This window comes from Martelella radicis (assembly GCF_014196625.1).
Lineage (GTDB): Bacteria > Pseudomonadota > Alphaproteobacteria > Rhizobiales > Rhizobiaceae > Martelella > Martelella radicis.
Map to the genome: position 1 here is coordinate 114,354 of NZ_JACIDZ010000013.1, position 57,671 is coordinate 172,024.

Annotated in this window: 45 protein-coding genes (1 of these 45 only partly in view); 33 read left to right on the top strand and 12 right to left on the bottom strand. The window is 59.7% G+C overall.

All coding sequences use genetic code 11. The features are described 5' to 3' along the window. The 13 genes from GGR30_RS17785 to GGR30_RS17845 all read left to right on the top strand — a co-directional run. Nucleotides 1–1,963: MBG-2 domain-containing protein (locus GGR30_RS17785; protein WP_183488964.1), on the top strand; the 1,963-nt coding region annotated here is incomplete at its 5' end. A 66-nt stretch (nt 1,964–2,029) separates the two neighbouring features. Beyond that, complete coding sequence (locus tag GGR30_RS17790; RefSeq protein WP_183488967.1) at nt 2,030–3,763, top strand: ShlB/FhaC/HecB family hemolysin secretion/activation protein; 1,734 nt, start codon at nt 2,030–2,032, stop codon at nt 3,761–3,763. A 331-nt stretch (nt 3,764–4,094) separates the two neighbouring features. Beyond that, nucleotides 4,095–5,132, top strand: a complete 1,038-nt coding sequence (locus GGR30_RS17795; RefSeq protein ID WP_183488970.1) for a helix-turn-helix domain-containing protein — start codon at nt 4,095–4,097, stop codon at nt 5,130–5,132. Between the two features lie 1,049 nt (nt 5,133–6,181). Next, nucleotides 6,182–7,705, top strand: coding sequence for a sugar ABC transporter ATP-binding protein (locus GGR30_RS17800; protein WP_183488973.1), 1,524 nt, complete (start codon nt 6,182–6,184; stop codon nt 7,703–7,705). Between the two features lie 32 nt (nt 7,706–7,737). Next, the gene (locus GGR30_RS17805; protein ID WP_183488976.1) at nt 7,738–8,721 is read left to right on the top strand and encodes an ABC transporter permease subunit; all 984 of its coding nucleotides are present in this window, start codon (nt 7,738–7,740) and stop codon (nt 8,719–8,721) included. Nucleotides 8,722–8,766: 45 nt separating this feature from the next. Beyond that, the gene (locus tag GGR30_RS17810; protein ID WP_183488979.1) at nt 8,767–9,720 is read left to right on the top strand and encodes an ABC transporter substrate-binding protein; all 954 of its coding nucleotides are present in this window, start codon (nt 8,767–8,769) and stop codon (nt 9,718–9,720) included. Nucleotides 9,721–10,104: 384 nt separating this feature from the next. Then, nucleotides 10,105–10,950 carry a sugar phosphate isomerase/epimerase family protein gene (locus GGR30_RS17815; RefSeq protein ID WP_183488982.1) on the top strand — a complete coding sequence of 282 codons (846 nt, stop codon included), beginning with the start codon at nt 10,105–10,107 and terminating at the stop codon, nt 10,948–10,950. A 101-nt stretch (nt 10,951–11,051) separates the two neighbouring features. Then, complete coding sequence (locus GGR30_RS17820) at nt 11,052–12,230, top strand: substrate-binding domain-containing protein (protein ID WP_183488985.1); 1,179 nt, start codon at nt 11,052–11,054, stop codon at nt 12,228–12,230. Between the two features lie 210 nt (nt 12,231–12,440). Further along, nucleotides 12,441–13,550, top strand: a complete 1,110-nt coding sequence (locus GGR30_RS17825) for a Gfo/Idh/MocA family protein (RefSeq protein WP_183488988.1) — start codon at nt 12,441–12,443, stop codon at nt 13,548–13,550. A 39-nt stretch (nt 13,551–13,589) separates the two neighbouring features. Continuing rightward, entirely contained in the window at nt 13,590–15,074 is a 1,485-nt protein-coding gene (locus GGR30_RS17830) for a sugar ABC transporter ATP-binding protein (RefSeq protein WP_183488991.1), read from the top strand. After that, nucleotides 15,071–16,222, top strand: a complete 1,152-nt coding sequence (locus tag GGR30_RS17835) for an ABC transporter permease subunit (protein WP_183488994.1) — start codon at nt 15,071–15,073, stop codon at nt 16,220–16,222. Before GGR30_RS17830 ends, GGR30_RS17835 begins: the two co-directional genes overlap by 4 nt. A 40-nt stretch (nt 16,223–16,262) precedes the next feature. Beyond that, nucleotides 16,263–17,330 (top strand): sugar ABC transporter substrate-binding protein, encoded by a 1,068-nt coding sequence (locus tag GGR30_RS17840; protein WP_183488997.1) that lies wholly within the window; start codon nt 16,263–16,265, stop codon nt 17,328–17,330. A 295-nt stretch (nt 17,331–17,625) separates the two neighbouring features. Further along, nucleotides 17,626–20,601 (top strand): Tn3 family transposase, encoded by a 2,976-nt coding sequence (locus GGR30_RS17845; protein WP_183489001.1) that lies wholly within the window; start codon nt 17,626–17,628, stop codon nt 20,599–20,601. 268 nt (nt 20,602–20,869) lie between these two features. Here the strand turns inward: GGR30_RS17845 and GGR30_RS17850 are convergent, their stop codons facing one another. Next, the gene (locus GGR30_RS17850; protein ID WP_183489004.1) at nt 20,870–21,517 is read right to left on the bottom strand and encodes a hypothetical protein; all 648 of its coding nucleotides are present in this window, start codon (nt 21,515–21,517) and stop codon (nt 20,870–20,872) included. 591 nt (nt 21,518–22,108) lie between these two features. Here GGR30_RS17850 and GGR30_RS17855 point away from each other — a divergent pair. Further along, nucleotides 22,109–23,029, top strand: a complete 921-nt coding sequence (locus tag GGR30_RS17855; protein WP_246414011.1) for a hypothetical protein — start codon at nt 22,109–22,111, stop codon at nt 23,027–23,029. 149 nt (nt 23,030–23,178) lie between these two features. On the opposite strand, the gene dinB is transcribed toward GGR30_RS17855, so the two are convergent. Genes dinB through GGR30_RS17870 form a run of 3 tightly spaced genes read right to left on the bottom strand, consistent with a single transcriptional unit; the run spans nt 23,179 to nt 27,092 of the window. Then, on the bottom strand, nt 23,179–24,315 hold the full coding sequence (dinB, locus tag GGR30_RS17860) for a DNA polymerase IV (protein ID WP_183489022.1): 1,137 nt from the start codon (nt 24,313–24,315) through the stop codon (nt 23,179–23,181). 31 nt (nt 24,316–24,346) lie between these two features. Beyond that, nucleotides 24,347–25,009: an SOS response-associated peptidase gene (locus GGR30_RS17865; RefSeq protein WP_183489027.1), complete on the bottom strand. Its 663-nt coding sequence runs from the start codon at nt 25,007–25,009 to the stop codon at nt 24,347–24,349. A 13-nt stretch (nt 25,010–25,022) separates the two neighbouring features. Continuing rightward, complete coding sequence (locus tag GGR30_RS17870) at nt 25,023–27,092, bottom strand: ATP-dependent helicase (RefSeq protein WP_183489030.1); 2,070 nt, start codon at nt 27,090–27,092, stop codon at nt 25,023–25,025. Nucleotides 27,093–27,275: 183 nt separating this feature from the next. Here GGR30_RS17870 and GGR30_RS17875 point away from each other — a divergent pair, with 183 nt between their 5' ends. From GGR30_RS17875 to GGR30_RS17920, 10 genes are all read left to right on the top strand, one after another. Then, nucleotides 27,276–28,037, top strand: a complete 762-nt coding sequence (locus GGR30_RS17875) for an ImuA family protein (RefSeq protein ID WP_183489034.1) — start codon at nt 27,276–27,278, stop codon at nt 28,035–28,037. Next, on the top strand, nt 27,952–29,475 hold the full coding sequence (locus GGR30_RS17880; protein WP_183489036.1) for a Y-family DNA polymerase: 1,524 nt from the start codon (nt 27,952–27,954) through the stop codon (nt 29,473–29,475). The genes GGR30_RS17875 and GGR30_RS17880 overlap by 86 nt, the downstream gene beginning before the upstream one ends. Beyond that, nucleotides 29,472–32,732 (top strand): error-prone DNA polymerase, encoded by a 3,261-nt coding sequence (locus GGR30_RS17885; RefSeq protein WP_183489039.1) that lies wholly within the window; start codon nt 29,472–29,474, stop codon nt 32,730–32,732. The genes GGR30_RS17880 and GGR30_RS17885 overlap by 4 nt, the downstream gene beginning before the upstream one ends. A gap of 370 nt (nt 32,733–33,102) precedes the next feature. Beyond that, entirely contained in the window at nt 33,103–33,423 is a 321-nt protein-coding gene (locus GGR30_RS17890; protein ID WP_106312870.1) for a DUF736 domain-containing protein, read from the top strand. A gap of 227 nt (nt 33,424–33,650) precedes the next feature. Next, nucleotides 33,651–34,082: a hypothetical protein gene (locus GGR30_RS17895; RefSeq protein WP_183489042.1), complete on the top strand. Its 432-nt coding sequence runs from the start codon at nt 33,651–33,653 to the stop codon at nt 34,080–34,082. 207 nt (nt 34,083–34,289) lie between these two features. Continuing rightward, complete coding sequence (locus tag GGR30_RS17900; RefSeq protein ID WP_183489045.1) at nt 34,290–34,499, top strand: antitoxin VbhA family protein; 210 nt, start codon at nt 34,290–34,292, stop codon at nt 34,497–34,499. Continuing rightward, nucleotides 34,496–35,410: a Fic/DOC family protein gene (locus GGR30_RS17905; protein ID WP_183489048.1), complete on the top strand. Its 915-nt coding sequence runs from the start codon at nt 34,496–34,498 to the stop codon at nt 35,408–35,410. The genes GGR30_RS17900 and GGR30_RS17905 overlap by 4 nt, the downstream gene beginning before the upstream one ends. 275 nt (nt 35,411–35,685) lie before the next feature. Further along, nucleotides 35,686–35,859 carry a hypothetical protein gene (locus GGR30_RS17910; RefSeq protein ID WP_183489051.1) on the top strand — a complete coding sequence of 58 codons (174 nt, stop codon included), beginning with the start codon at nt 35,686–35,688 and terminating at the stop codon, nt 35,857–35,859. A 227-nt stretch (nt 35,860–36,086) separates the two neighbouring features. Further along, nucleotides 36,087–36,383, top strand: a complete 297-nt coding sequence (locus tag GGR30_RS17915; RefSeq protein WP_018065843.1) for a type II toxin-antitoxin system RelE/ParE family toxin — start codon at nt 36,087–36,089, stop codon at nt 36,381–36,383. Between the two features lie 4 nt (nt 36,384–36,387). Then, complete coding sequence (locus GGR30_RS17920) at nt 36,388–36,735, top strand: addiction module antidote protein (RefSeq protein WP_183489054.1); 348 nt, start codon at nt 36,388–36,390, stop codon at nt 36,733–36,735. A 72-nt stretch (nt 36,736–36,807) separates the two neighbouring features. On the opposite strand, the gene GGR30_RS17925 is transcribed toward GGR30_RS17920, so the two are convergent. The 4 genes from GGR30_RS17925 to GGR30_RS17940 are packed head-to-tail and all read right to left on the bottom strand — an operon-like array spanning nt 36,808 to nt 39,380. Continuing rightward, a complete protein-coding gene (locus GGR30_RS17925) occupies nt 36,808–37,059 on the bottom strand; it encodes a WGR domain-containing protein (protein ID WP_183489057.1) in 252 nt (83 codons plus the stop codon). A gap of 2 nt (nt 37,060–37,061) precedes the next feature. Next, entirely contained in the window at nt 37,062–38,927 is a 1,866-nt protein-coding gene (locus GGR30_RS17930; RefSeq protein WP_183489060.1) for a type IV secretion system DNA-binding domain-containing protein, read from the bottom strand. Beyond that, entirely contained in the window at nt 38,924–39,178 is a 255-nt protein-coding gene (locus GGR30_RS17935) for a conjugal transfer protein TraD (protein WP_132314382.1), read from the bottom strand. The genes GGR30_RS17930 and GGR30_RS17935 overlap by 4 nt, the downstream gene beginning before the upstream one ends. Continuing rightward, nucleotides 39,141–39,380 carry a TraC family protein gene (locus GGR30_RS17940; protein ID WP_183489063.1) on the bottom strand — a complete coding sequence of 80 codons (240 nt, stop codon included), beginning with the start codon at nt 39,378–39,380 and terminating at the stop codon, nt 39,141–39,143. The genes GGR30_RS17935 and GGR30_RS17940 overlap by 38 nt, the downstream gene beginning before the upstream one ends. Nucleotides 39,381–39,588: 208 nt before the next feature. Between GGR30_RS17940 and traA the strand changes: the two genes are divergently transcribed. The 5 genes from traA to GGR30_RS17965 all read left to right on the top strand — a co-directional run bounded on the left by traA (nt 39,589) and on the right by GGR30_RS17965 (nt 46,428). After that, on the top strand, nt 39,589–43,344 hold the full coding sequence (gene traA / locus GGR30_RS17945) for a Ti-type conjugative transfer relaxase TraA (protein ID WP_183489066.1): 3,756 nt from the start codon (nt 39,589–39,591) through the stop codon (nt 43,342–43,344). A gap of 128 nt (nt 43,345–43,472) precedes the next feature. Then, nucleotides 43,473–43,976 (top strand): DotD/TraH family lipoprotein, encoded by a 504-nt coding sequence (locus tag GGR30_RS17950; RefSeq protein ID WP_183489069.1) that lies wholly within the window; start codon nt 43,473–43,475, stop codon nt 43,974–43,976. Nucleotides 43,977–44,008: 32 nt separating this feature from the next. Then, nucleotides 44,009–44,887, top strand: a complete 879-nt coding sequence (locus GGR30_RS17955) for a type IV secretory system conjugative DNA transfer family protein (RefSeq protein WP_183489072.1) — start codon at nt 44,009–44,011, stop codon at nt 44,885–44,887. Further along, nucleotides 44,848–46,095, top strand: coding sequence for a type IV pilus twitching motility protein PilT (locus GGR30_RS17960; RefSeq protein ID WP_246414013.1), 1,248 nt, complete (start codon nt 44,848–44,850; stop codon nt 46,093–46,095). Before GGR30_RS17955 ends, GGR30_RS17960 begins: the two co-directional genes overlap by 40 nt. Before the next feature lie 27 nt (nt 46,096–46,122). Further along, nucleotides 46,123–46,428, top strand: a complete 306-nt coding sequence (locus GGR30_RS17965) for a hypothetical protein (protein ID WP_183489076.1) — start codon at nt 46,123–46,125, stop codon at nt 46,426–46,428. A 146-nt stretch (nt 46,429–46,574) separates the two neighbouring features. Here GGR30_RS17965 and GGR30_RS17970 read toward each other — a convergent pair whose 3' ends face one another. Then, on the bottom strand, nt 46,575–47,189 hold the full coding sequence (locus GGR30_RS17970) for a GNAT family N-acetyltransferase (RefSeq protein WP_343066519.1): 615 nt from the start codon (nt 47,187–47,189) through the stop codon (nt 46,575–46,577). Nucleotides 47,190–47,264: 75 nt separating this feature from the next. After that, nucleotides 47,265–47,714 carry an RrF2 family transcriptional regulator gene (locus GGR30_RS17975; RefSeq protein WP_183489079.1) on the bottom strand — a complete coding sequence of 150 codons (450 nt, stop codon included), beginning with the start codon at nt 47,712–47,714 and terminating at the stop codon, nt 47,265–47,267. Between the two features lie 134 nt (nt 47,715–47,848). Between GGR30_RS17975 and GGR30_RS17980 the strand changes: the two genes are divergently transcribed. Then, nucleotides 47,849–48,538 (top strand): NnrU family protein, encoded by a 690-nt coding sequence (locus tag GGR30_RS17980; protein ID WP_183489082.1) that lies wholly within the window; start codon nt 47,849–47,851, stop codon nt 48,536–48,538. A 24-nt stretch (nt 48,539–48,562) separates the two neighbouring features. On the opposite strand, the gene GGR30_RS17985 is transcribed toward GGR30_RS17980, so the two are convergent. Continuing rightward, complete coding sequence (locus GGR30_RS17985) at nt 48,563–49,747, bottom strand: NnrS family protein (RefSeq protein WP_210288104.1); 1,185 nt, start codon at nt 49,745–49,747, stop codon at nt 48,563–48,565. 152 nt (nt 49,748–49,899) lie between these two features. Next, the gene (locus GGR30_RS17990; protein ID WP_183489088.1) at nt 49,900–50,601 is read right to left on the bottom strand and encodes a cyclic nucleotide-binding domain-containing protein; all 702 of its coding nucleotides are present in this window, start codon (nt 50,599–50,601) and stop codon (nt 49,900–49,902) included. Between the two features lie 242 nt (nt 50,602–50,843). Between GGR30_RS17990 and GGR30_RS17995 the strand changes: the two genes are divergently transcribed. From GGR30_RS17995 to GGR30_RS18005, 3 genes are all read left to right on the top strand, one after another. Continuing rightward, complete coding sequence (locus GGR30_RS17995; RefSeq protein WP_183489091.1) at nt 50,844–53,519, top strand: nitrate/nitrite transporter; 2,676 nt, start codon at nt 50,844–50,846, stop codon at nt 53,517–53,519. A gap of 24 nt (nt 53,520–53,543) precedes the next feature. Next, nucleotides 53,544–57,287, top strand: coding sequence for a nitrate reductase subunit alpha (locus tag GGR30_RS18000; protein WP_183489094.1), 3,744 nt, complete (start codon nt 53,544–53,546; stop codon nt 57,285–57,287). Further along, on the top strand, nt 57,284–57,671 hold part of the coding region annotated (locus GGR30_RS18005) for a nitrate reductase subunit beta (protein ID WP_484502660.1) (this coding region is incomplete at its 3' end). The annotated region continues 154 nt past the right edge of the window; 388 of 542 annotated nt are visible. The genes GGR30_RS18000 and GGR30_RS18005, both read left to right, overlap by 4 nt.

A 57,671-nucleotide genomic window follows, 5' to 3' on the forward strand; every position in this document is an offset into this window, starting at 1 on the left:
GTTCGAGGTCAAGAAGGCCGCGCTGACGGTCACAGCCAATAGCGGCTCGATGATCTATGGCGATGCTGTTCCGACGATCGGTTACACGGTGACCGGATGGAAGAACGGTCAGTCCGATGCGCTTCTGACGGACATCGGCGTCACCGCCGATGCGTTTTCGACGTCGGATGTTGGCACAGGCTATAAGACGACGGCTTCCGGAGGAACGCTTTCCGGAAATGCATCCGGCAATTACACGCTGGATTACGTGGACGGCAGCTTCTCGGTTACCCCGCGTGCCCTGAAGATCACGGCCAAGGACGCGTCAAAGACTTACGGCGATGTCGCCAGCCTGACCGGTTATTCCGTCAATGGCCTTGTCAACGGTGACGAGGTGAACGCCGTAGACCTGACGAGCGTTGGCAGAGCGGCCACCGCCAATGCCGCCTCCTATGACATTGTTGCCTCGGACGCGACGGGCTCGGGTCTTTTGAACTACAAGATCAACTATGTCGACGGCACATTGACGGTCAACAAGGCCACGCTGACGGTCACGGCCGATAATGGCTCGATGATCTACGGTGATGCCGTGCCGACGATCGGCTACTCTGTCAGCGGCTGGAGAAACGGACAGGACGATGCGCTTCTGACCGGGGTGAACGTTGCCACGAATGCGAGCTCGATCTCCAATGTCGGCAGCACATATTCCACGTTTGCCGCTGGCGGGGAACTGTCCGGCGCGGCCTTCGGCAATTACACGCTCGACTATGTTGATGGCAGTTTCGCTGTGACGCCGCGGGCCTTGACGGTAACGGCATCGGATGTGGTCAAGACCTATGGCGATACGGCCAGCCTGACCGGCTTCACGACCACCGGGCTCGTCAATGGCGACAGCGTGTCCGCCGTTTCCGAAAAGAGCCTGGGCGCGGATGCCGAAGCTGATGTCGGAAGTTACGATATCATCGCCGGCGGCGCGACGGGCAAGGGTCTTTCGAACTACGTGATCAGCTACGACAAGGGTACGTTGACGGTCAACAAGGCGCTGCTGACGGTCACGGCCAATAACGGCTCGATGATCTACGGTGATGCCCTGCCGACGATCGGCTACGCGGTTTCGGGCTGGAAGAACGGCCAGAACGGGTCGCTGCTTTCCGGGGTTGTCGTGGCCACGGATGCGACCTCTTCTTCCGATGTCGGGGCGGGCTATAGCACCGCCGCTTCGGGTGGCGCGCTTTCCGGTGCTGCCGCGGGCAATTACGACATCAGCTATGTGGCCGGGTCGATGACGGTCCAGCGCCGTGCGATCACGGTTGCGGCCAATGCCGCCGCCAAGACCTATGGCGATCTCGGGCTGTTGAGCTACACGGTCGGCGGCATGGGGCTTGCCAATGGCGATAGCCTTTCGGGCGAGCTTGAAAGCGCCGGCGTATCCGGTCTTGCGGATGTCGGCTCCTATGCGATTTCGCAAGGCTCGGTGACCGATGCCGCCAATGGCAATTACGCGATCAGCTATGAGGGCAACACGCTTGCCGTCACGCCGCGCGCGGTGACCGTGACCGCCAATGATGCGGACAAGGAAGTCGGATTCCCGGCCGGCGCGTTCACCTGGTTCGTCAGCGCGGGCAATCTCGTCAATGGTGACGCGCTCTCGGGCACGCTTGAAAGCGCCGGCGCGCCGGCCGATGCGCCGGTTGGCGTCTATGCGATTACGGCGGGCAGCCTGACGGATGCGCAGAACCCCAATTATGCCATCACCTTCGTGCCGGGCGAACTCGAGGTTCTCTCGATCCCTGCGCCGGCGGTCGCGGGCAGTCTGCCGCTTCCGGAGGCTCAGTTTGGCCCAGGCGGCTTTGCGGGACCGGCAACGCAAATGGCTTTCGGCGGCTCGCAGAACCAGAGCAACCCGTTGATCTTGACGGATCCATCGGTGGTTTCGGTTGCCCTTTGCGGGATGGGCGCGCAGACGCTGATTGTCTGCCAGTAACGGGATCGACGGATGAATAAATAGCCCGCGAAGCGGGCGTGGACTTTTATGCTGGAGTGGGACTGGATGAGAATTTCGATGAACGCCGCGGCGCTGGCAGGCGTGCTTGTGCTCGGCACGCTCCAGACGGGGGCCGCTTATGCGCAGACCGCCGGCCAGGTGGTCGAGCCCTCCTATGCCCCGCCCGTGATCCGTCAGCCAAGCGGCGGGCTTGTCCTGCCGCAATCGACGGGGCAGGAAGCGCCGGAAGGGGCGGATCAGCTGTTCGTCACGCCCTCTGGCCTCGATATCGAAGGCGGCCTGCCGGCCCTTGCCGGCGAGACCGCGCGCATTGAGGCGGAGTTCACCGACAAGCGGGTGAGCGCAGCAGACCTGTTCAGGGCCGCAAACGAGCTCGAGCTTGCCTATATCCGCGCCGGCTATCCGCTGGTGCGCGTATCGCTGCCGCCGCAGACGATCGAGGATGGGCAGGAGCTGAAACTGGTGGTCAGCTCAGGCTATGTCGAAGGCGTCGATACCGCCGCTCTGCCAGAGACCGTGCAGCGCCGGGTGGACGCAGTGATGGCGCCGCTGGTCGATGCCGAGAACCCGAGCGAGAAGGAAATCGAGCGCCGTCTGCTTCTGGCCGGAGACACGCCCGGCTATGACATGACGTCCACCCTGAAGCGCGGGGATACGCCCGGCGGCACGCTGCTGGCGCTTTCCGGCCGTTACGATCCGGTGACCGGCTTTATCGGCGTTGCCAATGACCTGACGGAAGAGCTTGGCGACTATTCGATCAGCGCCGGCGTCAATTTCAACAATCTCCTGGGCCTCGGCGAGGTCGGCTATCTGCAGGTCGGCGGCTGGCCGGGCTTCTCGGAGGGCAATTTTTTCTCCGACGATCCGCGCAACCGCCAGATCGTGGCCGGCTTCACCCTGCCAATGGGCACCAACGGCGTCTGGCTCAATGTCGAGGGCGTCGACAGCCGCACGCGTTCCGATACCGGGCTTGGTTATGACCTGCCCGACCATTACCAGCGGCTTTCGACCAATCTCGGATATGACTGGCTGAGAAGCCGCGCCGCCAATGCGTCGACCACCATCAGCTTCGATATTGTCGATGAGGAGCAGACATTCAGGTCGCCTGTGCTTACCACGCCGTTCACGCTGGACCGGCTGCGGGTGATCCGGCTGACCCAGTCCGGCGATTATTTCTTCACCTCCGGCGCAAGGGTTGCGGGCTCGGCGACGCTGTCGCTCGGTCTCGACGGGCTTGGGGCCTATCAGCCGACGGCGGCACTGCCGATGTCGCGCGATGGCGCGGAGCCGGATTTCCAGAGGCTGAAGGCCGAGGGTAGCTATCTTCAGCCACTCGGCGATCTCTTCAATCTGTCGCTGACAGCCAAGGCGCAGACCTCGTTCGGCAAGCCGCTGGCCTCGTCGGAACAGATGGGCCTTGGCGGGCTCAACTGGGTCTCGGCCTATATGGTGAGTGAGATCGAGGCGGATACCGGCGCGGCCATGCGCGCCGAATTTGCCTATCCGAACACGTTCCGGCCGTTTGAAAGCCATACCGGCTTTGCAATTTCGGCAAACCCCTACGTGTTTGCCGCAGGTGGCATCGCCAGGCTCGAACAGCCGACCGTGCTGGAAGACGAGATCACCCGCGCGGGCGCCTTCGGCGTCGGCGTGCGCTTCGCCGCCGCCGAGATCGACAGCCCCTATGACGGCAGCCTCACGCTCGAATACGCCCATGGCGCCAGCAATGCAGATGGCGATGCCAACCGCTTCAACCTCAGCTTCGTAACAAGGTTCTGATCCGGCCGGGTTTTGTTGCAGTTGTCGAGCCTGCATGCGTGTTCGTGGCTGCGCCGAACGTTGAAAATCCGCAGACCGCGGACACAGCTCAGAGTGTCAAGCGGTTGTTTCGAAAGGTACGTCAAAGCAACCTTCTTCAAGGACGTATCGCTGTTTGGGAGTGCGAACAGCGACATATTGCGCTTCCAGGTGATCCAGCGAGCGGAAGACGAAACCAAGGGGCAGTGATGGGCAGGCCCGCCGCCGAGGCTACTTGCGCTTCAGCTTATCTTTCGTCAAGCTACGAGAAGAAAATAGGTGTCGGCAGTACTGCTTCCATAGGGAGACTTTTTTGCCAGAAGAGACCAGAACCGGGCCAATCGGTGAGGATTTGATCCCACGCGATTCGTTCTCTAGCACCGATTACGGACAGTGGCGGGAAGCCATTAGTCAGCTTTACGTACCCACTCGTGACGACGCGTTCAGGCGTCCGTTTCGGGTCGACATGAATAGCTTCATGCTGGGGATCGGGACACTAGGTCGCTGTATAAGCGTTGAACAGCCCTTCTCGCGCAGCCGTGCCCAGATCGGCCGAGACGGCATCGACAACTACATGGTTCAGATATTCCGAAAAGGGCGGTGCCATGCCCGCGCGCCGGGCGGCGATATCACGCTTGATGCCGGCGACATCTGTATTTTCGATAACACCGAACCCCTCGACACCGTCAATGAGGACTTTGACCTCATGGCGCTCGCCATTCCGCGCAGCAGGCTCGCTCCGTTGCTGCATGATCCGGACGGACAGCACTATCGTCGCGTCCGCGGCGACATTCCGCTCGCCCGCCTTTTCCGTTCTCATGTTATGGATGTCTATCGCATCGCGCCTACCATGAAGGCGGAGGACGGGCCGCAGGTTTTTTCGGCGCTCGTCCATTTCCTCGCTGCTGTCATCAACGGCGGCAGGGACCTCACCGGCGACCAGAAGACCTTGCTGCGAAAGAGTTTGATGCAGGAGGTGCGCCAGCATATCGACAACAACCTCGATAGCGACAAACTCACGGTGGAGGACATCTCTGCACGGTTCGGGATGTCGCGCTCCCGGCTCTATGCCCACTTCGAACCGCATGGTGGCGTCGCCGCCTTCGTGCGTCAGCGACGTCTGGCGGCGGCTTATCAGAAGCTTACCGATCCGCTGGCGCCGCAACCCAAGATCAACATCGTCGCTACGTCGGTGGGGTTCCAATCCGAGAGCGCCTTCATTAAGGCTTTTCGCCGGCAATACGGAATGACGCCGGGCGAAGCCAAGCGCCAGCCGCTTGTGGGCGCCGCGCTCTCCCCAAACGCCGCCGCATCCAAATATATCTGGTCCGACTGGTATACGCGCCTCTGAGACGGACCGGCGCAGTGCCGGAGAATGTCATTTCAGGACGTTCGACACATAATTAAGGACGTTCGAGCGATACAAGGTGTTTTTCTTCCGTTAGTCAGAATGTGGATCCGATGGGCAGCGATTGCGAATGCTCATGGAGAGCCCACGGGACCGGAGATGTGAAATGCCAGCTACCGCAAAGAGGAGAGGGCGCGCTTTTTCGAGGTGCTCGCGGTTTGGCTGGCGTCCGACCGGTGCGGTGCCTCGGCCGTGTCCTTTTCTTTGAATTCGCAGGAAAAATTCGCAGCTACTGCCAAACCTTGACGGCCCTATCACAAAAATGACTTTCAACGACAGATTTCAGCCTTCCAGATCCGGCCGCTCGAACAGGAGGGCTTTGCGCCTCTTCGTCTGTTCTTGCGGTCATAAATTGCGTTTCGGGAGGTCGTTCTGTGGTCGGTGCGGCCGTGATACGCCTGTTTACAATCGGCGCTGGCCCCTTTGGCTGGTTTGTTTCCTCATCTTTGTTTTCGCTTTGCTTTTATTACCGCTCTTGTTCAAAACTTTATTGCAGTAGAAGCTTAAATGTAAATCTGCGAAGGCGTTCGATGCTGGTCGGCGCTTTAAGACCTTGGAATATTAAAGTTTGCGAGGTCCCGAAACCACACCGAATGACATCGTCAATCTGCCTTCGGCCCAATGCCGTTCATTTCGGAGCGCAATATTTTGTAAAAATTAACAAATCAATGTCGCTACACAAGAGAAACAACGGGGCGCAGGAACATATCCCTTCAAGACCTTTGATACCAAGCATTTTCTTACAGCAATCCTAGGTGCCAGCTCGCTGGGTGGATGCGAGCCTGTGATAGCCTTGCGTGACGTAGGCCAATGCTTCGATTTGAAATTGAGCTAGATCTGCGGTAACGCTCGTGAGGTAAAATGACATCGTGAGATTCCGTAAGGGAGGACGGACTTCAAGTGATGCCCAGTTCGACAAACTACGCTTTCTTCTCGCACCCCCCATGTTCTCTTTGCAGCAAGCACGCAGCAGGACGCTTACAGGTGCTTTCATGAAGGCATCCCCGCTTCTTCAAATGGAGGCCATCTCAAAGACCTTTGGTCCGGTGAAGGCGCTTTCCGATGTTGCGATGACCGCGTATGGCGGTGAGGTTCATGCGCTCATGGGCGAGAACGGCGCGGGCAAATCCACCCTGATGAAAATTCTTTCCGGTGCTTATGTCCCGGACAAGGGCGGCTCTATTCTGGTTGGCGGAGAAGCAATGCCGACCGGCAACCCGAAAGCGGCCAAGGCGCGTGGCGTGGCGGTGATCTACCAGGAACTGTCGCTTGCGCCCAATCTGACAGTTGCCGAAAATATCTTTCTGGGAGCGGAGCGTGCGCGGGCAGGTATCGTCGATCGTGCCGAAATGCGGGCCGCGACAAGGCCTATTCTGAAGCGGCTTGGCGTTGACTTTTCTCCGTCGACGATTGTTGGTCATCTGTCGCTTGGCGAACGGCAGTTGGTGGAGATCGCGCGCGCCATGTCCGCCAATGCCCGCATCATTGTCATGGACGAGCCGACCACCTCGCTTTCGAGTCACGAGACGGAGCGCCTGTTCGATGTGATTGCCGCACTGAAGGCAGATGGCATCGCCATCATTTATATCAGCCACCGCATGGATGAAATCTACCGGCTTTCCGACCGATGCTCGGTGCTGCGCGACGGCCACTATATCGGCACGCTTGAGCGCAACGAACTGAGCGCGGAGCGCCTGATTTCGATGATGGTCGGCCGCGAGCTTTCATCTTTCTATACCAAGGAACATGTCGACTACGGCGAAGATACCGAGGTCATTCTCGAGGTGCAGAACATGAGCGCCGGGTCCAAGGTGAAAGACTGCTCCTTCCGCGTGCGTAAGGGCGAGGTTCTCGGTATTGCAGGGCTTGTCGGGTCAGGCCGCACGGAACTGGCGCGTCTGATCTACGGCGCCGACAAGGCAAGTGCCGGTAAGGTTTTCCTGAACGGTCGCGAAGTGACGCCGCACAGCCCCGGGGCAGCTCTTGCCGAGGGCATCGTCTACCTGACCGAAGACCGCAAGCAGCTTGGTCTTTTTCTTGATATGACGATTGCCGACAACATCAACGTCAGCGTGATGGGGAAGGATTCCGGTCCGGGCGGCATTCGTAATTTTCGTGCGGCACGCGATCGAGCGAAGCATCAGTTCGAGGCGCTTTCCATCCGCGCGCATTCGCCGTTCGCGAATGTCGGATCGCTTTCGGGCGGCAACCAGCAAAAGGTGCTGCTTGGCCGGCTGTTGGAAGTGCACCCCAAGGTCATCATTCTGGATGAGCCGACGCGTGGTGTCGATGTCGGGGCGAAATCGGAGATCTATAGGATCATTGATGAACTGGCGGGGCAGGGACTTGCCATCATCATGATCTCCAGCGAATTGCCGGAAATCATCAACGTGGCAGACCGTGCAATCGTTATGCGCGAGGGCAGTATTGCAGGTGAGGTCAGGTCCGCTGCCGGCAAGCCTATCGAGCAGGAAGCAATCATGCGGTTGTCGACCGGAACACGGGCGGCCGCCTGAAGCGGGAAGGCCGAAAGGCCGGGGAGACGAGTATGAGAGAAGCCGGGAGCGGATCGTCAGGACGCAGATCCCTGAATGTCAGCGCATTGGCAAAGACGGTAGGCATGCTGCCGGTGCTGATCCTGCTTGCAATCGGGTTTCAGTTGCTGACTGGCAAATTCCTTGCCGTCAACAACCTGTCGATCGTGCTGCAGCAGGCATCGATCAACATCGTGCTGGCAGCGGGCATGACCTTCGTGATCCTGACAGGCGGCATCGACCTTTCGGTTGGTTCCATCCTAGCAGCGTCCGCCATGGCAGCGGTGATTTTTTCGCTGATGCCGGAACTTGGTTGGCTCGGCGTGCCGGGGGGGCTAGGTCTTGGCCTGGTCTTCGGGCTTGCCAACGGCGCGCTTGTCTCCTTGTTGCAGCTGCCGCCCTTCATCGTGACCCTTGGATCATTAACAGCGGTGCGTGGGGTTGCGCGGCTGATGGGTAATGACACGACCGTCTTTAACGGAGATTTACCGTTCGCGATTATCGGCAACGGGGATATCTTCGGCGTGCCCATTCTCGCTTTGCTGGCGCTGGCCGTCATTCTCGTGTCTTGGTTCATTCTCCGCCGTACCGTTCTCGGCACCTGGATTTATGCCGTGGGCGGAAATCAGGAGGCTGCACGGCTGACGGGCATCAAGGTTCCGGTCGTCTTGCTATTCGTCTATGGCTTCTCCGGCCTGATGGCCGGTCTCGGCGGCGTCATGTCCGCCGCCCGCCTTTATGCTGCCAATGGTCTTCAACTCGGTCAATCCTACGAGCTTGATGCGATCGCCGCCGTCATTCTGGGAGGAACGAGCTTCGTCGGTGGCGTCGGCTCTATTTGGGGTACGTTGATCGGTGCGCTGATCATCGCTGTCCTTTCGAACGGCCTCATTCTGACAGGAACGTCCGATATCTGGCAGTTCATCATCAAAGGCCTCGTGATCATTGCCGCCGTGACGCTTGATCGGTTCCGCGGCAAGAGTTCCGGCACGACCTGACCCGTGCCAGAAAACCTGAAAAAAACCAAAGTGGAGGATGACTATATGCGCATTTCGAAAAAGATTCTTTTTGCCGGAGCTGCAGCGCTTGCCATAACGGCCGGCAGCCTTTCCGCCCAGGCTGAAGACAAGCCCCTGAACAGCATCGGCATTTCCGTCGGTCTTCTGGGGAACCCCTTCTTCGTCGCAACCATCCAGGGCATTGAGGATCGCGCCCGCGAAATCAACCCGGATGTTGAAATCACATCGGTTTCCGCCGATTACGACCTCAATAAGCAGGTTAGCCAAATCGACAGCTTCATCGCAAAGGGCGTGGACATCATCATGCTGAATGCGGTTGACGACACTGCGATTGCGCCTGCGGTGCAGCGTGCGAAGAAAGCGGGGATAACCGTTGCGGCCTTTGACGTGTCAGCGCCTGGCGCTGATGTCACGGTCATGACGGACAATATCGCCGCCGGCGAGAAAGCCTGCCAGTACATCGTCGATGCGCTCAACGGCAAAGGCAATGTCGCCATCATCAAAGGCCCTTCCTCGTCGTCGCTGAACGACCGGTTTACCGGCTGCATGGACGTATTTGAGGCCAATGACGGCATCAATGTCGTCTCCAACGACCAGAATGGCGGCGCGGCTCGCGAAGGCGGCATGAACGTGATGCAGGGGCTGCTGACCCGTTATTCCGATCTCGACGCTGTCTTCGGCGCGAATGACCCGATGGCACTCGGCGCCCAGCTTGCAGCCAAGCAGCTTGGTCGTGATGTCATCATTACCGGTGTCGACGGTGCGCCGGACACCGAGAAATCATTGAAGGACCCCAACTCGCTCCTCAAGGCTTCCGCATCGCAGGACCCCTATGTGATGGCAGGCGAGGCACTGGAACTTGGTTACAAGTTCTTCAACGGCGAGGAGATCGAGGAGACTACGGTTCTGCTTGAACCCGAGCTCATCACGGCTGACAACATCGACAGCTATAAGGGCTGGACAGCCAAGCGCGACTGATAGAGTGGCGAGCCATGTCGAATCGTCGACATGGCTCGCTTCTTCTTGCGCGGTCGCGGTCGGAAAATGAACGGCGCGTGTTTGTTCCATCTTCACTTCCTCGTGTCCAAAGCGCTCAGCCGTCGCATCTATTCAGGCAACGGGACCGCTGTGTTTTTCCTCCGGTTGTAATAGGCCGTGGATCGATGGTTCGCGCGCAGAAAATGCTCAGTAGATCGAAAAATATATAACCTCCTCATGCGGTGCGGCGGTCAAATATCTCACAAATCTCGCGCGAATGCTCCTTCACGCCGGCGCGCTGCTGCACGACAATGCCAGCCTAACAATAACGACGCGGAAATCCGCGCGACCGCTGTAGGGTGTTGCTTGGAGGAGGAGCGAACCATGAAGATCGGTGTGAACACCTGGGTCTGGACGTCGCCATTCACGACGGCCGATTTTGACCTCATCCCGAAGATCGGCAGGATGGGCTTCGACGTGCTCGAGGTTGCGCTTGATGACCCCGGCCTCATCGATGCGCCTTTGCTTCGGAAAGCTGCTGCCGACAACGGCCTTGCGATCACGGTTTGCGGCGCCTTTGGCCCGACACGGGACATAGCGAGCGAGGATGCGGCGATCCGCGCGAACGGCGCGAACTACATTCGCTCAAGCATCGCGTTCACTGAGGCCGTCGGCAGCACGCTGTTCTCCGGCCCGGTCTATTCCGCCGTCGGCAAGACCCGTATGGTGCCCGAAGCCCAGAAGAAGCGGGAATGGGCGTGGTGCGTCGAAACCCTTCAGGACATCGCGGGCGCGGCGATGGACGCCGGCGTCACGGTGGGGATCGAACCGCTCAACCGTTTCGAAAGCGATATGGTCAACCTGACCGAACAGGCGCTGGCGCTGATCGACGATGTCGGCAGCTCCGCTTATGGCATCCATATCGACACCTTCCACGCCAATATCGAGGAAAAGAGCATTCCCGAGGCGATCCGCGCCGCTGGCAAGCGGCTCGTCCATGTGCATGCCTGCGAGAACGACCGCGGTATCCCCGGCTCCGGACACCAGGACTGGAAAGGCATCCGCGACGCGCTTGCCGAGATCGAATATGACGGCGCCCTCGTCATCGAGTCCTTTACGCCCGGCGCGGTCGAGATCGCCAAGGCGGCCTCCATCTGGCGCCCGCTCGCTCCGTCCCAGGACGAACTCGCCAGCGCCGGGGCAAACTACCTTCGCAACCTGTTCGGCTGACCGCTTGCCATTTCGCTGGGAGCGCGCGGATCCGGACTGTATGATCCGGCTTCGCGCTGCGAAAAAGTGCTCTTGTGTGGCGCCGTGAAGGGGAGAGGAAGGTGGACGAGAGAAATATCGCACTCATTATCGAAACGTCGAACAGCTATGCGCGCGGCATTCTTCACGGCATTCATGAATATGCCCGCACGCGGCGCGGCTGGACGCTCTATCTCACCGAGCATGGCCGCCACGAAATCGACGAGTCTTTTGTCGGAAACTGGAAATTCGACGGCGTCATAGCCCGCATCGAAACCGACCAGATGGCGCGGATCATCAAGGCGATGAACGTGCCCACGGTCGATGTCAGCGCCGCCCGGCTGATCGAGGGCATTCCCTGGGTCGAGACCGATGACGAGGCGATCACGCATCTCGCTCTCAACCATCTGCGCGATTGCGGGCTGCAGAACTTCGCCTTTTTCGGCGACCCCTTCTACAATTGGTCGATCTGGCGTCAGCACGCCTTCGAGCGCATTCTCGGCCACCCCGATATCATCCGGTCGCGGATCTACAACCTGCCGAAGCGCAAGGAGCCGCGCGTGCGGTGGTGGACCCAGCGCGAACCGATCCGCGCGTGGCTCAACGCGCTGCCAAAGCCGGTCGGCATCTTTGCGTGCTACGACGCCTGTGGACAGCAACTGGTTGAGATCTGCCGCTATTACGGGTTCATGGTGCCCGAGGATATCGCCATCGTCGGCGTCGATAATGACGAGCTCCTGTGCGAGATCACCACGCCGACCATGTCGAGCATTATTCCCAATTCACTTGCCGCCGGGGCCTATGCCGCCGAAATTCTCGACCGGTTGATGCTTGGCGAAAAACTTTCGGGGCGCAAGCACTCGGTGGAGCCGCTCGGGGTGCGAAAGCGCGTGTCCACCGATATGCTGACCGTGCGCGACCGCCATGTCGCCGAGGCCATCGCCTTCATCCGGAAAAACGCCCACAAGAATATCAGGGTCGAGGACATCCTGGACATCGTGCCGCTGTCCCGTCGCGTGCTCGAAGCGCGTTTCCGCAAGGCGCTCGATCGCACCCCGCACCAGGAGATCCTGCGCGTGCGAACGAATGCGGTCAGGGAGCTTCTGCTGGAGACGGACATGTCCCTGTCCGAGATCAGCGAAGCGCTCGGCATTCAGCACCCCGAATATCTGAGCGTGTTTTTCAAGAAGGAAACCGGCCTGACGCCGCGCGAATACCGCGAACAGGTCAAGGGGCGCGCCTTGCCCAAATTGCCGGACTGACTGAAAACGCTGGGACTGACAGGACGGCTGCGGCACAAAGTGCAGCGGCCCGTTTATCCGTGGGAGTACTCCAATTTAGTTCAATATTACGCCACGCGTTTCATGGTTCTATAATTTCGGTCAAATACATCAAAAATCTAGCGCAAATATTCATTCTCAAATACTGCGGCATCCCCAATAATCCAGATCAAGGAGAAACTGGGGGATACCATGGAAAAGGCAAGAGTTGGTTTGATCGGGCTTGGTTTCGGGTCGGAATTCATTCCGATCTATCAGGCGCATCCGAAAGCCGAGGTTACGGCGATCTGCCAGCGTTCAAAGTCCAAGCTGAACAAGGTTGGCGACCAGTTCGGCATCGAGACGCGGTACACGGATTTCCGCGACGTGCTGACCGACCCGAACGTCGATTTCGTGCATATCAACAGCCCGATCCCCGATCACGCGCCGCAGACCATTGCCGCGCTGAAGGCCGGCAAGCACGTCATGTGCACCGTTCCTATGGCGACAACGCTGGACGAGGCCCGGGAGATCGTCGACCTCGTGCGCGAGACCGGGCTCAAATACATGATGGCCGAAACGGTTGTCTATGCGCGCGAATATCTGTTCATCAAGGAACTTTATGACAAGGGCGAACTGGGCAGGATCCAGTACCTGCAGGCTTCGCACCCTCAGAACATGGAGGGCTGGCCAGACTACTGGAAGGACATGGTGCCGATGCATTACGCCACCCATGTCGTGGCCCCGCTCATGGCCATGGTTGACGGCATGGCCGATTATGTCTCCTGTTTCGGCTCCGGCACGATCAACGAAGAGTGCGCGTCCCGTTCCGGCTCGAAATTCGCCGTCGAATCCTGCCAGATCAAGATCAGGGATTCCGACGTCGCCGCTCATGTCTGGCGCTTCCTGTGGGACACCGCGCGCCAGTACCGCGAGTCGATCGACGTCTACGGCTCGAAAAAGAGCTTCGAATGGCAGCTCATCACCGACGAGAACCCGGTGCTGCACACTGCAAACAGGCCCGAGCCGGAGATCGCCGAGCGCGTCGAGGTGCCGGACTATGCGCACCGGCTGCCCGAGGAAATCCGGAAGTTCACCCGCGGCATCGTCGACGAGGACCATCTCAGTTTCGTTCAGGGCGGCGGGCACGGCGGTTCGCATCCGCACCTGGTGAATGCGTTCATCAATGCGCTCCTCGAGGACCGCGACCCGTTCCCGAATGTCGAGCAATCCGCCAACTGGACCGCGGTCGGCATCTGCGCCCACCAGTCTGCGCTCAAGGGCGGGGAGATCGTCAAGGTGCCCGACTTCACGAGGCGCTGAGGCAGCGAATGAGCCATCGTTCGGCCGAGGGAGGGGACCATGGACGAGATACTGCGTCTGTCGCGCATTTCAAAGACGTTTCCGGGCGTACGGGCGCTGGAGGACATTTCCTTCGACGTCAGGCGCGGCGAGGTTCACTGCCTGTGCGGCGAGAACGGCGCGGGCAAGTCGACGCTGATCAAGGTCCTCTCCGGTGCGCACCAGCCAGACGAAGGCGGCGAGATCCTGTTTGACGGCAAGCCGGTTTCGCTGACGCCGCGCTCGGCGCTGCAACTGGGCATTCACACCATCTATCAGGAGCATATCGTCTTCAACGACCTCTCGATCACCGAGAACATCTTCACCGGCGCCGAGATCACCCGCTGGGGCCTCCAGCAGCGCCAGCAGATGCGCAAGGAGGCCGAGAAGGTTCTGAGATATCTGAAGAGCGACTTGTCGCCCGATCTGAAGATGCGCGATCTGACCAGCGGCCAGCAGAAGGTGGTCGAGATCGCCAAGGCGGTGCTGTTCAATTCGAACCTCGTCATCCTCGACGAGCCGACGGCTTCCTTCTCCTCCAGGGAAATCGACACGGTCCTCGAGATCGTCAGGACGGTGCGAGAGAACGGCATCGGCGTCATCTACATCTCGCACCACCTGGACGAGGTGTTCGAGATCGGCGACCGGGCGACGGTCCTGCGCGACGGGCGCAAGGTCAGCGTCCATCCGATTTCCGGCCTCGCCAGATCGACCCTGATCAAGGATATGGTCGGACGCGACCCTTCGACCTTCTACGAGCGCGAGCGCATTCGACCGGGCGAGGTGGCGCTGTCGGTCCGCAACGTCACCGGCAACGGCGTGAAGGATGTCTCGTTCGACTTGCGCCGCGGCGAGATTCTCGGCTTTGCCGGCATGGTCGGTTCCGGACGATCCGAACTGATGGAGGTGTTGTTCGGCAGCGCGCCGATCGTTCATGGCGACATTCTGATCAACGGCAAAAAGGTCCATCATTCGAGCCCGAAGGCGGCGATCCGCAACAAGATGTGCTTTATCACCGAGGACCGCCAGAACACCGGCCTGTTCCTGCAAAAGACCATCGCGGAGAATGTCGCCGTCGCCAATATGGTGAACACGCGCAACTTCATCGCGCGCCCCGGCGAAGACGAGGCCGTCGGCGAGAAATACATCAGGCAGTTGAACATCAAGGCGCCGGACGCCCGCACCCGGGCCGTCAACCTGTCCGGCGGAAACCAGCAGAAGGTGGTGCTGGGCAAGTGGTTCAACACCGGGGGCGAGATCTTCATCTTCGACGAGCCGTCCCACGGCGTCGATGTCGGCTCCAAGCAGGAAATCTACAAGGTGATGGTCGAGCTGTTGAAGGAGGGCAAGGCCATCCTGATGGTCTCCTCCGACATGCCGGAGGTGATTTCGATGAGTGATCGCGTGATCGTCTTCAAGAAGGGCGAGATCGCAGGGGAACTGACCGGTGAGGAGATAACCGAAGAGAACATCCTCACCCTTTCAATAGGAGACCAGGAAGAGTGAGCACGCGCGACAACACCAGTTCCACGCCGGTCGTCAAGACGTCGCTGTTCAAGCGGCACGAGAACCTGACCGTGCTTTCGATCTTTTTGAGCTTTGTACTCATCATCGTGCTTTGGCAGTTGATCGCCTCGGGATTCTCCAAATATCCGACTTTCATCAGCCCGGTGAACATCCTCAACATCCTCCAGCAGGTCGCCGTGCCCGGCATCATCGCGGTGTCGATGACCATGGTGATGATTTCGGGCGGCATCGACCTGTCGGTCGGCATGCTGGCCTCGCTGGTCTCGATCGTCGTGTCTCTCGGCATCTCGCGCTGGGGTTTCGGCGTCGTGCCGTCCATTGCGCTCGGAATCTCGGCGGCGATCGTTTTGGAAGCGGTTATGGGCTTCATCATCTCGCGCACCCGCATCGAACCGTTCATCATCACGCTTGGCGGCATGATCTCGTTCCAGGGCATTGCGCTGCTCCTGTCCAATTCACGTGAAGTCGTGATGAAGGGCGAGCTCGATTTCCTGACCGCCAACCTGATCGAAGGGGCGAGGGACCCGATCACCGGGCTGGCGCTTCGGGTGCCGCCTTATGTGCTGATCTTTTTCCTGGTCGCGCTGATCGGCGGGCTGATGCTGACCTACACGAAGTTCGGGCGGCGCATCTATGCCGTCGGCACCAATCCGCGCGCCGCTTTCCTGGCCGGCATCGACGTCAAGAACATGAAGCTTGCCGTTTACTGCATCCAGGGTCTTCTGGTGGGTATCGGCGCCACCATGCTGCTGGCGCGCATCAATACCGGCATCATCACCCTCGGACAGGGCCTGGAAATCGACACCATCGCCATGGTGGTCATCGGCGGCACGGCCCTTTCCGGGGGCCGGGGCAACATCGTCGGCACGCTGATCGGCGTCATATTCCTCGGCTCGATCGCCAACGCCATGAACATGCTGAGGCTGCCTTCGGAGGTTCAGTTCCTGGCCAAGGGACTGATCATCATCATCGCCGTCTCGGCCGGAGACGTTTCCCGGCGTATTTCCGACTACCGGACGCTGAAACGGGAAAGGGCGAGTGCACGGGCGGCTGCCGCGGCAGCCACCGGAGGGGCAAACCAGCAAGGGCAGGAGATGCTTTCGGCAAGGCCGAAGCAAACCGTGTGACGTCGAGGGGCGGAACACAAACACAAGAGGGAGAAGGAAAATGAAGAAGCTTACACTTTCGCTGATGACGGCCATTGCCGTCGGCACCATGGCCATCGGAGCCCAGGCCGAAGACAAGGTCATCGGCTACTACATGGATGCCTCCGATGACTTCTACAAGGCCGGTTACGAGGTGTTCAGGACCCTTGCTGAACGTCAGGGCTGGACGGTGCTTGACGTGGTCGGCCAGGGCACCGCGCCGGAACAGATCGCCGCCGTCGAGAACTTCATTACCCAGGGCGTTGACGCGCTTCTGGTCGTGCAGAACTCGCCGGAAACCACATCGCGGACGCTGAAACTCGCCCATGACGCCGGCATTCCCGAGTTCCACCTGACGCATAACCCACCCAACGAGCCGGGTCTTGCCGGCTTTGCCGGCTACGACTGGGTCAAGATCGGCGAATATGCCGGCGAGTCGGCCCTGGAGCACGGCGTTGGGCGCCTTGTTATGATCGAGGGCAAGCTCGGTCAGGGCACCGCCTCCGGCCAGACCGAGGGTTTCCTGAAGGCCTATGACGAGCAGGGCAAGGATATCGGCAATCTCGCCGAGAATGTCGGCGTCAAGGGTGCCGGCGGCGAAGACCTGCAGGTGGTGTTCTGGGGTTCGGGCGGCTGGTTCGCCGACCCGGCCAAGAAGGTGATGCAGGATGCGATTACCAGCCTTGGCCCGGATGGTTTCGACGGCGTCTACGTCCACAATGACGAGATGATGGCCGGCGTGCTGCAGGCCTTCGAGGAGGCAGGTCTCGACCCGTCCGAATACTGGCTCGGCGCCTCGAACGGCAAGGAAAAGTCCTGGGATTGGGTCGAGGACGGCCTTATCACCATGGATGTGAACGAAACCGCGACCCTCGAGGCCGACATCGCCCATCAGCAGATCAAGGCCTACTTCGCCGGCGAGGACTACAAGAAGGCTGTGTTCGTGTCCGTCATCCCCTTCAATCAGGACAATATCGATCGCGACAAGCTGGTGCCGTTCTTCCATGACGACTACATGGCCAAGCGCGATGCGGGCGCTTTCGTCTACGACATCAACGATCCGCAGTTTCGTGATAATCCAGACTACTAAATCCTCCGCAGCGTCTGGACCCTGGAGGAGGCTGCCTCGGCAGCCTCCTCCAAACGATCGAAAACCGATCGTTTTTGTCGTCTGTTTTTGCGATTCTGCAAACTTCGGGAAATAGGGGGCAGGACAGGAGCAGTGCGAAATCGTACGCTAAGGTCGAACGGAACATGAACTGTCTCGGATCTCGGGTGTGCGGCCTCCGATCTCTGTGGATTGGCACCGTTAGGCTCCAGTTTTGGTATCTTCGTCCGTCCGACTCGACAACGCTCTGGGCAGATTGGTCGTGTGGGGTTGGGCGATGGCAAAACGGAAGCTTCTCAAAGTTCATGATCGACAGAAGATTTTCGACATACCAGCCGCCGAGGATAGCCTGATCCGGCACTATTCGTTGTCACCGGCGGATCGTCTGGAGATTGAGCTACGGAGGCGTAAGCATAATCGGCTTGGTTTTGCCGTGCAGCTATGTCTGATGCGATATCCTGGCCGAGTACTGGGAGCAGAAGAGACCCCGCCCCGCGCCATGCTTCGATATGTTGCTGACCAAATCGGCGCCGACCCAGAAGCATTTGCGCTTTATGCACGCCGTGAAGAAACCCGTCGCGATCACACGGCGCGGCTCATGGTGTATCTGAATACGAGAAGCGCGACGGCGCAAGATCGTCGAGCCGCGCTATTGGCTGCGATTCAATCGGCCACGATGTCCGACGACGGTGCTGCGATAGCCAGTTCCATTGTCACCACATTTCATGAACGTGGATCTCTTCTGCCCGCAATCGACACGATCGAACGGATCGGCCTTGCCGGCCGCGCTATAGCTCGCCGTCGGGCGGAGAGAACTCTGATTGAAGACATCCCGCTCGATACGCTTCAATCATTGGACAAGCTATTGGAGGTTGACCCGGCTATCGGCCAGACGCGCTTTCATTGGCTGCGGTCGGCGCCAGAAGCGCCGGGTGCGTCGAACCTGGTTGGATTGACTGAACGGATTGCATTCCTGCGCAAGCTAAAAATCGATCCGAAACTGCAGGCGCGCATATCATCGGGCCGGTGGGACCAGATGATCCGCGAGGGCAACGCCACGCCGGCATGGCTGGCCAACGACTTCAATGCGAGTCGCCGGCACGCTTTGATCGTGGCGCAGGTCATCAAGCTCGGCCAGAAGCTCACGGACGATGCAGTGTCGATGTTCATCAAGCTGATGGGTCGGCTGTTCTCGCAAGCCAAAAACCGCAAGAAGCAGCGACACATGGACTGCAGGCCGGATACTGGCAAGGCGCTGCGTATGTTCCTCGACACGATCACAGCCCTACAGTCCGCGAACGATCATGGCGGGAACGCATTGGAGGTTCTTGATCAGGAAGTTGGATGGCACCGGCTGCTCCGGATGAAGCCTGAGCTTGAATCGATGGTCGAGGACAACGAGGCGTCGCCATTAACTTTGGCGGCCGAGAAATATGCGACCGTCAACAAGTATATTGGTGCGTTCCTGCAGGCGTTCACGTTCCGCTCAGCGCGCCGCCACGATCCGCTTCTTGCGGCGATTGCGTTGCTGACACGGCTCTACCTGGAGAAGCGTCGGGCGCTTCCGGAGCGCATCCCAATCACCCACCTCAGCCAAGCTGATCGAAGGCTCATCCTCGGGCAGGGGAAGCCCGATCGTCGTCTCTATGAGATTGCAACCCTTGCGGCTTTGCGGGGCCGGCTTAGATCTGCGGACGTTTGGGTCGATGGCAGCCGATCCTTCCGGCCGATCGACGAGCATCTGATGCCGCGGTCGACATTCACCACGATGAAGGAGGAGGACCGGCTCGGACTAGGCGTCCAAAGTGACGGTGTGAAGTGGCTTGCCGAAGTGCGGCAGATGCTCGACTTCAACCTGAAGCGCCTGGCGCACAGAGCACGATCTGGAAAGCTCGAAGGTGTTCGGCTTGAAGCCGGGACCTTGATCGTCACACCAGTCGCCGGCGAGGTTCCCGCTACAGCCGAGGAATTGAAGGCAGAGATCAGCGATATGTATCCAATGGTTGAAGTTCCCGACCTGTTGAGGGAAGTGCACGATTGGACCGGCTTTGCGGATTGCTTCACGCACGTTCGCACGGGTGACAACCCGAGGAATGTCTCGGCCATGCTGGCGGGCGTTCTGGCAGATGCGACCAACCTGGGGCCGAAGCGGATGGCGAGCGCGTCCAAAGGTATCAGTGCTCACCAGATCGGCTGGATGCGCTCGTTCCACGCCCGGTCGGAGACCTATCGCGCGGCGCAAGCGTGCATCACCGATGAGCACACTTGTCACCCGCATGCCCGACTTTGGGGTAATGGAACGACCGCGTCATCCGACGGGCAGTTCTTTCGCGCGAGCGATAGAGCGGCGAAGCGCGGCGATGCCAATCTTCACTACGGCAGCGAGCCAGGCTCGAAATTCTATAGCCATCTGTCAGATCAATACGGCTATTTCAGCATCTTGCCGATCAGCCCGACCGAAAGCGAGGCAGCCTATGTGCTCGACGGGCTGTTCGATCAGGACACGATCCTCGACATCCAGGAACACTTCACCGATACGGGCGGTGCAAGCGACCATGTCTTCGGACTGTTCGCCTTGATCGGCAAACGCTTTGCGCCTCGGCTGCGCAATCTCAAAGATCGGAAATTCCACACATTCGAGAAAGGCGATGCATATCCCGCGCTGTCGAACCACATCGGGGCGCCGATCAATGCCACCCTGATCCTCGACCATTGGGACGATCTGCTGCATCTGGCGGCGTCGATCACAACGCGATCCGTAGTGCCGTCCACGATCTTGAAGAAGCTGTCAGCATCACCGAAGGAAAGCCAGCTCGCAAAGGCGCTACGGGAACTTGGCCGGATCGAGCGATCGCTGTTCATGATTGAATGGTACTCAAGTCCAGCGCTACGCCGGCGTTGCCAGGCCGGCCTTAACAAGGGCGAGGCGGCACATAAGCTGAAGCGCGCCGTTTTCTTCCACGAGCGTGGAGAAATCCGCGACCGATCGTTCGAAAGCCAGGCCTTCCGCGCCTCCGGTCTGAACCTCGTCGTCAGTGCGATTGTCCACTGGAACACGGTCTATATCGAACGGGCCGTTACCCACTTACGCAACATGCGTCGTGAGATTCCGGATCACCTGCTCAAGCACATCTCGCCGCTGAGCTGGGAGCACATCAATCTGACAGGCATTTACACTTGGGATAGCGAGCAGCATCTGTTGGAAGGTTTCCGGTCGCTTCGCCTTCCAGCTGGGCTGCGGCGGGCTGCCTAGAATTCCCGCTTCGTTCGCCCTTAGCGTACGATTTCGCACTGCTCTTGTTCCGACCCCAACCTTATGAAATGCCATAGTTTCTTTGAGCAGTCATATGGTCGTTCTTACGTTGTCTCCGGCGTCGCTTACGCTGCTGATGGTATTGCTGGCGGAGCGTTGAAGTAAGTCTAATCGGGTGTCTTCCGTTCAAGCGATGAATGCGGACGGCTGCCGTTGTAAAAGGCCAGATACCAACGTCGGAGGTGGGTTCATAATCAATCAGATGGCTCTACAATGACCTGCTTCGCTTAGAGTTCGACTTGTGCTTCCCGGCTTCCGCTAGCGTTAGGGCGGGGTTGTGTGTCTTCCCGGCTATTCTATCCGCAGCTTCGCGCCAGGTCGCGCTGTCGGTCAACTGAGACCGCTTGACCTTTAGCCTTTCGCAGCCAGGTATCTCCTTGATCGTCTTGATGAGGCTCTGAACTTGGTTCTTGTAGAGCCAAGGATTGAGATAAATGGTGTCAATCCACGCATGCGGGCAGCTGATGAAGATCGCCGGCTGCTGCTCGGAGTCTGTCTCGATTACAATCCGGTATTCATTCTCGTCTTTGAAACCGTAGCGCTTCAAAAAGGGGAGGTCTTTGACACAACCGGGGGAGAGTTCTTTCACCTCGGCAAGCTTCAGGTATTTGACCTCGCTGTAACGAATCTTTGTGCCTGGCTCCGGCTGATGGCTGTCGAGATACGCTTCGAGCGGCTGCCTTTTCAGAACTAGGCATGCGCCGTATAGACCACCTGCCTTGCTGAGGCTTTTATACACCCGCATGAATAGCTGATCGTTTCGGTCGTCCCAGCTCTCGGGATTCAAAACGGCCAGCTGTTGCTGTCGCAGGGTGTCGATCAGCGCCACAATGGACATATAGCGCCTGATACTCATCTTCTTCGTCTTCCTAATGATTTTCACGCCCCACTCTTCTGGTCTCTCAGCATAAACTCTATAAGCTTGACCAAGCAAGGTTGCAGGCAACCAGATCGTTCGTAGACGAAGTCGAGTGGAGTATGTTTTCGTTAGCCAAATCTTTTTTCGAGTAGCAGACAATCCTCTATCCGCCCCAAGGAGGACGGAAAGGGCTTGCGAAGTAAGTATTTCTCTGACCCGCTGGCGCAAATCCGCAGCTTGCGGAACCGCATTGCGCATCACAAGCCGGTCATGATGTGGAACTTGCCGAGGCTCTACGCCACCGTTGTAGAAATGACCGGCTGGCCGCCGAGCAAATTGCGCTGTATCTCCTGCTAAAAGAACCGAAAGGGTAGTAATTCTGACCGCATGAGCAACCGTGACGATTTTTCGCAAAAGACAAAGAACAGCGTGGCAGCGCGTGCTGGGTGGCGGTGCTCCTTCACGGGATGCACACAATCGACACACGGTCCGAGTGCTGAATCGCCCGATGCGGTCTCTAACATCGGAGTAGCCGCTCATATCTGCGCAGCAGCGCCGGGGCCGGGGGCGCGGCGCTATGACAAAACCATGAGCCGCGAGGAACGGTCGGGCATTGGCAATGCCATCTGGCTTTGCGCAAACCATGCCACATTAATCGACCGCGATGAAGCGACTTATACCCCCGCAATCCTGCGGGCAATGAAGGCGGCGCGCGAACAGGCAAGTGAAGAGGATCTGCTAGCCGGTAAAAGCGCAGGCCTTTTCGCGATCGGTCCCGACATCGTGTGCACGGGCGAGCTTGCCCAAGTCACGTCAGGGAGTTGGACCCTGCATCCGAAGCATTTCGTGGCAGGTGACATGCACTTGCTGATCGGCTTTATCGACAGTTTTCCCAGTCGCGAGGTGGAGGACAAGTACGTGCTTTCAAGCCAGTTGGGCGATGGCCGGGTGCTTTCGGGAGCGCCGACACTCATGATGAAGGCTAGCGGGAACATACTGACATGCCCCGTTGCTCCGTCCGCCCCGCGCATCAATGCACAGAAGCTTGGCAAGAGCTTGGCGCTTGACCCGAAAACAAACGATATCTCTCTTTCTGGCGGCGACATCGCCTGGGTTTCTGGCGTCGATTATCTCCAACAGGGAATGCAGTCGCTTCTTTCGATGCAACGCGGCGAAAACGTCTTTGTCGCAACGGCGGGAATGCGCTTTTTCGAGTACTTCACCGAATTCAATGGCACGGCTTGGCTTTCGCGATTGCTAATGCTTGATGTGATCCGTCAAGCGGCGATACCCGACACCGACCTCACAGCGAAAGCACCGCCGTCGACACCATTGCGGTGCGTGACCCGCGTCCACAACGTCGAACTGCTCTCGGAAATCCCCGGAAAAAACCGGCTGGAATTGCGCGTCGATCTTGACGTGCAAGGCGTTGGCCGCTGGTCGCGCGAATTGTCGATCTACATGCCGACCAGCGAGCAGATGCGGGAGCGCGTGAAGCTCATAAAATAAGCGGGTACGCGGACGGCAGCTTCTCCCGCCATTATTCTGAAAGCCGACTGTCAGCAGTCGGCCCCATTACCGACGTTCAAAGCGTGCCAAGGTTTTCTTCCGTTTCTGTCGACCTGCAGAGTATATGTCGTTTCATTCGGGCGTGGGGATCACAGCAAACTCATTTGAGGCTCTCGTATCCCATCAGAGCTTTCCCCCAATGAGGAAAGGGTAATCCCGAGCAGGCGGATCCCCTTCTGAACTGGAAACAACTCAGTCAACAACACGCTGGCAATCTCGACAATCTCGCTTGCACTTCGCATGCTCTGCCCGACCGACCGGCTCCGTGTGATCTGCTGGAAGTCCGCGTATTTCACCTTCAGTGTCACGGTCCTCCCACTAACCTGCTTGTTCTCGGCATGGCGCCAGACCTTCTCGGCAAGCGGGATCAACTCCGCCCTTGCTGACTCCAGCTCGAATATATCGGTAGCAAACGTGTCTTCCGCGCCGATGGATTTGCGCGGCCGATTGGGTTGAACCGGCCGCTCGTCGATCCCCCGCGAGATCCGATAATACCAGCTACCCGACTTGCCGAAGTTATCACGCAGGAAGGTGAGCGATTTCTCGCGCAGGTCGGCCCCGGTCACGATCCCAAGCCGTTGCATCTTCTCGGCCGTCGCCGGCCCAACGCCATGGAATTTCTTGACGGCAAGGTCAGCGACAAAGACTGGCCCCATCTTCGGCGTGATCACAGCCTGACCGTTTGGCTTGTTCAGATCGCTCGCCATCTTTGCGAGGAACTTGCAGTAGGAAATCCCGGCAGACGCATTCAGACCGGTCACTTCCTTGATCCGGGCGCGAATGATCGTCGCGATTTCGGTTGCGAACGCGATGGCCTGCTTGTTCTCGGTCACATCAAGATAGGCCTCATCGAGCGAAAGTGGTTCGATCAGATCTGTATGCTCGGCAAATATCTGATGGATTTGCGCCGAGACCGACCGGTAGACGTCAAACCGTGGTTTCACGAACACCAGGTCGGGACAGCGGCGCTTTGCTGTCACTGACGGCAAGGCGGAACGCACGCCAAACGCCCGCGCCTCGTAGCTGGCAGCGGCAACCACGCCTCTCGCCGCCGAGCCTCCAACCGCGACCGGCTTGCCGCGCAGGTCGGGATTGTCGCGCTGTTCGACTGAGGCATAGAAGGCATCCATGTCGACATGGATGATCTTGCGGATGACCGGGGCGGCATCATCCGTTTCGACCTCGTGGTCTCTTTCCAAAACTGTCAGTTCGTTCGGCGTGGCCATGGCCATCTCAAGAGCGTGATCCGGGACGACGTTAGTCGTCTTCGGGGTTTTCAGGAGGATCGACGAGGACCAGCATGTTGCCGGGCAGCGGCCGCTGAAGGTGTTTCACATCTGCCCATTCTCCGGTGAGCCAGAGATCGACCTCCTCCGGTGTCGTCAGGATCGCGGGCATTGCTTTCTCATGAATGGGTTTGACGATCTCGTTCGGCGTTGTCGTCAGGAATCCGAACAGTTCATATTCCTGTTCACCATCCCGGACCTTCCGCACGCCCTTCCACGGCGTCCAGAAACCGGCGAAGAACATCAGGGGTCGGTCCGGGTCCTGAGCAAACCAGGCATTCGGCACGCGTCCGCCCTCCACCTTGCTCGCAGGGTCAGGTTCAGCAAACGAGGTGAACGGCACGACACAGCGGCTTGTCGGCCCAAGCCAGCGCCGCCAATGCGGAGAGCCGACATTGCGGATATTGGTGACCCCGCGATCGGCCTTGCCTTTGACGAAGGCCGGCGGCGTCGGCATGCCCCAGGTGGCACTGACAATTTCCCGATTGCCACCGCCATCGACGCGAACGATCGGCGCCAGCGTGTTGGGATAGACATTGAGCGACGGCTCGTTCCATCCGGCCTTGTCGCTCATCGCCTTCGTAAACTCGACGACGGCATCCCGTGTCGTCGTCAGATTGTAGAGATTGCACAAATTCCTGTCCCCCTCAGCGCCACATCCCGCGCATCCGCGCGCCGACATCGAGACGCACCTGGCGCGGGCCCGCGTTGCTCTGTTGCCCCGGTTTCACCACCGGCCATGTCCTGTTCTCAAAATGCTGCAACAACATAGCGGGAATGAACCGGGTTCGCGAGGCATAGACAGGCCTGTCGCCGGTCGAGGACTGCCCGTGCGTGAAGAAGCGCTGGGGAACGACAAGGTTCAAACTGTCCCGCGCTCGCGTCATCGCCACGTAAAGCAGGCGCCGCTCTTCCTCGATGTCGTCGGTCGTGCCGACGCCGAGATCGGAGGGAATGCAGCCGTCGACGGCATTGAGGACGAAGACCGAGCGCCACTCTTGGCCTTTGGCCGAATGGATGGTCGAAAGGATCAGATAGTCCTCATCGAGCAGCGGAACACCGGCCTGGCCGGAGGTGGCGTCCGGAGGGTCGAGCGTCAGCTCGGTCAGGAACCGTTCCCGTGACGGATAGCCGGCGGCAATGTCTTCAAGCTGCAGAAGATCGGCACGGCGCATCTCGAAGTCTTCATGGATGCGCTCCAGATACGGCTCATACCACGCCCGGACCCGGCCGAGCTCCGCGGGCCAGCCCATGTTTGATTGGCGGAGTTCCGTGACCAAAGACACAAGACCCGGCCAGTCAGCCGCCGCACGCGAGGGCGCCGGCAAAGTCGCGAGGGTCTCGACCGGGTCAGCTGTTTCCGCGATCGCATCCAGCGCGGTTTGCGCCGAGGCCGGTCCGACACCTGGCAAGAGCTGCATCAGCCGGAAGCCCGCCACGCGATCGCGCATGTTCTGGGCAAACCGGAGGGCTGCCAGCATGTCCTTTACATGGGCGGAATCGAGGAATTTCAGGCCGCCGAACTTCACGAAGGGAATGTTGCGGCGGGTGAGTTCCACCTCCAGCGGTCCGCTATGGTGGCTTGCCCGAAACAGCACGGCCTGATCCTTCAGCCGCATGCCACCCTCGCGGTTGTCGAGGACCTCATCGGCAATGAACCGCGCCTGATCGCCCTCGTCGCGAACCGTCACAAGCCGCGGCTTTTCGGTTGAGACGCGGTCGGTCCAGAGATCCTTGGTGTAGCGCTCCTGGGCAAGGCCGATGACGCCATTGGCGGCCGCGAGGATCGGCTGCGTCGACCGGTAATTGCGGTCGAGCGTGATCACCTCGGCCTTCGGCGAGAATTCATTCGGAAAGTCGAGGATGTTGCGAACCGTGGCCGCCCGGAACGAATAGATCGACTGCGCATCGTCACCGACAACGGTCAGACCCCGCCCTCCAAGTTTGAGCGCCATCAGGATCGAGGACTGCAGGCGGTTGGTATCCTGATATTCATCGACCAAGACATGATCCCAGCGTCCGCCGATCTCATTCGCAAGCACCGGGTCGCCCATGGTCTGCGCCCAGTAGAGCAGCAGGTCATCGTAATCGAGGACGTTCTGGATCTGCTTGGCCTCGACATAGGCCGCAAACAATTCCCTCAGCTCCTTTTCCCAGGCCGTGCACCACGGAAAGTTCGCTCTCAGGATTTCCGCGAGCGGCGCCTCGGCGTTGACGGTGCGCGAATAGATCGAAAGGCAGGTGCCCTTGGCCGGAAACCGGTTTTCTGTCTTCGAGAAACCAAGGTCGTGCCGGGCGAGGTTCATCAGATCGGCCGAATCCTCGCGGTCATGGATTGTGAACTGCGGATCGAGACCGAGCTCGATCGCATATTCGCGCAACAGCCGGGCGCCGATTCCATGGAAGGTACCGGACCAGGCTAGTCCGTCGGCCATGATCCCGGCCCTGTCACCAAGCGCCTTCGCGCAGATCCGCTCGACGCGTCTGCCCATTTCGGCCGCGGCGCGCCGGGAAAAGGTCATCAGCAGGATCCGGCGAGGATCGGCGCCGGAGATGACGAGCTGGGCCACGCGATGGGCAAGCGTGTCAGTCTTGCCGGACCCCGCGCCTGCGATGATCAGCAGCGGTCCGCCAATGGCGCCATCAGGCAAATCCATGCCATGCAGAACTGCGGCTCGCTGATTTTCGTTCAATTTTTCGAGATGCGCCGCGCTCATGCCGTTTTGCCTCAAGCCCTTGTGATTCAACGATGCGCGCCTTGCACATCGGTGTTCTGTCCCGGCTGCCGTCCACAGGGCCCGCCAATGGTGCCGATTGACTCAATACCGGGAAAAGAACAAATAAGGAACATACCGGAGAATTCCGCCGTTGCAAAGTCCTGAAGGAGACAGTCCGACCTCATGCCGAACCCCGCCGTCAGTCCCGCCATCGCAGAGCTTCGGGAGCGCATCGCGCATCTCGAAGGACCGGGCGGACGTGCGCGCTCGGTCCTGCCCTTCGGTCTGAAGGACATAGATCGCAAACTGCCGGGCGGCGGTCTGGCGCTCGGCTGTCTCCATGAGGTGGCGGGTGGCGGCAATGGCGCCGTCGATGGCGCCGCAGCCGCGCTGTTCGTGGCCGGCATTGCCGCACGCACCCGAGGCAAGGTGCTCTGGGTGGTCACGCGTCCCGATCTCTTTGCACCGGCAATCGCCCAAGCCGGGCTTCAGCCCGACCGCGTGATCCATGTCGAGGCTGGCGACGAAAAGGCATTACTCGCCTGTTTCGAGGAAGGGCTTCGCCATGGCGGGCTTGGCGCGGTTGTCGCCGAAACGGCGCGTCTTTCCATGACGGCCTCGCGCCGTCTTCAACTGGCGGCTGAGACGTCCAACACCATTGGGCTGGCACTGCGCCGATGGCGACGGCAGACCGAGGCGGGCGATTTCGGGCAGCCGACGGCGAGCGTCACCCGCTGGCGGGTTTCCGTCCTGCCCTCGCGGCCTCTGCCTGTTCCAGGCCTTGGCCGCGCGCGCTGGCTGGTAGAGCTCATCCGATGTCGTGCCGGCGAAAGTGCTGATTTTGAACTGGAGGCGTGTGATGACACGGGTCGTCTCGCTCTTCCTTCCGAGGTGGCCGACGGATCGCCTCAGAAGGAAGTCGGGCGACGCATCGCCTCCCGCTGATGCGCCGCTCGTCATGGTCGGCCGCACCGGCCGCCGCCGTCTGATCACGGCACTCGACGCCAATGCCGAACAGCTTGGTGTCCGTATCGGCATGGCCGTCACCAAGGCGCAAGCCCTTGTGCCGGGCCTGGTGATCGCCAATTCAGATCCTGCCGCCGAGGCTGAGGGGCTGAACAAGCTGGCGCTCTGGGCGCTTCAGCGGGTTTCGCCCGTGGTCATGGCCGATCCGCCGGATGGTCTGGTGATCGATACGACCGGCGCCGATCATCTGCATGGCGGAGAGGACGCCATGCTTGCCGACATGGTCCGGCGCTTTGCAGCGGCCGCCGTCGAGGCGCGTGCTGCGGTCGCGGACACTTGGGGCGCCGCGCATGCCGCAGCCCGGCTTCTGGCTCGACCCACGATCGTCATTCCACCGGGAGAAACCGAGGCGATGCTGCGAACCTTGCCGCTTTCAGCACTCAGGCTCGATCCCAGTAAGGTGTCCGACCTGCACACACTCGGCTTCGAGACTATCGCCGAGCTGCTGGATCAGCCGCGCGCACCGCTGACCCTGCGCTTCGGCCCGGAAGTCGTCCGGCGGCTGGACCAGGCGCTTGGTCGGATAGCCGAGCCGGTCGATCCGATCCGCTCGCCGGAGCTGGTCGAAGTGCGCAAGGCCTTCGCCGAGCCCATCGGCGCCCCGGAGACAATCGCCCGCTATATCGGGAAACTCGCAGACGCCCTCTGTCTTGAACTCGAAAAGCGCGGCCTTGGCGCACGGCGGCTGGATCTTCTTTTCCACCGCGTCGATAGCACCATGCAGTTCATCCGCGTCGGCACTGCCCAGCCGGTGCGCGATCCTCGACGCCTTGTCCGCCTGTTCCGCGACAGGTTGGAGACCGTTGATCCGGGCTTCGGGATAGAGATCATGGTGCTGGTCGCGATCCAAGCCGAACCGTTGCGTGAGAAGCAGACGATCTCCTCCCTGATTGAGGAGCCAGAGGCCGATGTTTCCGACCTCGTCGATGTCCTCGCCAACCGCGTCGGCGAACATCGGCTTTGCCGGTTCGTGCCGGTTCAAAGCGATGTGCCCGAACGCTCGGTCGCCCGCATTGCTCCGCTTGCGCCGGAGACCGGACTCACATGGGACGGCGACTGGCCGCGCCCCCCACGGCTGTTGCCAAGACCGGAGCCGATCGAGACCATGGCGCTTCTACCGGATCACCCTCCGGTCTGGTTCACCTGGCGCGGCGTGCGCCGTCGTATCCGTCGTGCCGATGGACCGGAGCGGGTCCGTGGCGAATGGTGGAAGCGGGATGCCGAACTGACAGCCGTCCGCGACTATTTCCGGGTTGAGGACGACACCGGCGAGCGCTACTGGCTGTTTCGCTCCGGCGACGGCGAGCATGAGGATAGCGGCTCACACCGCTGGTTCATCCATGGGATCTTCGGATGACCGGGCCGCGCTACGCCGAACTGCAGGTGACCACGCATTTCTCGTTTCTGCGCGGAGCGAGCAGCTGCGAGGAACTGTTCGCCCGCGCCGCAGACCTCGGCATCGAGGCCATCGGTGTCGTTGACCGCAATTCGCTGGCTGGCGTCGTGCGGGCATTCGAAGCTTCACGGCAGACCGGCGTCCGGCTGGTGGTCGGCTGCCGCCTCGACCTTGCCGACGGCCTGCCGGTCCTCGTCTACCCGACCGACCGGGCCGCCTATGCCCGGCTATGCCGATTGCTGTCGCTCGGCAAGAAGCGGGCCGGCAAAGGCAAGTGTCACCTCGAATGGACCGACCTCGTCGCCTATGGCGAGGGGCTAATTGCCGTCCTGGTACCGGATCGGGCCGATGATGACTGCGCCATGCATCTGCGCCGCCTGCGGGAAGCTTTCGGGGATCGCGCCTATCTGGCGCTGACACTGCGACGGCGGCCGAACGATCAGCTCCGGCTCTGGCAACTTTCGAACCTGGCTGCCGCAACGCGGGTCCCGACTACTGTCACGAATGAAGTTCTCTTCCACGCGGTCGGCCGGCAGATGATGCAGGATCTCGTCACCGCGATCCGGCACAATGTCACCATCGATGAACTCGGTCATCGCCGCGAGCGTTTTGCCGATCGCTACCTGAAGCCGCCGGAAGAGATGCACCGGCTGTTCGACCGCTACCCGGAAGCGCTCGCCCGCACGATCGAGATCATGGACCGGTGCAGGTTCTCGCTCACCGAACTCGCCTATCAATATCCGGAGGAAAAGCTCTTTCCGGATCTCAGCCCACAGCAGGCACTGGAAAAGCTCACCTGGGAAGGTGCCGCCGAGCGCTATCCCGAAGGCCTGCCCGACAAGGTGCGTTCCAAACTCAACCATGAGCTGGCGCTGATCGAGAGGCTGGACTATGCGCCCTACTTCCTGACGGTGAATGCGATTGTCCGCTTTGCCCGCTCCAGGGACATTCTCTGTCAGGGTCGGGGATCGGCCGCCAATTCCGCCGTCTGCTATGTTCTCGGCGTGACCTCGGTCGATCCGGACCGCAATGATCTCCTGTTTGAACGCTTCGTCTCGGAGGAACGGCGCGAGCCGCCGGACATCGATGTGGATTTCGAGCACGAACGCCGCGAGGACGTCATCCAGTGGGTCTATCAGACCTATGGCCGCGAGCGGTCCGCGCTCTGTTCCACCGTCATCCGCTACCGCGCCAAGGGCGCGCTCCGTGATGTCGGCAAGGCGCTCGGCCTGACCGAAGACCTGACCAAAACGCTGTCGTCACAGGTCTGGGGCTGGTCCGAGGGCGTCGAGGAGAAGCACGCCCAGGAACTGAACCTCAATATGGGCGACAGACGTCTGCGGCTCGCTTTGGAGCTTGCGCGACAACTCGTCGGCACGCCGCGCCATCTCTCCCAGCACCCGGGCGGCTTTGTCCTGACCCGCGACCGGCTTGATGAACTGGTGCCGATCGAGCCAGCGGCCATGGAAGACCGGCAGGTCATCGAATGGGACAAGGACGATATCGACGTTCTCAAATTCATGAAGGTCGACGTGCTGGCCCTCGGCATGCTCTCCTGCATGCGCCGCGCCTTCGACCTGTTGGCGGAATACAAGGATATCCGGTTGGATCTCGCCACCATCCCGGCCGAGGATCCACGCACCTATGCGATGATCCGCAAGGCCGACACGCTCGGCACATTCCAGATCGAAAGCCGGGCGCAAATGGCGATGCTGCCTCGCATCAAGCCGCGGACCTTCTACGATCTCGTCATCGAGGTCGCGATCGTCCGGCCCGGGCCGATCCAGGGCGATATGGTCCATCCCTATCTGCGCCGGCGCGAGGGCAAGGAAGATGTGACCTATCCGAAGCCCGAGCTCGAAGCGGTGCTTGGCAAAACGCTTGGCGTGCCGCTGTTTCAGGAGCAGGCCATGCGGGTTGCCATCGACTGCGCCGGGTTCACTGCCGGCGAGGCCGATCAGCTCCGCCGCGCCATGGCAACCTTCAAGCACACCGGCGGGGTATCGAAATTCGGCGCCAAGCTGATCGATGGCATGGTCGCCAATGGTTATGAGCGCGAATTCGCGGAGCGCACCTTCAGGCAGCTTGAAGGCTTTGGCTCCTATGGTTTTCCGGAAAGCCATGCGGCAAGCTTCGCGCTGATCGCCTACGCCTCATCCTGGATGAAGTGCTGGCACCCGGATGCCTTTTGCTGCGCGCTGCTCAATGCCCAGCCGATGGGATTCTATGCCCCGGCCCAGATCGTGCGCGACGCCCGCGACCACGGCGTTGAAGTCCGTCCGGTCTGCGTCAATGCAAGCCGATGGGATTGCACGCTGGAACCGACGAACCGCGACGACGGGCGTTTTGCCGTCCGCCTTGGGCTACGGCTGGTGAAGGGCCTCGCCAATGCCGAAGCCGCCCGGCTGGTCTCCTGTCGGGAAGACACGCTGTTTGCTTCGGTCGACGATCTCTGGCGTCGCGCCGGTATTCCTGCCGCCGCTCTGGTCGAACTCGCCGAGGCCGATGCATTCAGGCCGTCACTCGGGCTTGCCCGCCGCGAGGCGCTCTGGGCGATCAAGGCCCTCAGGGACGAACCGCTGCCGCTCTTTGCCGCTGCTGCAAGGCGTGAGGCCGGTATTGTACCCGAGCAGGCCGAGCCGGAGCCCCTTCTCAAACCCATGGAGGCCGGCCGGGAGGTGGTCGAGGATTACGGCCATCTGGGCCTGACCCTCAGGAAGCATCCGGTATCGTTTCTGCGGTCGAAGCTGACCCGACAGCGGTTCAGCTCCTGTGCCGAAGCCGTCTCGCTGCGCGACGGTCGCTGGGTCGACCTCGCTGGCCTCGTTCTTGTCCGCCAGCGACCGGGCTCGGCGAAGGGTGTGATGTTCATCACGCTTGAGGACGAAACCGCCGTGGCCAATCTCGTCGTCTGGGCCAAGGTGTTCGAGAAATACCGCCGCACCGTTCTCGGGTCCGGCATGCTCGGCGTTAAAGGGCGGGTCCAGCGAGAGGGCGAGGTTGTCCATATCGTTGCCCGCGAGCTAATTGATCTATCCGGCGAGCTTGCAAGCGTCGGCAGCCGGGATACAGCCTTTCCGCTTCCTCACGGGCGCGGCGACGAGTTTCATCATGGGGCGGCGGCGCCTGATCCACGCGGCATGCCGAAGCCACGCGATATGTTCGACCCCTATGGGCATATCGATGAGATCAAGGTGAAGCCGCGTGACTTTCGATGATCGCTGCGAACCCCTTATGGAGGGAGTGCTTTCGATTGTGCTTTGATAGACACGCCCCGTGCTTCGTCGTCCATCCGGACTGTTTTCTTTCCGGTTGCGGCGCCTTTTTGCGCAAAGCTGATGCAACCTGCCATGGCGGAGGAATGTCTTGCCGTTGTTGCTGGGATCAATTGACGATGGGACTGTAAGACCCGGTGTCTGTCAGCAACGTCTCCGCCCCAAAAAAGACGGTTTCCGCCTTCGGCAAACCCTCCGTCTTTTTGTGTTCTCCGCCGCCCTTCGCTTCGCTGCGGCCCTGAAGGGTGCAGTCATCCTTTTCCGGTCCTTCCTGGCGTCCCTGTCAATTCGATCAAACAACGGAGACATACCAATGGCAGACCTGATCAACTTCATCCGCTTCAACGACAACGGCACTTTGGAAGGCAACATCGCCGCACTGGACTTCGACTTCGACATCACTGGCGAAGAGCTCAACAGCACGAACCCGAAAGCGCCTGTCTACCGCTTGTATGGCGTATCCCCGCGAGGCCGGAAGATCGAGGTTGGCGGCATCTGGCGTCAGACGAACCAGAACGGCGAAGAGTATCTGCAGCTGACTGCTGCGACCCCGAGCCGGGCTTTCCGTGCAAACCTCGGCAAGTTTCCCGGCCAGGACGACGATGACCTGATGACCGTGATCCCCTGGAGCTAAGGCTCCACCGGCGCGGCGGTATCCGCCGCGCCGGTTCTGGCAAATCCGCGCCGACCTGAATAGTCCGCACTTGTGTCCCAGCCCTACTCAAATTAAGTATCATGCATTGAGAAATGCCCGCCATTATCAAGTCAACGACCGACGCCCGTGGGGGTGTCGTGGTTCATGACGGACTTTGACGCATATAAAAGAAGCACTAAGTGGGCTTGAACAGCTGTCGCGAGAGAATGACCAGAGACGAGATCATAAAAGGGCTGGGTGCGCAGCCACACGACCCGTTTGTGTGGTTCGAGGGACCACCGGTTCTGGAGCAAATACCCCCAGGAACTGTGGGTGTTAACGCTCTCAAGGTGGCAAGCGCCATCGAGAACCGGCCGAGCCGCTACGTGCACTTGCTGCCGATATTGCGCATGAGCCTGATCGGGCTGATCTATGATCCGCAGCTCGATGGCGGCATCTTGCCCCTCCAAATGCTTGCCGACCGTCTTGGCGTCAGCCGGTTTACGATCCCGCGCAACTGCGTCGTGCTTGAGGAGATGGGGCTGTTTTATAAGGTCACGAAGAACGGCCGCTACGCTGTCGAGCCTGATACGGCGTTGGTCGTGTTTCATGACCTGTTCGTTCCGTTGCCGGCGAAACGGCTCCGCAAAGACGATTGATGCACAGCGATAGCTGGGTCAAACATATAAAAAACAAGAGAATTATTCTTCTGGTTCTGGTAAAGTTGGCATGGTCAATAGACCTACGCTGGATTTGTCGACCAAGAGCGAGAGTGGATAGCAGGGCCGTGCCGGTTCAAGGGTTGAGAGATTCCAGGAAGACCGGCCTGACTGCAAAACCTCACCGATCTGAAGAAGGAAAAGACCATGGCGAGCACCCTTGAAAAGACGCGCATCTCCGATGCCGAAATGGAACAGCGACGCCGGCTGGTCAACAGCGCCGATCATTCCAATGCCATGGAAGGCCTGAAGCGCGATCCTGCCACCGACCAAATTTTCGAGGCTTTCATTCGCGGCGAGATCGAGGCCACCGACATCGTTCCGATGCTCAAAGAGTTCCGCGCCGCCAACGGATGACGAACTACGCTTACGAAAACCGTACCCTCAAGAACATCGATGGCTTAACCGATCACGCCAAGCTCTCTGCCGTTGAGGCGGAACGGGTTGCGGGCCGGCTCATCGAACTGCGTCTTGGGGGTGGGCCGCAGCCGACCTTTGATGCCCGGCATCTGAAAGCGCTTCACCATCATCTTTTTCAGGACGTCTATGAATGGGCCGGGCGCACCCGAGACGAGTGGGTACAGCTTTCTGATGGCACTGTCGCGACCATGCCGAAAATGCAGAAGATTGATGGCGAGCAATTCGCGATTGGACCGGCCATTTCCAGCGCACTGAACCGATTTTCCGACGACCTGCGCGGTCAGAATTTCCTGCGCGGTTTCGACAGGGAGACGTTTGCCGACCAGGCCGCAGTCTACTTTAATCGGCTCAACTCGATTCATCCGTTTCGCGAAGGCAATGGCCGGGCGCAGAGGGAATTCATGACTGCGCTGGCGAAGAACGCCGGTCACGAACTCAATTTTGATGTCGTGTCGGCCGAGCGCATGGCGCAAGCCAGTATTGCCGGTCATGAACGCGGCGATGTGGATGCCTTGAAGCGTATGTTCCGCGAGATCTCTGATCCTGAACGTGTGCAAGCCTTGGAGAAGGCACAGAATTTCCTGACCTCGCAAGGCTTTGACTGGCAAAATCGCTATATGGCAACGACTGAGCCTGGCCGTCGCTATGATGGCGTTCTGGTCGGGGTCGGCGGGTCGGATTTCATGATGCATGACAAGCAGAATATTCTCGTCGGCAAGACAAAAGACCTGCCAAGGCCGTTGCCCGAGCAAGGGCAGCATGTGACGTTCGAAACGCCACAGAAGACCCGCGCGAACGTCCGAGAGGGTAGGGGGCGTGACGACGACTTTGGCCACGGCCTCGGCTAAAATCCCATCCTTGTGATTTTGCTGTGCAGATTGCCGGCTGGACGCCGGATTCGGTCGCGGCCCTTAGGCCGCGGTTCTCTTCTTTTTCTGCCGGGATAGAGTACGGCTCCTTAGTCAGCGTCAATGACGAACGGTGCCCCCAATTTTGCCGCTGCCCTGCGGGCAGCAACAAAATCGGCACCCCCATTCACCGGCCTTGCCGGTCGCTTCGCGATCATTGACACTGCCCTGCGATCACCGGTGGCCGGTTTCCGTCAACAAAAGGAGACGGAAACATGACGACTATCGATCAGATCAATGAACTTCGCGCCGAGCTGACGAACTGCGACTTCTCAAAGGCCGAGCGGCAGGATGCTGAAGCAGAACTTGAAAAGCTGGAAGCACTGGTAGCAGCAGAGGAGCTTCAGTTTGAGCAGGACTTGGCAGCCTGGAACGCTGACCGCGAATGAGGGCAGTTTCAGGAAGGCTGTCAGCCTTCCTGTTCTCTAGCCGACACCCGAAAAGCCGAATATTTTGAGCGCTGAAGCTGCTATTCCGTGCGCCAGTTCAAAATAGAAAGCTTGAAGTCAGGAAAACTATCGAACCGACAAATCGAGCAATGCTGCACGAATACGTAACATGAGCAGGCTGTGACTTATAGTTTGCAATTTAGCCCGGTGTGACCTATAGTAGGCATATGGTCGAGTTAATCAAAACGGCAACATTTGATCGCTGGCTTTCGAGCCTAAAAGACCGAACTGTAGCCGCAAAGGTCGCCGCTCGCCTCGTGCGACTTTCAATGGGCAATCCCGGTGATGTGGAGCCCGTGGGATCGGGGATTTCCGAGCTTCGAATTCACTACGGCAAGGGATATCGAGTTTACTATATGAGGCGCGGCGAGTTGATTATCGTTTTGCTTTGCGGCGGCGACAAGTCGACGCAGAAAAAGGACATCAAGGCCGCAAAAATGCTGGCCGACGAGTGGAAGGATTGAAACTATGGCAAGGGAAGTTTTTAGCCGTTTCGATGCGGCCGATTACCTGAAAACCAACGAAGATATTGCTGCCTTCCTGGATGCCGCGATGGAAGAAGGCGGAGACGATCCTGAGTATATCGCTGTCGTTCTTGGAACCATTGCGCGAGCGCGCAATATGAGCCAGTTGGCGCGTGACACCGGGCTTTCTCGGGAAGGTCTTTCGCGCGCGCTTTCCGGCAACGGGAACCCGACAATGGCAACGTTGATGAAAGTGGCCAAAGCGCTCGATCTTAAAATTCAGGTTGTTCCTGCCTTGTCTGCAGGAGCAGCTTCGAGTGCTTCAGAACATCGAGCCGCTTCCCAAGTGTAGTCCTGCCGACCTGCTGCGCGGAAGGGCGTTTGATGCCTGTTGATGGCGTGACCACCGTGCGTCAACCACGGGTCAGTCGCGGTAGCCGCGCTTGCGCTTGCTTTGCTCCAGAATGGCGAGTGCATCATGGGCCTGTCCGGCCGAGGTGAACCAATCGAGCTTCAGCTGACCGCTGGTCCCGATCCGGCCCCAGCGGCGCACAAGGCACCAGTCTCCGAACAGGCCGCCCTCGATACTGAGATGATAGAACCGCCACTTATTCGTGGCCGGCTCGATGCGGCGCAGGAGCACTTCAGTCGGGAAAAGATCAAACTGTCCCAGCATCTTTAAATCCCCGGCAATTGCCCATCGAACAGGTCGAGCGTGTCGCCTTCTACCATCGCGGTGTTCCTGGGCGTGTCGACCGGCTCCATTCCCTTGAGAACGTCAATGGCCTCTTTCGGATAGTTTGCGCCACAGTCCGTCTGACCGGTCTCAATATCGTCGTCAGTCGTGAAACCTTCAAGTCGGCTGGCAGTGATAAGGTCGAGGGTCCATTGCGCTGGCGCTTGAGCATCGCGCGCATGGGGGAGGAAGGTATAGGGAACGCGCACCTTGTAGACGTCCTCGCCAATGCCCGTGACGAGGACATCGATACCGTTCTTGCGAGGCCCGAGCTGCGTCTCGAATTCGGAGCGCTCAATCGTGTTCTCGCGCCGCTCGTCGCGCACCCATTCCTGCCCGTTTCCGCGTGGCTCACGACGATTATAGACCACTGTGGCCTGACCGACATCGCTTTCAAGTCGCTGCGCGGTCGGTCCCGCATTCACTTTGGCGATGATCTTCGTTCCGACGATCGACATCCACGCGTCGGCGCGTTCGCGCCCATAGGTGTCACGGATCTGTGCAATATCCTGAACGCCGAGGCACACGCAAACACCCTTCGATCGTCCGATATCCAGTAGCGCGGAAAACCGGCTGATCTTCGGTAACTGGGCGAATTCGTCGACGAAAAACCAGATGCGGCGGAGCTTGGCGTCGCCAAGTTCCGGATCGGACACGATGCCGGAGGCAATGGTCAAAAACGCGCTGATCCAGCCGTCAGACTGGTCAGAAAACCGGCCAGACTTTTGCAGGATGACGGTGCGCCGATCTGTTTTGTAGAGCAGCCAGTCGCGCAACGAAAAGCGTTCCAGACCTTCATAATTCGCCCATGCCGTTGCAAGCAGACGCAGCGTGTTCGTATCAGCGGTGAGCGTCGAAAGCGTCGAGGCGACTTGTCGATAGTCAGCGTCCAGAAAGCGAACCGCATCGGGATGATAGCGATGCGCGACCTCAAGAAGTTCAAGATGGTCACGGCGCGTCTCGGCTACCAGATCGGCCCACGTCCACCTTCCAGGGTTCTCATGCATAAGGCGTATGGTGCACGCGGCCAGCACGGCACGAGCCGAGTTGGAAAAGAACCGATCTCTTGATTCAGGGATCAGTCGCGTGGACAGTTCAACGGCATCCTCTGCAATGCGCAGATCCTTGGCGATATCCCAGACATGCGAGCGCCGATCCTGCGGAGCAATGATGATTGGCTGCACCCTGGAACCATCCGGCTTGATCGTTGGCGGCAGCTTCTCGGTAAAGTCTCCCTTGATATCGAAGACGAGAACCTTGTCATGTCGCGCGATCGCGGAGACGATCAGCCCGATCATGGTCTGCGTCTTGCCGCCGCCAATGGAGCCAAAGATGATGAAGTGTCGCACCTCGCGCTCGAGCGCCAGCCGCCATCCGTTGAACCAGTGAAGGCCGTCCCTCTTGTCGATCTTTTCGGCTTTTGCGGCTCGCAGCAGTTCGGGCATGCTTGCGACGGTCCGGCCGGACTTGATCCATTTGTCCGGTGGCATGAGGAAGGCAATATAGCCGCCGATCAAAATAGCAATGATGCCTGTCACGAGCGTGGCAGTCACCAACCATTGGAGTTTAGACAGATCGGCCGGGACATAGCCGAGTGCCTGAATGAAGTGACTTCGGCAAAGATCGGAGGACCAGAATTTGAGGCAGTCGACCAACTGCGAAACCGATAGGCGGTAGGCCGATCCGTTCGGGGCGTTCCATGAACGAAGCGCAAAAAAATAAACCCAGACAAGTGCCGAGATGCCCACAAGGAAGAGACCGGCATAGAGCAGAATAGCAAATTCGGAACGTCTGGGTTTGGTGATCATTGGCGCAACGCCTCGCGACCCAGCTTGATCATTTGTTCGCGAAGTCGAGCGTCACCCTTTCTCCGATTTCCTGTCAGCAGAACGCCAAGAATGTAGGCGCGGTCCTCATCTCCGAGGCTTGCTTTGATGACCAGTCCGCCAAGCTCGATCTTGTGACGGGTGTCTTCGCTTCGTTCGCGCTTGCGCATTTTTCTATACTCGCCTTGCAGGGTGCTAAGCGTTCTGCGCAACGCCAGAAGGTCGCTGTTCATCCTCCCGCCCGGCGCGAAAGGAGTGAACCATCTCGGCAAATGCCGCCTCAAGTTCATTCTCCGAAAGATCAAGGGTTTCGACGCCGGCCTTCATGGCGATTTGTCCAATCCTGAGTGCTTCCTTTTCTTCAGCTTCGCGCAGCTGCTTTTGCAGAGTTCTGATCTGGTCACGGATCGCGGAAGGGGATTTGGCGCGGGCCATGTTTTTCTCCTTTTCGGCATTGAACGGTGAGAAGATTGCAGCGATGTTCTGTGTTTGTAAACACCGATGATGCATGAAAATGAACCCATGCGATGTAAGGTGGATCGGCGCAGCCGATACCGCACTCCGTCATGCGAACAAAACGATCGTTTTGTTAAATGCGCACTTATACATTGTTTTCAACAATGTAAGATGGTACGCGGGTTCCATGGCGATCTATCATTTGCGCGCTCATCAGATATCCCGTGGCAAAGGGCAGAGTGCCGTTGCTGCCGCAGCATACCGCCACGCGACACATATGAACGTCGCACGCTCTGGCGAGATCGCCGACTACAGCCGAAAGAAGGGCTGTATCCACAGTGAAGTCGCATTGCCCGAAGGCGCCCCGCGGTGGATACATGCGTGGCATGATCGATATTCGCCACATGAGCTTGCCGAGCATTTCTGGAACCGTGTCGAAACCAGCGAAAAGCGCGATGACGCTCAACTCGCGCACGAGTTCGTCGTCGCGCTGCCCGTTGAGTTGTCCGTAGAGCAGAATAAGGCTCTGGTTCGTGACTTTGTGCGGGATCAGTTCGCGGCCCGCGGGCAGGTGGCAGACTGGAACTATCATGATGCTACAGGCAATCCGCATGTTCACATCATGGTGGCGTTGCGGCCGCTGACAGAGACAGGTTTTGGCCCAAAACGGGTTCCGGTTCTTGATGGTGACGGTGAACCGGTCCGAAGGCCGCCAAAGGTCGAGGGTCAAAAAGGGGAGATCGTCTATCAGCACTTCGCAGGATGGAGGGACCGTCTTCCCGAGATCCGCGCGGCGTGGTCACAGGAGGTCAATCGTCATTTGGTCGAGCATGGCTATGACACGACGGTCGACCATCGCAGCTTTGAAGATCGGGACATTCCGCTGGAGCCGACGACGCATCGCGGTCCCGCCGTTGACGACATGGAAGCGCGCGGCATTCAGACCGAGATGGTGCAGCAGCACCACCAGGTCATGCGTGAGAATTTCCGCAGGCTGGCGGAAGATCCTTCGCTTGTTGTGAAAATGATCACGGCGGAAAAGTCCGTCTTCGATGAGCGCGATGTTGCGAAGTTGATCCACCGGTATGCGTCAACGTCTGAAGAATTTACAGGACTTTTCCTGCGGGTTGGCGCGCTCGATAACCTTGTGACGCTTTCCCAGGAAATCCGCGACCCGTTCACGAACAAGCTTCTTGAGCGGGAGAAAATGACGACGCGAGACGTTCTGCATATGGAAGCGCGGATGATCGACGGCGTGCGTCAGCGCGCGACGGATCAGTCGTTCGGCGCCCCGCCGCGTCGTGTCGAGAAGGCGCTTGCGGAATTCTCGAAGTCGCATGGATTTTCTCTTTCCGACGAACAGGCAATGGTGGTCCGCGCCGTCACGTCCGATCGCGGCGTTTCGACGGTGGTCGGCTATGCGGGTGCGGGTAAGTCCACGGTGATGGATGTCGTGCGGCAGGTGTACGAAGGGCAGGGGCGGCGTGTTGTTGGCGGTGCGCTTGCCGGCAAGGCGGCCGAGGGCTTGTCTGAATCGGCGGGTATCGAGAGCCGGACGCTGGCGTCCTGGCGCATGTCGTGGGAGCACGACAAGCACCGCCTTCAGAAAGGCGACGTGTTCGTTCTCGATGAAGCCGGAATGGTCTCATCAAACGACATGGCGATGTTGGTTGATGCGGTGAACGCGGCACAGGCCAAGCTTATTCTTGTTGGAGATGCGCGTCAGCTTCAGCCTATTCAGGCTGGCGCTGCGTTTCGCGCCATTGCGGATAATACCGGGTTTATCGAACTGACCGAGGTGCGCCGTCAAAGCGAAGCTTGGATGCGGGACGCCTCCCTGGCATTTGGCCGCGGCGATAGTCGCGCGGCGCTTGAAGCGTATGCCGACAAGGGACACATCCATATCCTGAGCCATCGTGACGACGCCATGTCTGAGCTGGTTGGAGCATGGGGTGCCGATTGGCGTGCAGGCGCCGATACACTGATGCTGGCGCACACCAAGGACGCGGTGTTCAGTCTGAATGAACGGGCACGCCATATCATCAAGGCGCACGGGGGGCTTCAAAACGAAGTGTCGTTTGACGCGGTGCGTGGGCCGCGCGCTTTCGCCGTTGGCGACCGGCTGTTGTTCCTGGAAAATGATCGCGACCTTGGCGTCAAGAACGGGATGCTGGCGACCGTTGAGAAAGCGAATGACGGCATTCTTGACGTTCGGCTTGACAATGGCAGGGCCGTTACGGTCAACCATGAGCATTACAATAACGTTGATTATGGCTACGCGACCACGATCCATAAATCTCAAGGATCGACTGTCGACCGGGTGCATGTGCTTGCCACACAGATGATGGATGCGCAGCTTTCCTATGTCGCGCTATCGCGTCATCGCCAGACGGTCACGCTTTATGCAGGTCGGAATGACTTTCCTGAAACCACGGATTTGCTGGACACGCTGTCGCGCGACCGACTCAAGGATTCAACATTGGCCTATGAGCATACGCCCGACTATCAGCTCGAACGTGACGCGTTTGTGCGGCGGCGCGACCTTCCGGACATTGGCGAACTGCGCGATCTTTGGCGTCGATCGCTCGATGCCATGCGTTCGCGGTTCGCGGCTATTGGGGAACGGTTCAGGGCAATCTCCGAGCGGCTTTCGCTTGCGCGTCCACAAGCCGTTGAAGTCTCGTCAAATGTCCCGCCTGCCGCCGGCGCGCGGGCTGTTGAGGCTAAAAGGGAGATCAGGCTTCCCGAATTGACGCCAGCGGTCAGTAAGGCGCTTTCCCGGCTTTCGGAAGTGGACCGCAACACGAAAGGCTATAGCGGCAAACGGGGGCGCTGGTTCCGCGCTGCCGAAACCGAGCTGACGCAGATGTCGTCAGCAACCGATCTGGTCATGTTCAATGACCAGATCGCAGCGCTCGTTTCTCCGGTTGAGGTTCGATCTCTCGGTCGCGATCCGGATGAGAACAAGTTTCAGTCACTTGTCGCGCATCTTCCGCCATCGGCGCAGACCTTCATCAAGGAAAATTGGCAGCTCGTGCATGTCGGTCAGCTGGCCGCAGACGACAAGAGCCGCGTTGATGTTGCGTCCGTCATGGTCACGGAGCGGCGCGATGCTGGCCTTGAGGCCGATTATGAAAAGGAGCGGGCACGTTATCGCCTTCCGGATGAACCGCTTATTCCGGCCGTGACGAAATGGCCCGTTTCGGTCGAAGCCGTTGCCCGTGATCCTGCCAATCAGGCGGCCGTCACCAAGGCCCTGCACCAGTCTGCGCTTCAGAACATGGGCAAGGTCTGGCGCGATCCGGCCGCGATCCTCGACAAGCTGGCGGCGGCGGTGACGGATGGCTCTGATGTCATTCAGGTCCTCAAAGCGATGGACGAAAACCCGGCATCACTAGGCGATTTGCACGGCAAAACAAACTTCCTGGGGCGTCCTGATGAGGAGCGGAAAGCAGCACTTGCGGCGGTGATGCCGGCGACCAGTAGCGCTGATGCCTTTGTCGGATCATTGAAGGTGAGCATTGAGGGTGCCGAAAAGTCGGAGAGAAAGCTGCGAAGCCAGATGGCCGCGCCAATCGACGGACTGTCGCCGGCCGCCAAAGATGTGCTGGCCTCTCTGTCGGAAGCCTCCAGTCTTCCGGAACGCTCTGACGAACGTCGCGCTCTTGAAAGGGCGGCGGTCGAGGACAGGGAAGCGATCGGCCAACTACGGGGTGTCGCTCATGATATCAGTGCAAGGTTTGGTGACGGCAGTGGTGTGCCGGACCGGGATATGATCGCACGTGCGATGCCGGATCTTTCTCCAGAAGAAAGATCGGGGATCTATCGTGATGCCCGCCAGATCTGCGCTGCCTATGACAGGTGTGTTGAGATCGATCGGACACAACGGCGCGAAACTCGCCTCGAGCACGAGAAGTCGCGGTATCATTCTATCGGGAGATAAGCGCTCCAAAATCGGCAAGAATGGTGACGGATCGCCCTTTTGTTCCCTTGTATGTTGCATCAAGGTGGCCATTGTGGTGAATTGCAGATGTAATACGCTGCAGTTTCCGCACCGCAAGAGGTTTTCCCATGCGCATCGCGATCAGCCTGGCACTGGCTGTGCTCGCTGGCTGTACCAGCACAAGAGACACCCCGTCGGATTCCCCTACGATCAATTACATCGACAATCAAGTCCATCTCGTTCGAAGCGAGTTGAACGACGCGGCGCTCTATCAAAATGTCCTGGAGCCGCGCGCTACCAATACGGTTGAGGTGCGCAATCCGGAGATTGCCCAAGGCCCGCTTATGAAGATCGTTCATGCCGAATGGCAGGGAACGTTGGATGAACTGACAACGCGGGTTGCCAGCGAAGTGGACTATAGCGTGTCAGCGTCCGGGGAAAAGTCCGGCGCTCCGATTTTGATCTCGACCAATTTCTACAATCTGACGGCCTTGGGATTGCTTCGGGAAGCCTATGGGCAGGCGAAGGGGCGAGCGCGCCTTGTGATCGATCAGGGCGCCAGACACATGACGATCTATTACGCTCGCCCTGAGCAAAGCCCGATCCCGCATCAGGAGGACCTCAAGCCGTGAGCCAGCCCCTTTTTCATCGTCGCAACCGTGCCATGGCGCTGACAGGTTTTCTTATGGCCGCGCTTTTGTCTTCATGCACAACCATGAAGGACGAAACCCCGGAACCGCCGCCCATCCCGCAGCTCGGCGGCCCTGACGACCTCACCAATCCGAGATATGCGCCGTTGTCTTACAAGCAGTTTGCTTCCCGGGCCAAACGCGGAAAGCTTGGCGGGACCGAGGTTGAGGAGCAGCGCTATTCGGTCCTTCGGGACGCTGCCCTTGCCTATGGGGCACAAGCAGGATTTGAGCGGCGCAGCTGGGAGATCATGAACGATCTGGAGCGTGAATCGGTCAAGCTCTCTGAAACCTTCAATTTCAACCGGGTCGCGTTCAAGGCGCCGCGGGAAACAGGCTACGTGTTGCCGCCGGTGATCACCCGCGCCACGGCAGCGATCAATGTCACCGACAACGGCCGCAAGAGCGTCGCCGCCGACGAATACTACCGCATCGAGGAGCCCGGCCGACTGGTCGCCATTCTGCCGACCTGGCGCGACTATCTTGTGCTCCCGCTCGATACGCCGCGTGAGCCTGACGATCGCCTGTTGCCCAAGGATGACGATGAAACGAAGATCTGGTCGCAATATCTCGATGAGGGCTGGGCGCAGGGCGTGCAGCAGGCCGACGCTGCTTTGCAGGAAAACATGAACCTGTTGCGGCGCGACTACCTCGGCATGGTCGAGTATCGCAAGGCGTTGGAAGCCGGCCTTATTACCAACCTCGTGCTGAAGTCGAGCGAGACGCGCGCGGCCGGTGATGTCGACGAGCTCTATATCGGGGAGCGCCGTGTGGAGATCGACGATGCCGCCCGGTTCGTCAAGAACCCTGCCCGATGGAAGCCGATCCAGAGACGTTTTCAGGTGGCCAAGTAATGCCGGCGGTTGATCTCTCGAATTTGACGGAAGACGCCTATGACCCAAGGGAACCCTATGCCCGTGTCCTGACCCATGAGCCGTTGCGTTTTGACGGCGACATGGACCCGTTTCAACAGTTGCTGGTCGGGGCCTCCATCAAAGGGGCGTCGGACATCCGGATACAGACCGACAGTCGTATCCGGATCAAGATGCACGGCACGCAGCATTTTGCGACGGCAAAGCCCCTGAACGCCTCCGAGGTTTTGAGTATCCTGAGCCATATGTGGCGGTCGGAAGATGCCTTCAGCATTCTGCGTCAAGGGCGGCCGCTGGACTTTTCGTTCGAGGTGCCGATCGATCGCCACCGACGTCAGCGTTTCCGCGTGAACGCCAAGGGCGTGATGAAAGGTGCCGGCGACGGCATTTCCATGACGATGCGGCCGCTGCCGACAAAAACCCCCACCATCGATGATGTTGGCCTGGACCGCGAGGTCCGCCCACACATGTCGCCCCAGCATGGCATCGTCGTTGTCGCCGGCGCGACGGGTCAGGGAAAGTCCACGACACTTGCCGGGATCACGCGATTTCATCTTGAAAACACGACCGATCCGAAAGCGATCGTCGATCTGCAGGCGCCAATCGAGTTCACATATTCCGACGTGCTGACCGATCACAGCGACTGCGCATCCTCCATCGAGCAGTCGGAAATCGGCGAAGGGCGCAACCTGCCATCTTTCGGCGACGGGGTGTGGGCGGCACTGCGCTGCGCGCCTGATATTATTTCGTTGGGCGAGGCCCGCGACAAAGCTTCCCTCGAGGGATGCCTTGAGGCCAGTCTGACCGGCCACTTGGTTTACACCACCACGCATGCCGGATCGGTTGCGGAAGGCTTGCGACGAATGGTCGTGAACTTTCCGGCCGAAGACCGCGATGCGCGCGCATTCGACCTGATCACGTCGCTCCAGCTCTTCGTCGTTCAGCACCTGGTCCGCACCAGCGACCATCGCGGCCGCGTGCCGCTGCGCGAGTATCTGCTGTTTGATGACTATGTGCGCGATCAGTTTGTTTCTGTCCCTATCGGCGACTGGCCCAAGGTTGTGAGCCGTCTGATGCAGGAGCCGGCCGACCGCGTTCTTGCACGCTCCATGCATGATGCGGCCCAGCAGAAAGTTGATGAGGGCAAGGTTTCGTATGACGACGTCAGGCGATTGCTGCCGCGCCATTAGTGGCTGATGATCACGAAGGAGGAAGACATGAAAATTCCCAGGTACCTTCGCCCAGTCAAGGACCAGAAGAGCTATGAGGCCGGCGTCGGAGAACGTGCTGTTCGAAAGCTTGTCTATTGGCCAATCATCTTGCTTCTCTGCTTGCCGGCCGCAGCCGTGATGGCAGCCGTTGCTCTCTCCTTCGGCCTGTTGTTCCTGAAATTCCTGAACATAATTGAGACTGCAATTGCAGATCACGACTGGCTCATGTTGTTTTTGATCGCTCTCGCTGCCATGGCTATCCTGTCGCTATGGAAGCTCGCCTACGTGATTCATCGGTATTTCATTCTTTAATTAGCATTTGCAGAATGGTGAATGGTCCTAACTCCTTTGTGCCGGGTCCGTAATTTGGCCTGCTTTGGGAATGACCACGACGGGTGAAAAAAGGACTGCGGCTTGCTCTTGCCTGCGATTACGCTGAAGCAGCCGTCGCGGGTGCTTTAATGTCGATCCCATTCATGCCGCAGAATAGCGTACTGCATGGTGTTTTCGTAGATTGGATTTCCGGCGCTGTCGTTTTGGAACGTCACATATTCCAAGAATAGGCCTTCCACTCGCATGCCAAGCTTTTCGCAGAGCCGCCGCGACGAGGCGTTGTGATCTTCAACATACGCGTAGATGCGCCTTGTACTTTGATGAATGAACAACTCGGCAAACAAGGCCTCTGCCGCCTCTAAAGCATAGCCCTTGCCACTGAACAGTGGATTGAAATTCCAGCCCACTGAAACAGTATCAGGTTGTTGAGGTTTCTCTGGATCGTCAGGCCAGGCAGGATCTGGATGGATGAACAGGTCGCCAATGAGCTGACCTGATTCCTTCAGGCAAACGGCGACATACTCGTCGTCGCCAGCGCGTTTCAGAACCTCCCTTTCGGCTGCCGCCAGATCAGCAAGTTTTAGCGAGAAAAAGCAACTCGCAACAGGCTCGCGCAGATATGCGAACAAGGTCTCCGCATCACCCACACGGAAATTTCTGATGCTCAGACGGTCAGTTTGGATCGTTTTCAACGGCTCAATTCCCTGCGTTCCAGACTTATAGAAAACCAAAGATGCCATCGCGCGTTTCTTTGATCGCTATTCTTCCCCGGCATTCGGGGCCGCACGATCTTCTTGCTTTTTTGCCGCTCGGCCTCATGAGGTAAATGGGCGGTCGGGGGATGGAGGTGCCGGCCCGAATGCCTGAGGCGAAAGCACGATATCGGCAAGGGTATAGTGATCGAAGACAGACAGGAAGGATGTGAGTGCTTCGTTCAGTATCGCCGGCAGTTTGCAGCTTTTCGTGACGAGACACGCATTTCCGGTCGCGAAGCACTCGACAAGCGCAAAATCCGCCTCTGTTGTGCGAATGATCGCGCCGAGATTGATTTTCTCGGGCGGAAGCGCCAGACGGAAGCCGCCGGAGCGACCGCGAATACTGATCAGGTACCCGTTCCTGGTGAGCGCATTCACGACCTTCATCAGATGTGTCTTCGAGATCGCATAGGCTGCCGACGTCTCCTCGATCGTGATCAGCCTGTCGCCCGCTGACGCTGCATACATCAGAACGCGCAGAGCATAATCGGAAAAGGTTGTCAGACGCATCGGCAAACTCCATGGATGCTGTTTAATGGAATGCAGCCATCAGAGGACATACCGCATCCAACCATTTCCCCTGTAACGGCAATATCATATATCGTAAATGAATCTTATATTTCGCACGGCGACGGGACCGAAACATGGCGAATTTTCTGCTTGCGATCCTTGCTTTTCTGCTGGCCCATGTCATTCCACCGGCGCCGCCCGTGCGGGCACGGCTGATTGCCCTGCTGGGGCGTCCTGTCTACCTCTTCACCTATTCTTTTCTGTCGATCGTGTTTCTGGTCTGGATCATCGCCGCGGGCCGATCTGCGCCGTTGATTTACCTCTGGTATCCCGCGCCCTGGCAGGCCCTTATTCCGTTGGTCGCGATGCCGTTCGCGTTCTGGTTTATCGTCGTGGGGTTGGCGGTGCAAAACCGGGTTTCGATCACGTTTCGGCGCGCTGGGGAGGCGGGCTCACAAGGGCCGATAACCGCAATAACCCGCCACCCCGTGCTTGTCGGCTTCCTGCTTTGGTCGCTCGCGCACATTCCGCCAAATGGTGATGTTGTTTCGCTGATCCTCTTTGGCGGCATGGGGCTTCTGGCGCTTGCGGGAATCCCGGTACTCGACCGCCGGGCGCGGCGCCGGCTCAGCGATGCCGAATGGGCGGCAGTCCGCGCGCAAACGTCCATCGTGCCTTTTCTGGCAATCCTTGAAGGGCGCGCGCACCTGCGTTCGGAAAGAAACTTCTGGCTTTGGACAGGCCTTGGGCTGGCCTTCTATGTCTGGTTTCTGTTTCAGGGTCACCGCCTGCTGATCGGCGTTGACCCGCTGACCTGGTTCTAACCGATTTCGATCTGCTGCCGCCGCTCAATTGCGCGGGCTAAACAGCATGGGCCCGTAAACCACGCAGAACCCGGCAAAGGCGAGAACCCAGGCCAGTCCGGCAAGGGGCATCAGCGAGAATGTCCAGCCCGGATTGAAGGCGGCTAGAATGCGCAGAACCAGTGCGATCATGATGGCCAGATAGATTGCCACGGTTGCCGGTGGAGCGGTCAGCGCATGGCCTGTATGGCCGCGGCTGGCGCGGGTCATGATGGCAAGCGTCATGCCGCCGATTGCGCCCACGGTCCAGCAGTGCACGGCAGCACTTTCAGCACCTGCATGGCCTGCGAGCGCTGCATAGCCGGCTAACACAAAGCCCAGACTGACCGGCAGAAATGCTAGGTGCAGAATGAAGGCCAGCGGCTCGGCAAGGGTTTTCAGCGGGCGCCAGCGCCATTGCCGCACCAGGTTGAGGATGCCGATGGTCATCAGCAGGATGCCCAAAACCTGCTCTTCGAGCGCATAGGCTGGAAGCACGACCCAGGCGCAAAGACCTGCAGCGCTTATGACCATCACAAACCGGTCGAACTGACCGAAAGAAGGCGGAAGAACCGGATAGTCCCGTTTCTTGAGCCAGTTCCGTGTGAAGCTCGGGACAACCCGACCGCCGATGATCTGGATCAGCATGATGACCAGTGCAATAGCGGCGCGTTCGCCATAGATCGACGTGCCGTAGCGGATGTTCTCATAATAGAACAGAAGCTGCGTGGCGGTGAGCAGCGACAGAACCACGATAAGCTTCAGGTTCCGCCAATTGCGGCCCGCCAAAATTTCCCGCGTTAGAAATCCGATCAGCGCCAGCGGAAGTGCCAAGGCTGCAAGATAGACAAACACAGGGGGGAGCGCTGCCGAAAAAGCGACAACGACGCGCGCTCCGAGCCAGAGACCAAACAGGCCCGCTAGCGGCCAACCAACCACCGGCAGGCGTCCCGTCCAGTTGGGAACGGAGGTCAGAAGAAAGCCTGCGATAATGGCTGGTATATAGCCGAACAGCAATTCGTGGACGTGCCATGAGACAGGCGTGAACATGCTCGGAACCTGGATGAACCCCAGATACCACGGCACCCAGAGCGCGATCAGCAGTGCTGCGTCAAGCGCGCCGAAAAAGAAGAAGGGTCGGAAGCCGTAGCTGAAAATCGCTGGCCCTTGCCATGCGCGTTGTCTTGCCATTGTCGTCATTGTTCATCTCGGAAGTCGTATCGGGCGCGCCCGGATTAAAAGACGCATTTAATATTCATCTTTTAATTTAAGGGTCAACACGATGCCGGACGGGAGGCGAATATGTCGCGCCGGGTCAAGATATGATCGATATCAGAGTGGCGTCAGGTTTTTGGGTCGTCGATCAGTGATGTTGGCTTGGCAAGCGTTTCCAGCGCCTTGATGTCGGTAAGCCGGATGGTCGTGCCATCCACTTCGACGCCGTAGGGTTTCAGCGTGTTGAAGGCGCGCGACAGGTTTTCCGGGGTCATGCCGAGCAGAGAGGCGAGCGTACGCTTGTCGTAGGGCAGTTCGAACGTTCCAGTGCCGTTGCCGAATTCGTGGTCCTGGCGCAGTAGCGTGTTCGCCAGCCGTTCGACGGAACTGCGCAGCTTGAGGCCCTTGTGCTCCTTGATGACATAACGGTAGCTGCCGGCCATCTCCAGCACCATTGCCCTTGCGAAGGCGTCATCGAGCTCGAAGATCGATCGGACGTTTTCCGAAGGGATCAGCAATATTTTCGAACGCGCCCGTGTGCGCGCCGACATCAGATAAACCGCATCCTTCAAGACGGCGGCAAGGATGAAGGCGCTGACCGGATGCACCATCGCCATCGTCGCCTCGCGGCGGTTGGCATTGGCATAAAGCTCGACGCAGCCCTCGATCACCACATAGAGAAAGTCCGCCGGATCACCCTCATGCACCAGATCGAGCTGTGGCGGAAAGGTCTGCAGATAGGCCGCCTGCATCAGCGCCTCGAAATTCTCCTCGCCCATGCTGTTGAACAGGCCGAGCGCCCGCACCTGGGGCAAATCGGATGACCGCATCTCTTTGCCTTGATTTTTTTCGTGTCCTCAATTGATAAATTTAGCAGCAACTGCCGGCATCCGCAACACATCCATTTGACGATGATTTCAGCGCGGGAAGGCAATTTCACACGCAATTCTTGTTTGTCCCGCGTCGCCCGTCAACCTTGACTTAGGTCAACTTCGTGGGGCTGCAAAACCCCCTAGCTCTCAGGCACAATTTCCAATGAGCGGGCTTCCGCTCGAGCCTTAGGGGGCATGTCATGTCTGCAATTGACGGTGTTTCGCGAAGTGATCAGCGCCGGGCGCTCGGTCTCAGCACGGTGGCGTTCACGGTCTGCTTCGCGGTCTGGACGATCTTCGCCATCATCGGGGTCGAGATCAAAAGCGAACTCGGCCTTTCCGAAACCCAGTTCGGCATTCTGGTGGCGACGCCGGTTCTCACCGGCTCGCTGTCGCGGCTGATGCTCGGCATCTGGACCGAGCAGTATGGCGGACGGCTGGTTTTTCCGTTGCAGATGCTGCTGGCCGCGGCGGCGACCTTTCTTCTGACCACCGCCACGACCTATCCGCTGTTTCTGCTGGCCGCCCTCGGCGTCGGTCTCGCCGGCGGCTCCTTTGCCGTTGGCGTCACCTATGTGTCGCACTGGTATCCGCCGGAAAAGCAGGGCACGGCGCTCGGCATTTTCGGCGCCGGCAATGTCGGCGCGGCGGTGACCAAATTCGGCGCGCCCTTTGTCATGGTGGCCTTCGGCTGGCAGGCGGTCGCCAATGTCTGGGCCTTCGCGCTTGCGGCCATTGCCGTCATCTTCTTCGTCTTCTCCAAGCATGATCCGGTGTTCGAGGCCCGTAGGCGTTCCGGCGCGAAGGCGACCACGGTCGCGGCCCAGCTTGCGCCGCTGAAGAACCTGCAGGTCTGGCGTTTCTCGCTCTACTATTTCTTCGTCTTCGGCGCGTTTGTCGCGCTGGCGCTGTGGTTGCCGCATTATCTGGTCGATGTCTATGGCGTCGATATCCGCACCGCGGGCATGGCGGCGGCGGCCTTCTCTCTCTCGGCAAGCCTGTTCCGCGCCTATGGCGGGCATCTGGCCGACCGGTTCGGCGCACGCTCGGTGATGTACTGGACCTTCGGTTTTGCGCTGCTTCTGCTGTTCATGCTGTCCTATCCGCCGACCAGCTACACGATCCATGCCAAGGGCGGTGACATCATCTTCTCGACGGCGATGAGCTTCGGCGCCTTCGTGCTGATGATCTTCTGCCTGGGTTTCTTCATGAGCCTCGGCAAGGCGGCGGTCTACAAGCATATCCCGGTCTATTATCCCGACAATGTCGGTTCGGTCGGTGGCCTTGTCGGCATGATCGGCGGTCTCGGCGGCTTCGTCCTGCCGATCGTCTTCGGCACGCTTTTGGACCTGACCGGCGTCTACACCACCTGCTTTGCCTTCCTGTTCGTGCTGGTGCTCGTCGCCCTGACATGGATGCATCTCTCCATCCGGCAGATGGAGCGCCGCAACCGGGCGGGTGACGACACCCTGCCGGAGCTGCCGGAATTCGAGGGCATGACGCCGAAGACTTCCGCAGCGACGCTCACCGAATGGAACCCGGAAGACAAGACCTTCTGGGAACAGACCGGGCGGAAGATCGCCAAGCGCAATCTCTGGATTTCCATTCCCGCGCTGCTTCTGGCCTTCTCGGTCTGGATGGTGTGGTCGGTCGTGGTCGCGCGGCTTCCGGCAATCGGCTTCGATTTCACTGATGCCCAGCTGTTCTGGCTGGCGGCGCTGCCGGGGCTTTCGGGCGCCACGCTCAGGATCTTCTACTCCTTCATGGTGCCGATCTTCGGCGGGCGGCTGTGGACCACGCTTTCCACCGCCTCGCTGCTTCTGCCGGCCATGGGCATCGGCTATGCCGTGCAGAACCCGGAAACGCCCTATCTCATATTCCTGGTTCTGGCACTTCTGTGCGGTCTCGGCGGCGGCAATTTCGCCTCGTCCATGGCCAATATCAGCTTCTTCTTCCCCAAGGCCGAAAAGGGCAACGCGCTCGCCATGAATGCCGGTCTCGGCAATCTCGGGGTCTCGGTCATGCAGTTCCTGGTGCCGCTCGTCATCACCATGGGCGTTTTCGGCGCGCTCGGCGGCGAACCGCAGGCGCTGTCGGATGGCGGAAGGCTGTGGCTGCAGAATGCCGGCTTCGTCTGGGTGCCGTTCATCATTGCCGCCACAGTTGCCGCCTATTTCGGCATGAACGACATTGCCTCGGCCAAGGCCTCCTTTGCCGATCAGGCCGTGATCTTCTCGCGCTTCCACAACTGGATCATGTGCATTCTCTATACCGGCACATTCGGCTCGTTCATCGGCTATTCGGCGGGTTTCCCGCTCTTGATGAAAACCCAGTTCCCCGAGGTCAATGCGCTCTCCTACGCCTTCCTCGGCCCGCTGGTCGGCGCGCTGAGCCGGGCGGGCACGGGCTGGATTTCCGATCGCTTCGGCGGCGGACGGGTGACCTTCTGGACCTTCGTCGGCATGTTCGTCGCTGTCGTCGGCGTGCTGCAATTCCTGCCGCATGGCGGTGAGGGCGGCAATTTCTGGGCCTTCTTCGCCTGTTTCATGGCGCTGTTCTTCCTCACCGGCGTCGGCAATGCATCGACCTTCCAGATGATCCCGGCAATCATGCGCCGGGAAGTGCCCCGCCTGATGCCGGAACTGGATGCGGGCGCGCTGCAGAAGCAGACGGATCGCGAGAGTGCGGCGATCATCGCCTTCACCTCGGCAATCGCAGCTTACGGCGCATTCTTCATCCCGAAATCCTACGGCACCTCGATCTCGATGACCGGCGGACCGGACATGGCGCTGTGGGGCTTCGGCATCTTCTACGTGCTCTGCGCCCTGCTCACCTTCTTCTACTACACCCGCCGCAACGCGCCGGTGCCCTGCTGATCGCCCGAAACAAAGGAACGGATCATGTCTCTTCTCCTCGACCGCCTCAACTTTCTGGCGCGCAAGAATGTCGGCACATTCTCCGATGGCCACGGCGTGACCACCAATGAAAATCGTGACTGGGAAGACGCCTATCGCAAGCGCTGGCAGCACGACAAGATCGTGCGCTCCACCCATGGGGTGAACTGCACGGGCTCCTGCTCGTGGAAGATCTACGTCAAGGGCGGGATCGTGACCTGGGAAACCCAGCAGACCGACTATCCGCGCACAAGGCCGGATATGCCCAACCACGAGCCGCGCGGCTGTTCGCGTGGCGCCAGCTACAGCTGGTACATGTACTCGGCCAACCGGGTGAAATACCCGCTGATCCGGGCGCGGCTCCTGAAGCTCTGGCGCAAGGAACGCGCCGACAAGAGCCCGGTCGCCGCCTGGAGGGCCATTCAGGACGATCCGGCAAAGCGGGCCGACTATATCAAGGTGCGCGGCCTTGGCGGTTTCGTGCGCGCCACCTGGGACGAGGTCAACGAGCTCATCGCGGCGGCCAACGCCTATACCGCGAAGAGGTGGGGGCCCGACCGCGTCATCGGATTCTCGCCGATCCCGGCGATGTCGATGGTCTCTTACGCGGCCGGGTCCCGCTACCTGTCGCTGCTCGGCGGCACCTGCATGTCGTTTTACGACTGGTATTGCGACCTGCCGCCGGCCTCGCCGATGACATGGGGCGAGCAGACCGACGTACCGGAATCGGCCGACTGGTACAATGCCGGCTTTCTGATGCTCTGGGGCTCCAACGTGCCGCAGACCCGCACGCCGGACGCGCATTTCTACACCGAGGTGCGCTACAAGGGCACAAAGTCGGTGGTCGTGTCGCCGGACTATTCGGAAGCCGCGAAATTCTCAGATCTCTGGCTGCACCCGAAACAGGGCACTGACGCGGCGCTCGCCATGGCGCTCGGCCACGTGATCCTGCGCGAGTACCACCTCGATCGGAAGGTCGGCTATTTCGACGACTACTGTCGCCGTTACACCGACATGCCGATGCTGGTGCGGCTGGTGAAACAGGACGGCCGTTTGGTGCCGGAACGCTTCCTCCGCGCCTCCGATTTCAAGGACGGTCTCGGCGAGAACAACAATCCGGACTGGAAGACGGTCGGCTTCGACGCCAGGACCGGCGAGGTCGTCGCCCCGCGTGGTTCGGCCGGCTATCGCTGGGGCGAAAAGGGCAAGTGGAACCTGGAACAGAAGGATGGCGCGGGCAGCGACATCGATCTGGTCATGAGCCTTGCCGAAAAACATGATGGCGTCGAGGATGTCGCTTTCCCCTATTTCGGCAGCCGGGCCCACGACTATTTCGAAGGCACCGACCATGACGACATTCTGGCGCGCAAGGTGCCGGTTCGCCGTGTGGCGCTCGCAGAGGGCGAGGCGGTGGTCGCCACGGTATTCGACCTGTTCGTCGCCAATTACGGTCTCGACCGCGGCTTCGGCGGTGACAATGTCGCCAGCTCCTTCGATGATGGAACGCCCTATACGCCGGCATGGGCGGAAAAGATCACCGGCGTGCCGCGCGAACAGATCATCGCGACGGCCCGCGCCTTTGCAGGCAACGCGGAGAAGACCAATGGCCGCTCCATGGTCATCCTCGGTGCCGGCCTGAACCACTGGTACCACATGGATATGAACTATCGCGGCATCATCAACATGTTGGTGATGTGCGGCTGTATCGGCCAGTCCGGCGGCGGCTGGAGCCATTATGTCGGCCAGGAAAAACTGCGGCCGCAGACCGGCTGGCTGCCGCTCGCCTTCGGGCTCGACTGGCAGCGCCCGCCGCGCCACATGAACTCGACCTCGTTCTTCTACGCCCATACCGATCAGTGGCGTTACGAGACGGTGAAGGTCGATGAGCTTCTGTCGCCCACCGCGCCGGAAGGCCCGTGGGATGCGACGCTGATCGACTATAATATCCGCGCCGAGCGGATGGGCTGGCTGCCCTCAGCGCCGCAACTGCGGACCAACCCGCTGGAGGTCGCCCGTGCGGCGGAAGCCTCGGGCCAAAAGCCCGCCGTATATATCGCCGATGCGCTGAAATCCGGAACGCTTTCGATGTCCTGCGAGGACCCGGACGCGGAGGAAAACTGGCCACGCAACATGTTTGTCTGGCGCTCCAACCTGCTCGGCTCGTCGGGCAAGGGACACGAGTATTTCCTCAAGCACCTGCTCGGCACATCCCACGGTCTGCTTGGCAAGGATCTCGGCGACGAGGGCCGTCAGGAGGTCCGTGAGGCCGTCTGGCATGACGAAGCGCCGGAAGGAAAGCTCGATCTGCTGGTCACGCTCGACTTCCGCATGTCGACCACCTGCGTCTATTCCGACATCGTGCTGCCGACGGCGACATGGTACGAGAAGAACGACCTCAACACTTCCGACATGCACCCCTTCATCCACCCGCTGACCAGTGCGGCCGATCCGGCCTGGCAGTCGCTCTCGGACTGGGAAATCTTCAAGGGCATCGCAAAGACGTTCTCGGAGGTCGCGCCGGAAGTGCTCGGCGTCGAAAAGGATGTCGTCCTTGTGCCGACCCTGCACGACACCCCCGGCGAACTCGCCCAGCCCTTCGATGTGAAGGACTGGAAAAAGGGCGAAACCGATCCGGTTCCCGGCAAGACCATGCCGACGGTCGCCGTGGTCGAGCGGGATTATCCCAATCTCTACAAGCGCTTCACTTCCGTCGGCCCGCTGCTCGACAAGCTCGGCAATGGCGGCAAGGGGATTTCCTGGAACACCGAGCATGAAGTCGGCCTGCTCGGCAAACTCAACGGTACGGTGACGGAAGAGGGGGCCTCGAAGGGGCGCCCGAAGATCGAAACCGATATCGATGCCACGGAGGTGATCCTGTCGCTTGCGCCGGAAACCAATGGCGAGGTTGCGGTCAAGGCCTGGGAGGCGCTCTCGGCGATTACCGGACGCGACCACACCCATCTCGCCCTTCCGAAAGAGGACGAGAAAATCCGCTTTCGCGACATCGTCGCCCAGCCACGCAAGATCATTTCCTCGCCGACATGGTCGGGGCTGGAATCGGAAAAGGTCTGCTACAACGCCTGCTACACAAACGTCCACGAACTGATCCCGTGGCGCACGCTCTCCGGGCGGCAGCAGCTCTATCAGGACCATCTTTGGATGCGGGCCTTTGGCGAGGCCTTCTGCGTCTACCGTCCGCCGATCGACACCGGAACCGTGACGCCGGCGATCGAGGCGCGCCTCGACGGCCAGCCGCATCTGGTGCTGAACTTCATCACCCCGCACCAGAAATGGGGCATCCATTCCACCTATACCGACAACCTGTTGATGCTGACGCTGAACCGCGGCGGCCCGGTGGTGTGGATTTCCGAACCGGATGCCGCCCGCGCCGGCATCGTCGATAATGACTGGGTCGAGGTCTACAACGCCAATGGCGCGCTGGTCGCCCGCGCGGTGGTCTCGCAGCGCATGAAGGACGGCACGATCTTCATGTACCACGCGCAGGAAAAGATCGTGAACACGCCCGGCTCGCCGCTGACCGGCCAGCGCGGCGGCATTCACAACTCCGTCACCCGCGTGATCCCGAAGCCGACCCACATGATCGGCGGCTATGCCCATCAGGCCTACGGTTTCAACTACTACGGAACCGTCGGGTCCAACCGCGATGAATTCGTCGTCGTCCGCAAGCTCGAAAATGTCGACTGGATGGATGACGCCCCAAGCCTTGCTGGAAAGGAGGCCGCAGAATGAAGGTCCGCGCACAGATCGGCATGGTGTTGAACCTCGATAAATGCATCGGGTGCCACACCTGCTCCGTCACCTGCAAGAACGTCTGGACGAACCGCGAAGGCGTTGAATACGCCTGGTTCAACAACGTCGAGACCAAGCCGGGGATCGGCTTTCCCAAGGAATGGGAAAACCAGAAGAAATGGAATGGCGGTTGGGTCCGAAAGAAGAACGGCCGGATCGAGCCGAGGATGGGCGCCAAATGGCGCATCCTCGCCAAGATCTTCGCCAATCCCGACCTGCCGGAAATCGACGATTATTACGAACCCTTCGATTTCGATTACGGCCATCTTCAGACCGCCGGCGAGAGCAAGACCATGCCGACGGCCCGGCCGCGCTCGAAGCTGA

Coding starts and splice junctions, on each gene's coding strand:
- GGR30_RS17930 (WP_183489060.1), bottom strand. CDS start 38,927: ATGATCACCAAACCCAGACGTTCCGAATTTGCTATTCTGCTCTATGCC.
- GGR30_RS17995 (WP_183489091.1), top strand. CDS start 50,844: ATGTCTGCAATTGACGGTGTTTCGCGAAGTGATCAGCGCCGGGCGCTC.
- GGR30_RS17890 (WP_106312870.1), top strand. CDS start 33,103: ATGGCAGACCTGATCAACTTCATCCGCTTCAACGACAACGGCACTTTG.
- GGR30_RS17800 (WP_183488973.1), top strand. CDS start 6,182: ATGAAGGCATCCCCGCTTCTTCAAATGGAGGCCATCTCAAAGACCTTT.
- GGR30_RS17955 (WP_183489072.1), top strand. CDS start 44,009: ATGGCGCTGACAGGTTTTCTTATGGCCGCGCTTTTGTCTTCATGCACA.
- GGR30_RS17920 (WP_183489054.1), top strand. CDS start 36,388: ATGGCAAGGGAAGTTTTTAGCCGTTTCGATGCGGCCGATTACCTGAAA.
- GGR30_RS17870 (WP_183489030.1), bottom strand. CDS start 27,092: ATGAGCGCGGCGCATCTCGAAAAATTGAACGAAAATCAGCGAGCCGCA.
- GGR30_RS18000 (WP_183489094.1), top strand. CDS start 53,544: ATGTCTCTTCTCCTCGACCGCCTCAACTTTCTGGCGCGCAAGAATGTC.
- GGR30_RS17815 (WP_183488982.1), top strand. CDS start 10,105: ATGAAGATCGGTGTGAACACCTGGGTCTGGACGTCGCCATTCACGACG.
- GGR30_RS17950 (WP_183489069.1), top strand. CDS start 43,473: ATGCGCATCGCGATCAGCCTGGCACTGGCTGTGCTCGCTGGCTGTACC.
- GGR30_RS17805 (WP_183488976.1), top strand. CDS start 7,738: ATGAGAGAAGCCGGGAGCGGATCGTCAGGACGCAGATCCCTGAATGTC.
- GGR30_RS17875 (WP_183489034.1), top strand. CDS start 27,276: ATGCCGAACCCCGCCGTCAGTCCCGCCATCGCAGAGCTTCGGGAGCGC.
- GGR30_RS17900 (WP_183489045.1), top strand. CDS start 34,290: ATGGCGAGCACCCTTGAAAAGACGCGCATCTCCGATGCCGAAATGGAA.
- GGR30_RS17825 (WP_183488988.1), top strand. CDS start 12,441: ATGGAAAAGGCAAGAGTTGGTTTGATCGGGCTTGGTTTCGGGTCGGAA.
- GGR30_RS17855 (WP_246414011.1), top strand. CDS start 22,109: ATGAGCCGCGAGGAACGGTCGGGCATTGGCAATGCCATCTGGCTTTGC.
- GGR30_RS17915 (WP_018065843.1), top strand. CDS start 36,087: ATGGTCGAGTTAATCAAAACGGCAACATTTGATCGCTGGCTTTCGAGC.
- GGR30_RS17940 (WP_183489063.1), bottom strand. CDS start 39,380: ATGGCCCGCGCCAAATCCCCTTCCGCGATCCGTGACCAGATCAGAACT.
- GGR30_RS17990 (WP_183489088.1), bottom strand. CDS start 50,601: ATGCGGTCATCCGATTTGCCCCAGGTGCGGGCGCTCGGCCTGTTCAAC.
- GGR30_RS17985 (WP_210288104.1), bottom strand. CDS start 49,747: ATGGCAAGACAACGCGCATGGCAAGGGCCAGCGATTTTCAGCTACGGC.
- GGR30_RS17910 (WP_183489051.1), top strand. CDS start 35,686: ATGACGACTATCGATCAGATCAATGAACTTCGCGCCGAGCTGACGAAC.
- dinB (WP_183489022.1), bottom strand. CDS start 24,315: ATGGCCACGCCGAACGAACTGACAGTTTTGGAAAGAGACCACGAGGTC.
- GGR30_RS17880 (WP_183489036.1), top strand. CDS start 27,952: ATGACACGGGTCGTCTCGCTCTTCCTTCCGAGGTGGCCGACGGATCGC.
- GGR30_RS17885 (WP_183489039.1), top strand. CDS start 29,472: ATGACCGGGCCGCGCTACGCCGAACTGCAGGTGACCACGCATTTCTCG.
- GGR30_RS17970 (WP_343066519.1), bottom strand. CDS start 47,189: ATGGCATCTTTGGTTTTCTATAAGTCTGGAACGCAGGGAATTGAGCCG.
- GGR30_RS17790 (WP_183488967.1), top strand. CDS start 2,030: ATGAGAATTTCGATGAACGCCGCGGCGCTGGCAGGCGTGCTTGTGCTC.
- GGR30_RS17845 (WP_183489001.1), top strand. CDS start 17,626: ATGGCAAAACGGAAGCTTCTCAAAGTTCATGATCGACAGAAGATTTTC.
- GGR30_RS17925 (WP_183489057.1), bottom strand. CDS start 37,059: ATGCTGGGACAGTTTGATCTTTTCCCGACTGAAGTGCTCCTGCGCCGC.
- GGR30_RS17905 (WP_183489048.1), top strand. CDS start 34,496: ATGACGAACTACGCTTACGAAAACCGTACCCTCAAGAACATCGATGGC.
- traA (WP_183489066.1), top strand. CDS start 39,589: ATGGCGATCTATCATTTGCGCGCTCATCAGATATCCCGTGGCAAAGGG.
- GGR30_RS17810 (WP_183488979.1), top strand. CDS start 8,767: ATGCGCATTTCGAAAAAGATTCTTTTTGCCGGAGCTGCAGCGCTTGCC.
- GGR30_RS17965 (WP_183489076.1), top strand. CDS start 46,123: ATGAAAATTCCCAGGTACCTTCGCCCAGTCAAGGACCAGAAGAGCTAT.
- GGR30_RS17830 (WP_183488991.1), top strand. CDS start 13,590: ATGGACGAGATACTGCGTCTGTCGCGCATTTCAAAGACGTTTCCGGGC.
- GGR30_RS17895 (WP_183489042.1), top strand. CDS start 33,651: ATGACCAGAGACGAGATCATAAAAGGGCTGGGTGCGCAGCCACACGAC.
- GGR30_RS17975 (WP_183489079.1), bottom strand. CDS start 47,714: ATGCGTCTGACAACCTTTTCCGATTATGCTCTGCGCGTTCTGATGTAT.
- GGR30_RS17960 (WP_246414013.1), top strand. CDS start 44,848: ATGGAAGCCGATCCAGAGACGTTTTCAGGTGGCCAAGTAATGCCGGCG.
- GGR30_RS17850 (WP_183489004.1), bottom strand. CDS start 21,517: ATGAGTATCAGGCGCTATATGTCCATTGTGGCGCTGATCGACACCCTG.
- GGR30_RS17840 (WP_183488997.1), top strand. CDS start 16,263: ATGAAGAAGCTTACACTTTCGCTGATGACGGCCATTGCCGTCGGCACC.
- GGR30_RS17980 (WP_183489082.1), top strand. CDS start 47,849: ATGGCGAATTTTCTGCTTGCGATCCTTGCTTTTCTGCTGGCCCATGTC.
- GGR30_RS17935 (WP_132314382.1), bottom strand. CDS start 39,178: ATGAACAGCGACCTTCTGGCGTTGCGCAGAACGCTTAGCACCCTGCAA.